We start from the raw sequence: 53,600 nt of genomic DNA on the forward strand, positions 1-53,600 counted from the left end.
GGCGAACACCGGGCGCCCCTCGTCGTCCTTCAGCTCATGATCAGCCGCGGGAGCCGAGCAGCTGGTGCAGCTCGTCGCCGCCGGTGACCGCGCCGGACGGCGTGGCGGTGCCGGTCAGGGCCGAGGCCGTGGCCCGCTGGGCCGCCGCCGGCTTCGGGTCGGGGAGCTTCTTGCAGACCGCGTCGGCGGTGCCGTGTCCGCGCGGGACCGTGCCGTCGGTCAGGTACTTGGCGAGGTACTTGTCGAGGCAGGCGTTGCCGCTCAGGGTGATGCCGTGGTTGCCGCCGCCCTGCTCCACGACCAGGCTGGAGTGCTTGAGCAGACGGTGGACGGTGACACCGCCCTGGTAGGGGGTGGCCGCGTCGTCGGTCGCCTGGAAGAGGAGCGCCGGCGGGATCTTGGAGTTGGCGACGTTCACCGGCTTCAGCGTCTTCGTGGGCCAGAACGCGCACGGCGCGTTGTACCAGGCGTTGCTCCAGGCCATGAAGGGAGCCTTCTTGTACACGGCCCAGTTGTCCTTCTGCCACTGCTTCCAGTCGCGCGGCCAGGAGGCGTCACGGCACTGCACGGCGGTGTAGATGCTGTAGCCGTTGTCACCGGAGGCGTCGATCGCGGCGAGGCTCTCGTACGTCTCGACCAGCGGGGTGGCGTTCTTGTCGTTCACGTACGCGGCGAACGCCGTGGCCAGGTCGGGCCAGTAGCCGTTGTAGTAGCCGCCCGGGATGAAGGTGTCCTCCAGCTCGGCCGCGCCGACCTTGCCGCCGGCCGGCTTCTTCGCCAACTCGGCCTGCATCGCGTACCACTTGGCCTCGATCTTGGCCGGGTCGGTGCCGAGCTTGTACGTGGAGTCGTACTTGGCGATCCATGCCATCAGCGCCTTCTGGCGGGCGTCGAAGGCGTAGTCCTGCGAGATGTTGGCGTCGTACCAGACCCCGTCGGGGTCGACGATCGAGTCGAGCACCAGCCGGCGCACATGGGTCGGGAAGAGCTTCGCGTAGACCTGGCCCAGGTAGGTGCCGTACGAGTAACCGAAGTAGTTGATCTTCTTCGCGCCGAGGGACGTGCGGATCGAGTCCATGTCCTTCACGGCGTTGATCGTGTTGATGTACGGCAGCACGCTCGCGTACTTGCGGCCGCAGGCGGCGGCGAAGGACTTGGCGCGCTCCAGGTTGGCCTTCTCGATGGCGGGCGTGCTCGGGACGCTCGCGGGGCGCACCGGGTTGAAGTAGCCCGGCTTGCAGTCGAGGGCGGGCGTGCTCTTGCCGACGCCGCGCGGGTCGAAGCCGATGACGTCGTACTGGGCCGCGACCGCCTTGGGCAGGCTCCCGGCGACGAAGCCGGCGAGGGTCAGACCGCTGCCGCCGGGGCCGCCCGGGTTGACCAGCAGCGGGCCCTGGTACTTCTTCGCGGTGTGCGGCACCCGGGACAGGGCCAGGGTGATCTGGCGCCCCTTCGGGTGGGCGTAGTCGAGCGGGACCTTCACCGAACCGCACTGGAGGGTCGGGTAGTTCTCGGTGCCGCACTTCTTCCAGCTGACCTTTGCCGCCGCCTGAGCGGTGGCCGCGGTGAGGGTGGTACCGGCCTCGGCCGGGACGGCCGTGAGGGCCCCCGCCAGGACGACGGTCGCACCGCACAGCACAACAGCGCTTCTTCTCATGAGAGCGCATCCTGTCGAAGAAACGCTCGACTATGAAACGTCTGAGCGAAATATTTGAAACTCCTTTGGTCCGGCGACACTTGGGTTCACTGCTGTGACGGTCGGCCGAACACCCTCCAGCGCCCCTCGGAGACCACCTCCACGACCCCGTCCACCACCGTGACGGCGGTCTGCTCGTCGATCGCGTACGCCGGGTGCCCGATCCCGGCCGCCCACCGCTCCGCCTCGGCCGCGCTGCTCTCGGGACAGGCCGGATGGTCCAGGTGCGGGAAGATCGAGAAGTCGACCAGACCCAGTCCGCGGTCACCGCCGGTGGGCGGCTTCCAGCCCACGAAGTGCTCCCCGATGCGAGGGGTCACCGCCATGCTCCCGGCGCTCAACCCGACATAGACCGTGCCGGTCAGCGAGGGCAGGAGCTCGGCCAGCCCGGACTCCCGCATCCAGTGGCACAGGTACAGCGCGTCACCGCCGTTGACCAGCAGGACGTCCGCCTCCTGGACCCAGGAGACCCAGTGCGCCTTCTCGATGCTGGGCAGCGCGGTGAGTTCCAGCACGCCCACCGACCTCCAGCCCAACCCGGTCATGGGGCACGGGGACTGTCCGCTGACGAATCGCCACGGTCCGGCCGGGTCGGCGTCGGGGGCGCCGTACCCCGCGGTGGGGATGCACAGGGCGTCGGCCTGGTCGATCGGCTTGCCCAGGAGGTCGACGAGCGCCCTCTCGATGCTCTCGTTCTTGACGCCGGAGTCGGTGAGGAGAAGCTTCATGGTGCCCTTCCGGAGCAATCGCAGGGGGTGAGGTTCCCGGGCCGGGGGCGCCCGATACCCGCCGGGCGCCCCCGATCCCGTTCCTCACGCAGCTGTGCAGCTCACGTTAGGCACACCCCCGCCCCCCGGCGCGCCCCCGAACCCGAAGCTCGTCGAACCGCCCACCGGGACCGAGCCGTTGTGGGCGGCGTTCGTCGCCGTCACGGTCGGGCCGGTCTGGGTGTACGACGCGTTCCACATGGAGCTGACCTTCTGCGTGCCCGGCCAGGTCCAGGTCACCTTCCACGAACCCAGGGCGACGGAACCGGAGTTGGTCACCTTCACCTCGGCGTTGAAGCCGCTCCCCCAGTCGCTGCTGACCGAATAGGACGCGGTGCAGGCCGCCGTGCCGCCGCCGGGGTCACCGGGGCCGCCCGGGCCACCTGGGCCGCCGCCCGACGGGAAGCCCGGCGCCTTCACGCTCGCCAGATACCCGTCCTTCACGGTGTCCACCGACTGCCAGTCGTCCTTCAGGATCCCGCCCGTGTCACCGGAGTTGGGGTTCCACGACCAGAAGGTCCAGTGGAAGGAGTCGGCGCCGTACGTCGAGGTCGGACGGAGGTACGACACCAGGGCCGCCAGCCATTTCTGGTCCACGGTCGAGGCCAGCGTCGTGCCGAACTCGCCCACCCACACCGGCGCGATGTTCTGCTTGAAGATGTAGCCCCAGTACTTGTCCCAGATCCCCGGCATGTTGGCCGGGAACGACGGATCGCTGAACCAGCTCTGCTGGGCCACGCTCGTCGCGTAGTCGTGGGCCGAGTACACGACCCGGTTGGCCACGCTCAGCTGCACCGGGTACTGCGCGACCCCCATCAGGTTGCCGCCCCACCAGCCCGAGACGCCGTTGAAGGTCTGCACGCCCTCGACGAAGATCAACAGGTTGGGATTGACCCCGAGCACCGCGTTCCCGGCCCGCTGGGCCGCGAGACGCCAGTCCGTGGCGGTGTCCCCGCAACCCCAACAGGCGGGGTCATGGGGCTCGTTGTGCAGATCGATGCCCACGACCGTGTCCTGGCCCTGGTAACGCGTCGCCAGCGCACGGAGGTTGGCGATCCACGTGGACTCCGGCACCGCGGCCGTGTACCAGAGCGCCGACTGGCCGGCGGAGTCCGGGCGATGCCGGTCGAGGATGACCTTGAGGCCGCCCTGACCGGCGTACGACACGATCCTGTCGAGCACTCCGAGGGAGGTGAGTCCCTGGAGGTCGGCGTTCCTGCCGCCGGAGAAGTCGATGCTGTTGGGGACGGTGCCCGGCTTGAGGATGTCGTCGCTGTACGGGACGCGGATCGTGTTGTAGCCCAGCGACTTCATCTGGTCGATCATGGACTTGTAGTCGCGGGACCAGAGGCCGTGCACCACGCGGTTGGAGGTCTCGAAGCCGAACCAGTTGATCCCCGCGATCCGGACCGGCTGCCCGGACGCGTCCAGGATCTGGCGGCCGCTGGTGTGCCAGTACCCGGCACCGGCGTCGGCCTTCGTCTCGGCGGCGTGTGCTGTCTGCGCTCCGACCAGGAGCGGTAACAGAAGGACCGCCGCGCACAGCGCTCTTCGCAAGCTGCGGAACATGTCGCTGCTTCCTCTCGAAGGGGACGCGGGCCCGGAACGGGTGGGAGCGCTCCCACCGCCCTGCACCTCCCATGGAAGTCAGGTCACATGAACACGTCAAGACATCCGGCATCCCCTCCTGCGCGGGACTTCACCTGCTCAGCTTCTGGAACCTCCGTACCGCCAGCGGGAGGAAGATCGCCGTCAGCACCACCGGCCACACCCCGGCCATCAGCAGCGCGTGCTGCTCGACCCAGGAGTCCCCGCCGCCGACCGGCGTCCCGAACAGGTCCCGGGTGGCCGCCGCCGTGGACGAGATCGGGTTCCACGCGGCCACCGCGCCCAGCCAGTCGGGCATCAGCTGCGGTGCGACGAAGATGCTGGAGATCATCGTGAGGGGGAACGCGACCGCGAACAGGCCGCCCGCCGCCTCCGGGTTGGGGACCATGAGCCCCAGCCACACCCCGATCCAGATCAGCGCGAACCGCAGCCACAGCAGCAGTCCGAAGGCGGCCAGGAAACCCAACCCGCCGTCGGGACGCCAGCCCATCGCCACGGCGGTCAGCATCATGATCGCCAACTCCGCGCAGGCGACGAGGAGATCGGTCACCCCGCGCCCCGCGACCACCGCGGAGGAGGCCATCGGCATCGAGCGGAACCGGTCGATCACGCCCTTCGTGGCGTCGTACACCACGAGGGTCGCGGTGTTGATGAAGCCGAAGGCCATGGTCATCACGAACATGCCCGGCATCAGGAAGTCCTTGTAGTCCCCGCCGCCGGGCACCTGCATGGCGCTGCCGAAGACATAGCCGTAGAGCAGGACGGAGAGGATCGGGAAGCCCAACTGCCAAGCGATGTTGATGGGTTGGCGCTGGTAGTGGGTCAGGCCGCGGCGGACGATGTTCCACACGTCCGCGAGCAGCCAGTAGGTCCGGCCGCCCTTCGGGGTCATGTCGACGGCGGTCATGCGGCCTGCTCCTCGGTCTCGGTGCGGTGTCCGGTCAGGCGCAGGAACACGTCGTCGAGGCTCGGCCTGCGCAGTCCGATGTCCTCGACCTTCACGCCCTCGTCCTGGAGGGTGCGGGCGACCTCGGTGAGCGCGGAGACCCGGTCGAGCACCGGGGCGTGCACCCGTGACTCCCCTTCCTCCGCCTCGGGTTCGCCGTCCGAGACCCGGGCGACGACCTTCACCACGCGCGGGATGTCGGTCCGCTCGGCGACCACGACCTCGATACGGTCGCCGCCGACCCGGTCCTTGAGGCCGTCCGGGGTGTCGTCGGCGATGGCCCGGCCCTGGTCGATGACGGTGATGCGGGAGGCGAGCTTGTCGGCCTCCTCCAGGTACTGCGTGGTCAGCAGCACGGTGGTGCCGCTCGCCACCAGCGCCCTGACGGAGTCCCAGACCTCGCCGCGGCTGCGGGGGTCGAGTCCCGTGGTCGGCTCGTCGAGGAAGAGGACGGCGGGGGCGAGGATCATCGAGGCGGCGAGGTCGAGGCGGCGCCGCATGCCGCCGCTGTACTTGCCGACGCCCTTGTCGGCGGCCTCGGTGAGGTCGAACTGGTCCAGGAGTTCGGTGGCGCGGTGCCTGGCCCGCTTGCCGCCGAGGTGGAACAGCCGGCCGAACATCTCCAGGTTCTGACGGCCGGTGAGGACCTCGTCCACGGCGGCGTACTGCCCGGTGAGGCCGATCCTCGACCGGACCTCGCGCGCCTGGCTCACGACGTCCAGTCCGGCGACGCTCGCCCGGCCGCCGTCCAGCCGGACCAGCGTCGACAGGATGCGGACCGCGGTGGTCTTTCCGGCGCCGTTGGGTCCGAGCAGGCCGTGGACGGTGCCTTCGCGTACGGCGAGGTCGAAGCCGTCGAGCGCGTGCTTGTCGCCGTAGCGCTTCTCCAGGCCCTCGGCGTGGACGGCGTGTCCGTCGTCGGTCATGGGGTCCCCCTTCTCTCCTTGAACCGGGCACGACTGAGTGCAACTGGGTACACCGTACCCGATTGCGCGTACGCTGTACTCAGTTTTTCGCCGGACCTAAGCTGCATCCATGACGAGCAGCGGGGACACCAGTGGCAGCGGCGACATCGTCCGCACGCTAGAGCTGCTGTGGGAGGGCGGCCCGCGGCCCAGCCGGGGGCCGAAGCCGGGGCTGACGCTGGACCGGATCGTGGAAGCGGCGGTCCGGATCGCGGACGAGGAGGGGCTCGACGCGGTCTCGATGCGCCGGATCGCCACCGAGCTCGGCACCGGTGCGATGTCTCTCTACCGGTACGTCCCCGGCAAGGCCGAGCTGCTCGACCTGATGCTCGACCGCGTCCAGCGGCCCTCCGAGAACCCGGCCGATCTCGGCGACGGCGGCTGGCGCGCGGCCCTGGAGGCGATGGCCCACGCCACGCTCGCGCTCTACACCCGCCACCCCTGGCTGCTCGGCGTCAACCAGGCCCGTCCGCTGCTCGGGCCCAGCGCGCTCGACGGCATGGAGAAGATGCTCGGCCGGATCCGCCCGATGGGCCTGACCGACCCGGAGCTGGTGTCGGCGGTCATCATGGTCGACGGATACGTCATCGGGGCCGCGCGCACCCAGGTGTACCAACGGGAGGCGGAACGCACGTCGGGCATGACGACGGCGGACTTCTTCGCGGCACAGGCCCCCTTCATCGAGAAGGTCATGACCACCGGCCGCTACCCCGTCCTCGCGTCCCTCGCGGAGGACACCTGGAGCCCGACCTTCGACCACTTCGCCTTCGGACTGGCACGAATCCTGGACGGCCTGGAGGTCTTCGTGAACGCCCGCCGGGAGGCCTCGGGAGCGGCGCCGGAATAGACGCCGGGCCGGGGGCTCAGGGGCGGCGGCGCAGCCTGCGGCGGAGAACAGGCGAGCCAGGATCGGTCGTCCGGCGGCCGGGCTCGCGGACCCCGTAACGGCGGCCTGGCTTGCGGGCCCCAGAACGGCGGTTGGACGGCTGGACTCAGGAGCACCGGAACGGCGGCCCGGCGGCCGGACTCACGAGCACCGCAACGGCGGCCCGGCGGCCGGACTCACGAGCACCAGAACGGCGGCCCGGCGGCCGGACTCACGCGCGCGTGCGGTGCATCGCCCGGAAACCCGGGCACGCGCGGAGCCACAGCAGCCCGCCCCGCCGAGGGCTCAGGAACTCCGGAACAGCCATCCGACGGCAGGACTCACCAGAACCACAACAGCCCGTCCTGCCAGGGACACCAGTCCCGGAACGGCGGCCCGGTGGCCGAGCTCGCGTGCCCCCGGGACGGCGGCCCGGTGGCCGGGCTTGCGCGCCCCCGGGACAACCTGCCCGGCCAAGGACACGCCAGCCCCGGGACAACCTGCCCGGTCCAGGACCCACTAGCCCCGGGACAGCCCGCCCGGCCGAGGACACGCCAACCGCGGAGCAACCGCCCGGACCAGAACCCACCAGCGCCGGGGACAGCCGGCCCGGCCCCAGGACCCACGAGCCCCGGAGCGGCCGCCCGGCCAAGGACACGCCAGCCCCGGAACACCCGCCCGACCAAGCACCACCAACCCCGGAACACCCGCCCGCCGCCCGGCTCACGGCCGTCGGAACAGTCTCCTGAGGCCGAACAGTGCTGCTACGGCCACCACCGCGAGGGCGCCGATCTTGATCGTGTTGGTGGAGGTGCCGGTGTCGTCGCTCCCGGAGGCTGTCGAACTTCCGCCGCCCGAAGGGGAGTCGGAACCGGAGTCGCCGGGGGCGTCCTGGGCCTCCACCTCGCTGTTGGCGCCCTCCATGCCGAGCAGCAGCTTGGTGCCGTCGGGTGAGTAGGAGATCGACTCCCCCTGGCCGAGCGGCACGCTGAGCCGGCCCCGCTTCTTGAGGTCGCCGTCGTTCCAGTCGTACCAGAGGCCGCCGAAGTACCCGCGGACGGCGAGCTGTCGGCCGTCCGGCGAGAACGCGGCGTCGGTGGCCCACAGGTCGATCGACCGGACCGGTTTGAAGAGGTTCGTCCCCGAAGGGGAGAGGGTGGCGGGCCCTTCGTACAGGTGGCCGCCGTCCTCCTGCTTGTCGATGATGTAGACGCGCCCGGTCCTGGGATGGACGACCATCGACTCGGCGTCGCGCGATCCGTCCGAGTACTTCACGACGTACTGCGTGGCCTTGACGGTCTGGTCCTTGAGGTCCTTCGGCTCGGGGAGCCGGTAGATCCAGACATACGGCCAGGTGACCCCGTCGTTGTCGCCGATGTCGCCGACCCAGATCTGGTTGTCGGGCCCGATCGCGATGGCCTCGACGTCCCTCGGGGTGCCCACGCCGGTCATGGTGATCCGGGCGACCGTCCTGCCGGTGGCGCTGTCGACGGCGTACAGATACGCGCCGGTGTCCTGGTCGTTGTGGGTCCAGTAGATCCCCGGGTGCTGCCGGGACGCGGCGAGGCCGCTGGACTCGGTGATCCGGGGGTCGGAGATGGTGAACCCCTTGTCACCCTTGCCGTCCGCGTCGGCGGCAAGGGCGTGCCCGGCGGCGGGCAGGGTGAGCAGGCTGAACCCACCCACGAGCAGGGCCCCGGCGAGCAGGGCGGACGGTCGGCGCATGCCACCAAGCCTGCCATCCCGCTGCGCGAAGCCGCGGCGCGTGGGAATCTTCACAGCCCCGAGATCCCCAAGATCTGCTACCCGCCGGTAAGAATCACCGATGATGAGCGCATGCTGCGATTCATGTCCGTCGGTGACTCCATGACCATCGGCAGCGCCGGCGAACACACGTGGCGCTACCGCCTGTGGCAGCACCTGCGCGACACCTACGGCGGCCCCTTCGCGCTCGTGGGCCCGCGCGAGACGCTGTACGACAAGGCGACGGACACCCCCACGTCGTACGAGTACGCCGATCCGGACTTCCCCCGCGCCCACCTCGCCGGCTGGGGCGAGGGCTGGCTGCACATGGCCCCCCTGATCGGCGAGGAGGTGCGCGCGCACCGGGCGGACGTCCTCCTCGTCTCCCTCGGCCTGATCGACCTCGGCTTCTACACCAACGCCGAGCAGACCGCCGAGAACGTGGCCCGGTTCGTGGCGGCGGCGCGGGAGGCCAACCCGCGGGTCGCCCTGGTGCTGCTGCCGGTGATCCCGAACGTCCGCGCCGCGTCCGACGCGCCCTTCGCCGCCCAGGTCGCCCTCTTCAACGACCTCCTCGCGAAGACCGCCTCCGACCTGGACGAACCCCGCTCGCCGCTGCTGCTGGCGTCGCCGCCGGCGTCGTACGACATCAACCACGACACCTACGACGGGACGCACCCGAACACGAGCGGCGAGCACAAGATCGCGGCGGCCTTCGCGGACGCGATGCACCAGGCGTGGGATCTGGGCGAGCCGTACGAGGCGGCCGGCTGAGGGAACACCCCTGCGCGGCAAGGCCGTTGGAGGCGCCGCCCGGTCCCGGCCGGGAAGCGCGGTGAGCTCGTGTCCTGGTCACCGTGCGTATCGTTGTACTGCGCGGCAGCGCTCTTTCGTGGGGCAGCCGGGGAGGAGCGCCACGATGACCGTCCTTGAAGACAGGATCGAGATGGCCGAGGAAGACGACGAGCTGACTCTGGACCGCCTGTTCGAGTCGCTTGAGCGGACCACCCCCGAGGGTTACAAGGTCGAGATCGTCGAGGGGGCCATCTTCATGTCGCCGCAGCGGGACGCTCACTGGGAGATCATCGCCGACATCTTCGAGCAACTGCGCACCAAGTACCCGCGCAGGCGCGTGAAGTCCGATGTCCGCATCGACTACCCCGGTCACCTCAACGGTTTCGCCACCGACGTGACCCTCGTGGCCGAGGACGCCGAGAAGGACGAGAAGGGCCTCTGGCACTGCCAGGACGTCGAGTTCGTCGCCGAGGTCATCTCGAAGAGCACGGCCCAGAACGACTACGGCCCCAAGAAGACCGCCTACGCCCTCGCCGAGGTCCCCGTCTACCTCGTCGCCGACCCCTACCAGGGCAAGTGCCACCTGTACACCCAGCCCAAGGACGGGGACTACCTCACCGAGACGACGGTCGTCTTCGGTACGGATGTCGACCTCACCGTGACGGACCTCGGCCTCACCCTCAAGACCGATGAGTTCCCCCGCGACTGACTGACAGAATCCGCCGTATGGCGATCATCCACCACACCACACTCAAGCCCACCAAGCTCGAACTGCTCACCACCTGGCTGCCCACCCGCCCGTGGTACGCCGGTTCCGGCGCACCGGAGTTGGCCAAGGCCGGCGGGTTCCGGCTCGACGACCCGGAGGGCGAGGTCGGGATCGAGTTCATGGTGGCGCTCGACACCTCCGGCCCCGAACCCGTCGCCTACCACGTCCCCCTCACCTACCGCGCCGCCCCGCTCCCCGGCGCGGACCACGCCCTCGTCGGCACCATGGAACACGGCGTCCTGGGCCCCCGCTGGGCCTACGACGGCGTCCACGACCCCGTTCTGCGCACCGAACTCCTCGCCCTGTTCGAGGGCCGCGCCCAGGCCATGGCCCAGAGCATCAGCGACACCCCCGACCACGAGGTCGCCCACTCCGCCACCGGCCCCGCCCTGCCCACCGGCCCCGCCGAGATCGCCGAGGACCGGGACGGCACCGACCTCACCCTCCCGGACGGCACGGTCCTCCACGTCCACCGCACCCTGTCGCCCACGGCCCCCGAGGGAGTGTCCGGCCAGGTCTCCGCACCCTGGAACGCCCCGGACGGCACCCGCGTGCGCTCGGTGTTCGCGAGCCTGCGCACTCCCTGAGAACCCTCCCGCCGTCACCGCCGGCTCCATGCCCTTGCCTAGAGCGCACTCCACGCCGTTGGCTAGGGGGTCATGAAGTACACGCAGCTCGGACGCACCGGACTCAAGGTCAGCCGACTCGTCCTCGGCACCATGAACTTCGGCCCGCAGACCGACGAGCCCGACTCCCACGGGATCATGGACTCGGCCCTCGACGCGGGCATCAACTACTTCGACACCGCCAACGTGTACGGCTGGGGCGAGAACAAGGGCCGTACCGAGGAGATCATCGGCAACTGGTTCGCGAAGAGCGCCGCCAACCGCGACCGGACCGTCCTCGCCACCAAGGTCTACGGCAACATGGCCGCGGACGGTGACGCCTGGCCGAACCACGACAAGCTCTCCGCCCTCAACATCCGGCGCGCGGTCGACGCCTCGCTCAAGCGCCTTCAGACCGACTACATCGACATCTACCAGTTCCACCACGTCGACCGCGCCACCCCCTTCGAGGAGATCTGGCAGGCGATCGACACCCTGGTCCAGCAGGGCAAGATCCTATACGTCGGCTCGTCCAACTTCCCCGGCTACAAGATCGCCCAGGCCAACGAGATCGCCGCCCGGCGGGGCGGCACCATCGGCCTGGTCAGCGAGCAGTGCCTCTACAACCTGGCCGAGCGGCGCGCCGAGATGGAGGTCATCCCGGCCTCCCAGGAGTACGGCCTCGGCGTGATCCCCTGGTCGCCGCTGCACGGCGGTCTGCTGGGCGGGGTCATCAAGAAGGAGGTCGAGGGCGGCCGCCGCGCCTCGGGCCGAGCCGCCGACACCCTCAAGGACCCGGCCAAGCGCGCCCAGATCCAGTCCTACGAGGACCTCCTGGAGAAGCACGGCCTGGAGCCCGGCGAGGCGGCCCTGGCCTGGCTGCTGACCCGCCCCGGCATCACGGGCCCGATCGTCGGCCCGCGCACCGCGCAGCAGCTGGAGTCGGCGATCAGGGCGGTGGACCTGGAGCTGTCCGAGGAGATCCTGGCAGGCCTGGACGAGATCTTCCCGGGTCCGGGCCCGTCGCCTGAGGCGTTCGCCTGGTAGCGCCCCGTCAGGGGCGCGGGGCGGAGTCGATTTGGGGCTCCGCCCCGCGGGCGCGACCAGCCACGACGGGCGCGCGGCCCGACGACTGGCCGCAGTTCCCCTACCTACCGAGCGCCGCAGCCAACGCCACAACGACGAACATCATCACGAGCACACCGGCCATGATCCGGTTACGGGTCTTCGGGTCCACGCATCGAGCCTAACCGCCCGCACCGAGCGCCCAGCGCCCGACCACCTCGTACCGGGGCTGCTCGCCCGCCACCCCCGACGTCGGCAGATTGCTCCGCACCAGCGCCAGCTCGTCGACGGTCCAGGTGCGGCTCGTGTACCCGTCCAGCACCGAGAGATACGGCCGCACATCCACCGCCTCCCGACTCCGCGCCACGGTCAGGTGAGCCCGGTAGCGCCGGTGGTCCCCCTCCACTCCCGCCTTGCGCCCCGCCGCCTCCGCCCGCTCGGCGAGCAACCGCAACTCCGCCAGACCGCCGGAGGCCCCCGCCCACAGCGCCCGCCCGTGCCCGAACTGCCCACCCCCGCGCACGGCCAGCGGAAAACGCGGGGTCCGGCGAGCCGCCCGCTCCAGCCGCACCGACAGGTCCGCCACGAGGAGGTCGTCGACCTCGCCGTAGAAGGCGAGCGTGAAGTGCCACCCCGGGACCCCGGTCCAGCGCAGCGAGGACGCTCCGGGCAGCTTCCTCAACTCGGCCACTTTCAGCGCGAGTTCGTCGGACACGTCCTGCGGCGGCAGCACCGCGGCGAAGAGTCTCATGAGGGCCAGCCTGCCACCATGGGCGCATGGAGATCACCATCAGAGACGGCGGCCCCGACGACATACCCGTGATCCTCGGCATGCTCGACAGCTGTGTGGAGTGGCTGGTCGGGCAGGGGCGTCCCGGCCAGTGGGGCACCAAGCCGCTGTCGCAGAGCCCGGGAACGGTGGAATCCGTCGCCCGGTACATCGACGAGGGCAGCGTCTTCATCGCCGAGGCCGACGGCGTACCGGCCGCGACCCTCACCCTCACCGACGCGCCCGGCGCCTACCTCGCGCATCTCCCGCCGCCCGGCGAGCCCGAGCGGTACATCCACTGGCTCGCCTCCGACCGCCGCTTCAAGGGGCACGGCATCGGCAGCGCCCTGCTCGCGCACGCCGCCGAGCAGACCCGGCGCGCGGGCGTAGCCCTGCTGCGGGTCGACTGCTACGCGGGCGACGACCGAGGGCTGGTCGCCTACTACGAGGCCAACGGCTTCGCCCCGACGCAGACGTACTCCGCCGGGGCGAACGGTGACTGGCCGGGTCAGGTCCTGGCCATGCGCGTGCTGCCGTAGAGCGGCGCGGACCGCCGGAGGCGTCAGGCCGCCGCGGCCAACTGCTCCTGCACCTCACGCGGGACGAACCGGACGTGCGGGTGGCCGCGGTTCCAGCCCACCGACAGGCGCAGGTTGCCGACCCTGGCCAGGACCAGGCCGACCGTCACCGCGGCCGCCGCGGCGATCGCGCCGCCCACCGCGAGGCCGGCGCGGACGCCGTACGCGTCGGTGACCCAGCCGGCGATCGGGGCGCCGACGGGCGAGCCGCCCATGAACACCATCATGTAGAGGGACATCACCCGGCCCCGCATGGCCGGGTCGGTGCCCATCTGGACGGAGGTGTTGCCGGTGACGTTGACCGTCATGCCGAACATCCCGATCGGGACCATCAGCAGGGCGAACAGCCACAGCGAGGGGGCGATCGCGGCCACCATCTCCAGCGTGCCGAAGGCGATCGCACCCACCACCAGCACCCGCATCTTGGCGGTGCCGCGCCGGGCCGCGAGCAGGGCGCCGACCAGCGAGCCGACCGCCATCAGCGTGTTGAAGAGGCTGTAGGAGCCGGCGCCCGCGTGGAAGACGTCGTCGGCGAAGGCCGAGAGGTAGACGGGGAAGTTGAAGCCGAAGGTGGAGACGAAGCCGACCAGGACGATGGTCCAGATCAGGTCGGGCCGCCCGGCCACGTAGTGCAGGCCCTCCCGCAGCTGCCCCTTGCCGCGCGGGGCGCGCTCGACGACGTGCAGCTCACGCGAGCGCATCAGCATCAGGCCGACGAGCGGGGCGATGAAGGACAGGCCGTTGAAGAGGAACGCCCAGCCGGTGCCGACGCCGGTGATCATGACGCCCGCGACCGCGGGGCCGACCAGCCGGGCCGACTGGAAGTTCGCGGAGTTCATGCTGACCGCGTTCTGGAGCTGGTCGGGGCCGACCATCTCGGAGACGAAGGTCTGCCGGGCCGGGTTGTCGACGACGGTCGCGAGACCCACGGCGAACGCGGCGAGGTAGACGTGCCAGACCTGGACCTGGCCGGTCAGGGTGAGGACGGCGAGCGCGATACCGGTGGCGCCCATCGCGGACTGCGTGAACAGCAGCGCGCGGCGCTTGGGCAGCCGGTCGACGAGGACACCGCCGTAGAGGCCGAAGAGCAGCATCGGCAGGAACTGAAGGGCGGTCGTGACGCCGACGGCGGTGGCGGAGCCGGTGAGGCTGAGCACCAGCCAGTCCTGGGCGATGCGCTGCATCCAGGTGCCGATGTTGGAGACGACCTGGCCGACGAAGAACAGGCGGTAGTTCCTGACCTTCAACGAGCTGAACATCGAGGACTTGCGGGTCCGGGGGGCGGGTGGGGTGTCGGGGGTGGTCGGTGCGGGTGCGGAGTCTGCTCCGGGTCCCGTACTCAAAGTGCGTTCGCCTCCTCTTTACGGCTTACAGGTGTGCGAGCTTCTCCAGCACGGGGGCGGCTTCGCGCAGTTTCGCCCACTCGTCCTCGTCGAGGCCGTCGACCAGGGTGGCCAGGAAGGCGTTCCGCTTGGCGCGGGACTCCGCGAGCATGGCCTCGGCCTGCTCGGTCTTGGTGACGACCTTCTGGCGCCGGTCCTCGGGGTGCGGCTCCAGCCGGACGAGTCCCTTGGCCTCCAGCAGTGCCACGATGCGGGTCATCGACGGCGGCTGGACGTGTTCCTTGCGGGCGAGCTCGCCCGGGGTGGCCTTGCCGCAGATCGAGAGGGTGCCCAGCACCGACATCTCGGTGGGGCTCAGCGACTCGTCGACCCGCTGGTGCTTGAGCCGACGGGACAGTCGCATCACGGCGGAGCGAAGAGCGTTCACGGCGGCAGCGTCGTCGCCATGGGTGAGGTCCGGCATCTCTTTAGCGTAACTCATTACTCTGGCTAAACAAGCTGGCGTGCGCGAGGATTCCCGTGACTCCGGCCACGGAAACCCGATCTTCACCCGTACGAGTGAGTCGACAGCGGAAAGTGAACGCCGCTCCCCGTCGGCGGCGACCCTCGTGCCATGGGGACCAGTGTGCTCAGCCTGCGGATAGACGGGGAGCTGCTCGACCGGCTCCGGGACCGTGCGGCCAAAAGGGGAATGAGCGTCCAGGACTATGTGATCCGGACGCTCATTCGAGACGACTTCGACGAGCGGTTCCAGACCGCCGTCGACGAGACCGAGAAGTTCTACGGGGTGACGTGAGAGCCGGTGATGCGAGAGCCGGTGACGTGAGGGCCGGTCACGTCAGGCCCAGCGCCGGCATCAGGTAGTAGAAGCCGAAGACCGCGGCCACGACATACATCGGAACCGGCACCTCCCGGCCCCGTCCGGCCGCCAGGCGCAGCACCACGAAGGTGATGAAGCCCATGCCGATGCCGTTGGTGATCGAGTAGGTGAACGGCATCATCACCATGGTGACGAAGGCCGGGATCGCGATGGTCCAGTCGGCCCAGTCGATGTCCGTGACCGAGTTCGCCAGGATCATGAAGCCCACCGCGAGCAGCGCGGGGGTCGCGGCCTGGGACGGGACCATGGTGGCGATCGGCGTCAGGAAGAGGGCCACGGCGAACAGACCGCCGGTGACCACGTTCGCGAGGCCCGTGCGGGCGCCCTCACCGACACCGGCCGTGGACTCGACGAAGGCCGTCGTCGCCGACGACGAGCTCGCACCGCCCGCCGCGACCGCGAGACCGTCCACGAACAGCACCTTGTTGATGCCGGGCATCTGACCCTGGGCGTCGGTGAGCTTGGCCTCGTCGGAGACGCCCATGATCGTGCCCATCGCGTCGAAGAAGCACGACAGCAGGACCGTGAAGACGAACAGGATGCCGGTCAGCACGCCCACGTGGGAGAAGCCGCCGAAGAGGCTGACCTTGCCGATCAGGCCGAAGTCGGGGGTGGCGACCGGGTTGCCGGGCCACTTCGGGGTCGTCAGGCCCCAGCTCGGCACCTTGGCGACGGCCTCGATGATCACCGCGAGGACCGTCATCGTGACGATCGAGATGAGGATCGCGCCGGAGACCTTGCGGACGATCAGCGCCAGGGTCAGCAGGACGCCCAGGATGAAGACCAGCACCGGCCAGCCGTTGAGGTGGCCGTCGGCGCCGAGCTGGAGCGGGACGGTGGTCTGGGCGGCGTCCGGGATGCGGGTGACGAAGCCGGAGTCCACGAGCCCGATCAGCATGATGAACAGGCCGATACCGATGGAGATCGCCTTGCGCAGGCCGAAGGGCACCGCGTTCATCACGCGCTCACGCAGACCGGTGGCGACCAGGAGCATCACGATGAAGCCCGCGAGGACCACCATGCCCATCGCGTCCGGCCAGGACATGCGGGGCGCGAGCTGGAGCGCGACGACGGAGTTCACGCCGAGGCCGGCGGCCAGCGCGATCGGGACGTTGCCGATCACGCCCATGAGGAGCGTGGTGAAGGCGGCAGTCACGGCGGTCGCGGTGACCAGCTGGCCGTTGTCCAGCTGGTGGCCGTACATGTCCTTGGCGCTGCCGAGGATGATCGGGTTCAGCACGATGATGTAGGCCATCGCGAAGAACGTGGCGAAGCCGCCCCGGATCTCCCGCGGCAGGGTGCTGCCCCGTTCGGAGATCCTGAAGTAGCGGTCGAGGGCGGTCGGCATTGGATGTTCCTACGAGCAGAAGTGGACAGACACAAACCGTTTCAGTATGAACGTATGAGGTCGGTGGGGCCATCTCCGCGCGTAGATGTGATCGCCTCGTAAGCTGTCCCCATGGCCAAATGGACACCCACGCACGAGGCACCGGAGCCCCTGGAAGGCCCCGTGGTCGCCACCATCACCGGCGGCACGATCCTGTGGTTCGTCCTCTTCCTGGTCCAGCTCCCCTTCTACGGCTGGTTCGACGACCACGGTCACACCTGGTGGCTGTGGACCTGCCTGGCCGGGGGCGGGCTCGGGCTCTACGGGATCTACTTCGTGCGCAGGAGGGACGCGGCGATCAAGCGGGCGGCGGCCGCCGACCCTGCTGCCGAGTGACGAGCGTCCCCTAGTACCAGGGGATCATCCGCACGGCCCGGTCTCCTCCCCAGGTCGGAACTTCCGGGCACTCGCCGGGTGAAGCCGCAAAACCGCACGTACCGTCGAATGCATGACGCACATCGACGCGGGCGCCGAACTCGACGCCACGACGGCCCGTTCCGTCCCGGTCACCGGTCTGACCGCGGCCGAGGTGGCCGAGCGGGTGGCGCGGGGGCAGGTCAACGACGTGCCGGTGCGCAGCAGCCGGTCCCTGGCGGAGATCGTCCGGGCGAACGTCTTCACCCGGTTCAACGCGATCATCGGTGTGCTCTGGCTGATCATGATGGCCGTGGCGCCCTTCCAGGACAGCCTGTTCGGGTACGTCATCCTCGCCAACACCGGGATCGGCATCATCCAGGAGTGGCGGGCCAAGAAGACCCTCGACTCGCTCGCGGTGATCGGGGAGGCGCGGCCGACGGTACGGCGGGACGGAACCGCGTCCGAGGTCAGCACCTCCGACATCGTCCTGGACGACCTCATCGAGATCGGGCCCGGCGACAAGGCCGTGGTCGACGGGAGGGTCGTCGAGGCCGACGGGCTGGAGATCGACGAGTCGCTGCTGACCGGTGAGGCCGACCCGGTGGTGAAGCGGCCCGGCGACCAGGTGATGTCCGGGAGCTTCGTGGTCGCCGGCGGCGGCGCCTTCCAGGCCACCCGGGTGGGCCGCGAGGCGTACGCCGCCCAGCTCGCCGAGGAGGCCTCCCGGTTCACCCTGGTCCACTCCGAGCTGCGCTCGGGCATCTCCACGATCCTCAAGTACGTGACGTGGATGATGGTCCCGACCGCGATCGGCCTGGTCATCAGCCAGTTGTTCGTGAAGGACAACGACCTCAAGGACTCCATCGCGCGTACGGTCGGCGGGATCGTGCCGATGGTCCCGGAGGGACTGGTGCTGCTGACCTCGGTCGCCTTCGCGATCGGCGTCATCCGGCTTGGCCGGAAACAGGTCCTCGTCCAGGAACTCCCGGCCATCGAGGGCCTCGCCCGCGTCGACACGGTCTGCCTCGACAAGACGGGCACCCTCACCGAGGGCGGCATGGACGTGAGCGAGGTCAGGCCGCTCCAGGGGGCCGACGCGTCGTACGTACGGAAAGTGCTGGGCGCCCTCGGGGAGTCCGACCCGCGGCCCAACGCCTCCCTCCAGGCGATCATCGACGTCTACCCGGACGTCGAGGAGTGGCGGTGCACCGAGTCGCTCCCCTTCTCCTCCGCCCGCAAGTACAGCGGGGCCTCCTTCAGCGAGGGCGACGGCGAGTCCAGTACGTGGCTGCTGGGGGCGCCTGACGTGCTGCTGGCCGCGGACGACCCGGCCCTCGCCGAGACCGAGCGGCTCAACGAACAGGGCCTGAGGGTGCTGTTGCTGGCGCGGGCCGTCCGGGACCTAGACGATCCCGAGGTCGCCCGGGGAGCGCGGCCGACCGCCCTGGTCGTCCTGGAGCAGCGGTTGCGGCCCGACGCGGCCGACACCCTGCGCTACTTCGCCGAGCAGGACGTCCGGGCCAAGGTCATCTCCGGGGACAACGCGGTGTCGGTCGGGGCGGTGGCGGCCAAGCTCGGCCTCGACGGCAGCACGGTGGACGCGCGCCGGCTGCCCGCCGAGCGGGACGGGATGGCGCGGGCGCTCGACGAGGGCACGGTGTTCGGGCGGGTCACCCCGCAGCAGAAGCGGGACATGGTGGGGGCGCTCCAGTCCCGCGGGCACACCGTCGCGATGACCGGTGACGGGGTCAACGACGTGCTCGCGCTCAAGGACGCCGACATCGGGGTGTCCATGGGCTCCGGGTCCGAGGCCACGCGGGCGGTCGCGCAGATCGTGCTGCTGGACAACAGCTTCGCGACGCTGCCCTCGGTGGTCGCCGAGGGGCGGCGGGTCATCGGCAACATCACCCGGGTCGCGACCCTGTTCCTGGTGAAGACCGTGTACTCGGTGCTGCTGGCGATCTTCGTGGTGTGCTGGCAGGTCGAGTACCCCTTCCTGCCCCGGCACCTGACCCTGCTGTCCACGCTGACGATCGGCGTCCCGGCCTTCTTCCTCGCCCTCGCGCCCAACAAGGAACGCGCGAAACCGCACTTCGTGCGGCGGGTGATGCGGTACTCGGTCCCGGGCGGGGTGGTGGCGGCGATCGCGACCTTCGTGACGTACCTGATCGCCCGCCACCACTACACGGGCGAGGGCGCGTTGGACGCGGAGACCAGCGCGGCCACCCTGACGCTGTTCCTGATCTCGATGTGGGTCCTCGCGATCATCGCGCGGCCGTACACGTGGTGGCGCGTCGCGCTGGTCGCGGCGATGGGCCTCGGCTTCGTGCTGGTCCTCGCCGTGCCGTGGCTCCAGCACTTCTTCGCGCTGAAGCTGGTGGGGGTGACGATGCCGTGGATCGCGGTGGGCATCTCGGTGGTGGCGGCGGCCGTCCTGGAGCTCCTGTGGAGGGTGGTCGACCGCCGCGGGGCCGCTTAGCGCTGGGCTTCGGCCGGGACGGGTCCGCTGTGTGTCGTCCGCGGCGCCGTCGTGGCTTGTCGCGCAGTTCCCCGCGCCCCTGAGGGGCGCGGTTTTACCGGACGTCGATGTAATCGGCCGCCGAGTTCACTGCCGACGTGGTCGTCGTACCTGCGAAGGTGTAGCGGAAGTAACCGTCCACCGTGGCCTTCACCGTGGTCTTCAGGGCGCCCGTGGTGGACGTCTTGATGGTCTTCACGGTGCTCCAGGTGGTCGCGCCCTTCTTCTTGAACTGGAGCTTCACGGGCTGGGTGGAGTAGCCCGCGTACTTGTTGGTGTCCCAGTTGGCGCGGGAGAGCTTGCCGGTGACCGTGATGGTCCTGCCCTTCTTCACCGGCTCCGGGGAGGCGTCGGTGGTGAGGGTGGCCTTGCGCTGGAGGTGGGTGGAGCCGAGGCCGCCCTGCCAGGTGATTCCGCTGTCGGCGTTGACCGCGAGGGCGCCCAGCTTCCAGGTGCCCGCCTCGCTGCTGAACAGGTCGAGGTCCTGGTCCGAGGACTTCGGGCGGAACTGGATCTTCGCCGAGCACTTGAGGACGGTCGAGGAGGACACCGTGCAGGTGCCGGGGCCGTCACCGGCGAGCAGGTCGTCGGAGTTCTCGCCGAGCGTGGCGCCGCGGTAGAGGACCGGCCCGGTCTGGATGGAGTTCGGGTCCAGGTCCGCGGGCTTGGTCACGGTGTACGTCGCGGAGACGGTGACCTGGGCCGTGGAGCCGACCACGATGTTCTTGCCGTTGTTGACCTTCAGCTGGGAGAAGGTGACGGCGGGCCCGGCCGGGTCGGCGGCCTGGGCGGCCGGGACGGCGAGGGCGGAGAGGGCCACGGCGCCGGAGGCGGCGAGGACGAGGGCGCGTATGCGCATGTGCGTTCCCCATGAGAAAAGAAGGATCTCGGAGTCTGGTGACTCACACAGGAGACCGACGACTCATGAGGCGGGTTGTACGCGTGGGGCGTGATTTTGTCCGCACATGCGCAACGCTTTACTTCGAACAGACTTACCTGGCGTCTTCGGCTTACTTGACGTCGATGAAGTCACCCGCGGCGTTGACCGCGGGAGTGGTGGAGGTGCCCGCGTAGCTCCAGCGGTAGAACCCGTCGACCGTGGCCTTGACCGTGGTCTTCAGGTCCCCCTTGGTGTTGGTCTTGACGGTCTTCACGGTGGTGTAGGTGTTCGAGTTCTTCTTACGGAACTGAAGCTTCACCGGCTGGGTCGAGTACCCGGCGTACTTCCTGGTCTCCCAGTTGGCGCGCGTGAGCTTGCCGGTGACGGTGATGGTCTTCCCCTTCTTCACCGGCTCGGGGGCGGCGTTGGCGGTGAGCTTGGAGAGGCGCTGGACCCGGTGCGTGCCGTAGTAGTCGTTCCAGTACATGGAGCCGACCTCGTCGTTGGCGATGACGGCCGCCGTGACGTGCCAGGTGCTGGCCAGCGTGTTCATGTACAGGTCCCTGCCCGGGGCGGCCTCGATGGTGAGCTTGCAGGTCGAGGTCGTGGTGTTGACCGCGGTGCAGGTGGCGTTCTGCTCGTTCGGCGGGAGGTAGCCGTCGATGTTGTCGATGTCCTTGCCGTGCCACAGGTCGATGTAGGCGTCCTGGATGCCGGCGGGGTGGCTGGCCGTCAGGGAGACGGTGAAGGTCTTGGCGGCGGTGGTGCCGAGGACGAGGTCCTTGCCACCGTTGACCGTCACCTTGGAGACGACCGGCAGCTCGTCCGCCGCGACGGCGGTGCTCATCGCCGACCGGGAGACGCCGAAGCGCTCGGCGGCGGTGGTCTTGTGGATACCTCCGTCGGCGGCCTGCACGGCCGGCACGGCGAGGGCGGAAAGGGCCAGGGCGCCGGTGACGGCGGCCACGGTGGCTCGTATACGCATGTGTTCCCCACGTGAGGTCAGTGAGTCTGAGTGGCTCACGTGGTGAGATAAAGAAGTGGGGTGAAAGGTTGCACGACTGGTAAGAGTTGTGTGTGAAGCTTTTCGTAGAAGTCTGCCGGTACCCGAAGGTCGGCGAGTTCCTCGACTCGGCCGTCGATGTCACCGCGGCCGGTGTGGACGCTCTCGCGGACCTCGTGGGGATTCCGGCGGCCGAGTGGGTCGGCGTGGTGCCGCTGACGCAGGACCACGCCGAGCGTGTCCGGGAGTTGACCGGGATCACGCTCGACCTGGCGAACTACGACTACTTCCTGGAGCCCAGCGCCGGCTGAGCCGTTCAGTCGAACCAGCGGTCCCTAGCCAGTTCCTCCGTGCGGGTCGGGTCCTCCAGGAGGGCTGCCACCTCGAAGCGGCGGGGCCACTGGCGGGACGCCCAGGCCAGGCCCGCTGCCACGCCCTCCAGGGTGGACGCGTGCAGGACGCCGTCGTTGGTGAGGCGCCAGTCGATCTCGACGCCGTCGACGACGAGTTCCTCGTGCTCGACGTAGGTGGCCGGGGTGCTCGCGCCCAGCAGCACCCGTACCGACTCCGGGACCTCGTGTTCCGTGCCCTCGGAGTCGACCGATCCCGTCACTGACTCGCTCAGGCGGCGGACCTGGAAGAGTTCGGCCAACTCCGCCGCCCGGGACGGGCGTACCGGCAGCAGGGGCACCCCCTCCGTGAAGGGGAGCAGGTCCGGGGAGTCGACGACCACCGCGTCCGCCGCGTCCACGACCTCGACCCGGCCGTCGGTCACCGCCCGCAACTCGTCGGGGAGGGTGACCTGTTCGGGGTCGAGGTCCGCCAACGCGCTGTAGAGCGCGTGCAGTTGGGCTCCGGTGACCGGGCGGGACGGGTCGGCCAGGCGGTCGAGGAGTTCCGCCGCCCCGCCGGGCTCCTCCAGCAGCGCGGCCACCGACGTCCGGACCCCGAGCGCCCGCAGAACTTGCTCGTCGTCGAACCCGGTCGCGTCGGCCTCGTCGTACAGTCCGCGCAGGAGCGGGTCACCGCCCGACGCCAGCAGACCGGCCGGGCGGCGGCCGTCGAGCACCGGGTTCCCGCGCAGCCACCAGGCGGTGTACGGCCGTACGACCTCGTGCGTGCCGTCCGGAAGGAGGATGCGGACCTGCTGGGTGAGCGCGTCCCGGAGCGGGGGCTGGGCCAGCAGGGCCAGGGCCTCGGGCCACTTGTCCTCGTCGACCAGGTCCAGATCCCGTACGGCGATCAGCTCGGTGGCGACCGGCGGCACCGGGGAGTCCGGGAACCGGTCGAGGATGTCCTCGCACCACACGTCCACGGCGTCGAGCAGCCCGGCGTCGTCCGGCTCGGCGAAGTCGCCCTCGCGGGGCTCCAGTTCGTCCGGGTCGAGGACCACGTCGGCGGCGCGGACCAGCGCGAAGTCGGCGAGCACCCCGCAGGCGGCCAGGGGCTGTTCGCCCCACTTCTCAGCCAACTCGGCGTCCACGAAGGCGAGTTCGCCCTCGCGCATGACCCGGGCGAACGGGCTGCCGGGGAGCACGAGTTCACCGGCCGGGGCCGGCTCCCCCTCCTCGTCGGGCAGGGCCAGCGCGCCCAGCCACGGCTCGTCGCCGGGCTCCAGACCCGCGTCCCGGACCAGCGCGAGCACGGTGTCGGCCAGTTCCTCGGCGTCCGGGGTGTCCTCCTCCCAGCTCACACCCCCGTCATCGTCCAGGGAGGCGGCCACCGCGGCCCGCACCTGGGGCGTGGTGAGCACCGCGCGCGGAGTCGCGGGCAGCGCGCCCAGCTTCTCCAGGAGCGGGTGCGCGGCGCTCGGGTGGGCGACCTTGAGGCCGAGCCGGGCGAGGATCTCCGGGTCGATCAGGGGCCCGTCCGACGTGGGCAGCAGCACCTGCCGGGGCCCGATGGTCGTACGGCCGTCGGCGAGCGGCACGGGAAGGCCGGAGAGCCGGTCGGGGTCGACGCCCGCGAGGCTGTCGTAGAGCCGCTGCCACCACTCCGGCTCCTTCTCCAGACCCGCCAGCCGGTCCACGGCGTCGGTGAGCGGAATCCGCGCCACGCCCAACGTCCGCAGTTCCACGCGTCGTTCGAGGCCGGCGGGCAGCAGGGTGGGCAGCACCTCGGCGAGCACCCGCACGGTGTCGGCGCCGGCGCCCTCGGCGACCTCGGCCTCCCGCGGGCGCAGCGTCTCCGGGAGGTCGTCGGTGGGTTCGAGCGCGGGCGGCAGGAAGGAGGTCCTCGGCAGCCGCTCCAGGATCGCCTGGCGCAGGGCGCCGTCCAGTTCGCCCTTGCCGAGCGGTCCGGGCACGAGGCCGATGATGCCCTCGCCCACCGGCCGCCAGCCGGCGAGGAGTTCGGTGTAGGTGTCGGCCGCGCGCTGCACGAGGAAGTCGGTGAGCGCTCCGGGTGCGGTGTGCCGGCGGGTGGGGTCCAGCGGGAACGACCCGATGAGCAGCGCGGGCACGCCGAGCGGCTCGTCGCTGGGGGTCGGGGCGTGCACGACGGGGCTGGTGCGGGGGTGCGCGGGGGCGCCCTCGGCGTCGGCGGGCACGGCCCAGGTGAGCGCCCAGTGCGGCCGCAGCCGCTCCTCGACGGGACGGTCGGCGAGCAGTTCGGGGGTGAGCGGCCCGTGCGCGGACGCGGTGCGCCACCGGGTCGTACCGTCGCGGGAGTCCTCTACGACGGTGAAGACGCCGTCGGTGCGGCGGCTGAGGGTGCGGGTGGTGTCCGTCTCGATCACCACCTCCTCCAGACCGGGGAGGGCGAGCAGGAGGGCGTCGTCGACGGCGTCGAGGAGGCGCTCGGCGAGGTCCGCGGCGGCGGCGTCGCGCAGCGGCAGGATGACGACGGTGTCGTAGGGGTCGGGCGCGGTGCCCTCGGCGGCGAACGGCAGCCGCAGCAGCGGGACATGGCCGTCGCGGCGGCGGATCTCGTCGCCGAGGCCGGGGCTGTGGCGGGCGGTGTCGGCGGCGTGGTCGCGGGCCTCGGCCAGCGACCAGCGGACCCCGCCGTGCCGGCCGACGACGGCGGGCTCGTCGGTGACGGCGAGCACGGCGGCGAAGCCGACGCCGAAGCGGCCGACGGAGCCGATCGCCCCGTCCGTCGCGTCCGATCCGCTCCGCGGCTCGCGCTTGGCGGAGGCGCGCAGGGTGGAGAGGGACTCGACGCCGGCCGCGTCCAGCGGGGCACCGGTGTTGGCGGCGAAGAGCACGCCCTCGCGGAGGGTGAGCCGGAGCCTGCCGGGGACGCCCGCCCGGGCCGCCGCGTCGGCCGCGTTCTGCGCGAGCTCGACGACCAGTCGGTCCCGGTACCCGCCGAGGACGAGGTCCTCCTCGGCGTTGGCGTCCTCCCTGAACCGGGCGGGACTGGTGGCCCAGGCGTCCAGCACACCTCGCCTGAGCCGGGCGGTCCCGAACGGGTCGGCACCCTCGGCAGCGGGCCGCACGAACTTGCTCACGTTGACTCTCCTCATCGGCGTGACGTCGAAGGTACCGCGAGGAGGGGAGGGCGTAACTCGGGGAGGCTTCGCGACGGCGAAGCGGCGCGGAGAGGCGGGACGCGGGAGGCGCGGGCAGTCCTGTCCGCCGGAGACCGGGGCACCAAGCTCCGGCAGCTGGGAACCGGATCCGCGCGAGCGGCGAAGTACCGGTGAAAGCCCGAGCTTCAGCCGCAGCGCGACGAAAGGAGCCCCGATGACCGTGGAACCGGGCGTCGAAGTGGGGCAGGACAGCGACGCCTCGGTGATCGAACGGTCGTGGGACGAGCCCGAGGCGTTCTCCGTGCTCTTCGACCGCCACGCCGACTCCGTGCACCGGTACGCGGCCCGCCGACTCGGTACGGAAGCCGCCGAGGACGTGATGGCGGAGACCTTCACCACCGCGTTCCAGCAGCGCTTCCGGTACCGCACGGAGTCGGCGGACGCCCGCCCCTGGCTGTTCGGCATAGCGACCAACCTCATCGGCCGGCACCGGCGTGCCGAGGCCCGGCGTCTGAAGGCGCTGGGCAGGCTGCCCGTCGTCGCGGCCGGCGGAACGGCCGACGAGACGGTCGCGGACCAGGTGGCCGCACGGGTCAGCGCCCAGGCGGTCCGCGGTGAACTCGCCGGTGCCCTCGCCCGGTTGCCCGCCCGGCACCGGGACGTGCTGCTGCTCGTCGCCTGGGCCGAGCTCGGCTACGAGGAGGTCGCGGCCGCCCTCGGCGTGCCGGTGGGGACGGTCCGGTCACGGCTGCACAGGGCCCGCAGAAAAGTTCGTGAGGCATTGGGCGGATCCGATCCGACCGCTCTTCGAGAGGAATCCGACGATGAATGAGCTCGAACTCCTGCGGGAGTGGGACGCGGACGCACCCCCGCTCACGGACGCCGCCCGCGCCCGCGCCCGCCTCCGTCTCCACCAGGCCATGCGGGCACCCGCCGCCACCGCCGTACCGGGCGTCGGCCGCCGTCCGCTGCTGCGGGTCGCCGTGGCCGGCGTCGCCGCGGCGGCGGTCACCACGACGTTGCTGGTCGCCCAGGACTCGGGGACCGAACCCCGCACCCGCACGGTCAGCGCGACCACCGTGCTGCGGGGGGCGGCCGCCGAGGCCCTGCGCACCGAGAAGCCGCTCGCACCGCGCGACGACCAGTTCATCTACACGAAGGAGGTCATCGAGCGCAGGCCGGTCTCCGGCGGCCCCGTGAAGAAGTGGGTCGACGAGAGCTGGAGCTCGGTCGACGGGTCGAAGAAGGGCTACGTCAGCGAGCTGGGCCACAAGCAGTGGGTGCCGAAGTTCAAGCCGGGGCAGAGCACCTGGCCGCCGTCCAAGTGGTCCGAGCTGAAGGAACTGCCCACCGACCCGCGGAAACTGACGGCCACCCTGCGCGACATGGGCGGCAAGCCGGACTACGGCCGGCCGACCACGGCCGACGAGTGGCCGATGGTCCAGATCTTCCTCTCCGGACTGCTCCGCCACTCCGTCCTGCCCAAGGGGCTGCGCTCCGCGGCGTTCGAGGCGCTCGCCACCGCCCCCGGCGTCAAGGTGCTGCCGGGCCGGACCGAGTTCAACGGCCACACGGCCATCGGCGTCCAGTACGTCGTCGGCCCGCCCGGCACCTCCTGGAAGGACGGCGGGCGAACGCTGCTCTTCGACGCGAAGACGTACCAGTACCTGGGGCTGCGTGAGCGGGCCACGACGAAGCAGGGGACCAAGGTCTACGACCAGTCGCAGTACGTGGTCGCCGCCGGCGTCGTGGACCGCGTGTTCCAGCGCCCCTGAGCCGAGAACCCTACGAGTGGCCCAGTTCCGCCGACGCCTCGTCCGCGGTCTCCGGTACCGAGCCGGAGTCGCGGGACGGGCGCAGGGGGAAGGGGTCCACCCGGGTCTCGTCGATCACCGGCGGCGCCGGCTGGGGCGGCTTCGGCATGACCGCGGCCTCCGAGTGGCCACCGCAGCCGTAGGACAGGGAGACCACGCGGCCGTCCGCCGGGGCGAACTCGTTGGCGCACAGACCGAAGGCCTGGCCCAGGGAGCCGCCCAGCGGGACCAGGAAGCCGCAGCTGACACAGGGCGCCGGGGCCGCCTGGGCCATCGGGGTCTTCGCGCCGAAGGACTCCTCCCAGCGGTCGGCGGCGACATGGAGGCCGTAGCGCGACAGGACCCGGGCCCGGCGCATGCCGAGTTCCTCGGCGACCGCGGCGATCGAGCCGCGGGACGGCGCCACCGGGAGGTTGGAGGGCGTGCCCGCGGTGAGCTCCGCGTCCTCCGCCTCGACCAGTTCGGCCATCTCCTCGGAGACGGGCGCGCTCGGCAGCGGCTCGTCCTCGCCGGTGTAGCCGGGTTCGAGGCGCAGGTCCTCGGCGTCGGTGGGCAGCAGGTCGCCGGGGCCCATGTCGCCGGGACGCAGACGTTCGCTCCAGGGCACCCACTCGGGGGCGAGGAGCGCGTCCGGGCCGGGCAGCAGGACGACCTCGTCCAGGGTGACGATCTTCGCGCGGGAGGCGCGCGCCACCGTCACGGCCCAGCGCCAGCCGCGGTAGCCGAGCTCCTTGCACTCGAAGAAGTGCGTGACGACACGATCGCCCTCGGAGACCAGGCCCGCGTGCTCACCCACCACCCCGGGCGCGGCGGCCTCCTCGGCGGCGGCGCGGGCGAGGTCGACGGCCTCGGCGCACTGGCGGTCGGGGGTGCGGCTTCGCGTTGTCGCTGCGCTCACAGGTATCGCTTCTCTCCTACGCCGTCACTCGGGTGCGCCGGCCTGAAGGCGGTGGGTGCGGACGGAGCGGACCGAAGGGCCGCGTCGACGTCCGCGCCCGATCGCGCTCGGGCGCACCTGCTCCCATCCATTCTGCGGGATGTCAGAGAGGCGCGCGGCCGAGAACGTTCGCCACGGCGCGCTACGCACGCTACCTGTTCGTCGCCGCTCGGCCTACACCGACGTGATGGTTCGTTGCTCCCGGAGAGGCTCGGGAGGGGCTCAGAAGCGGATCAGGAGGGTCTCGGGAGGCGCTTCATATGCGTTCATACGCGCGGTAACCGCACTACTCACAGCTTTCTCGGGGCACTATGACGGGGTGGCAGGCACGAGGACACCCCAGGGAGCCACCGGCATCGGTGGCGGGTCGGGCCGGATGACCGGATCCGTCCGTGCCGTCGGCCGTGCCCTGCACCTCCCGTTCACCGGTACGGCCCGCGGGATCCGCAAGGCGACCCACGCGCACGGCGCGGGCGAGTCCGGCCTCGGCAAGCTGATCGAGCTGCACGCCGTCAACGGCGCGGGGGACGTGATGATCACCGTCGCGCTCGCCTCGACGGTGTTCTTCTCCGTGCCGACCGACGAGGCCCGCGGGCGCGTCGCGCTCTACCTCGCCATCACCATGGCGCCCTTCACGGTCCTCGCCCCGGTGATCGGCCCGCTCCTGGACCGCCTGCCGCACGGCCGCCGCGCGGCCATGGCGGGCGCGATGCTGGCCCGTGCCCTGCTCGCGCTGATCATCTCCGGGGCGGTCGCCACCGGCAGCCTGGAGCTGTATCCGGCAGCCCTCGGCGTACTGGTGGCCTCGAAGGCGTACGGCGTCGTCAGAAGCGCGGTCGTGCCCCGTCTGCTCCCGCCCCACTTCTCCCTCGTCAAGGCCAACTCCCGCGTCACCCTCGGCGGTCTCCTCGCGACCGGCATCGCGGCGCCCGTCGGCGCGGGGCTCCAGGCCATCGGACCGCGCTGGCCGCTCTACGGCGCCTTCGTGATCTTCATCGCCGGCATGTTCCTGTCGTTCTCGCTGCCCCCGAAGGTCGACTCGGCCAAGGGCGAGGACGTGGCGCTGCTCGCAGCCGACGAGGCCCATCTGCACGGCCCGCACCTCAAGCCGGTCAAGCGGCCCGGGCTGCGCACGGTCGGCACCGCCGTCACCCACGCCCTCGGTGCGAACGCCGCCCTGCGCTGGCTCTCCGGCTTCCTCACCTTCTTCCTCGCCTTCCTGCTGCGCGAGCATCCGCTGACCGGCGAGAGCGCGGCGGTGTCCCTGGGCCTGGTGGCGGTGTCGGCGGGGGCGGGCAACGCGCTCGGTACGGCGGTCGGGGCGTGGCTGAAGTCGAGGGCGCCGGAGATCATCATCGTGACGGTGGTGGCCATCGTGCTGGGCGCGGCGATCACCGCGGCGATCTTCTTCGGGGCGTTCCTGGTGGCCTGTCTGGCGGCCGTCGCCGGCTTCGCGCAGGCCCTGTCCAAGCTGTCCCTGGACGCGCTGATCCAGCGGGACGTGCCGGAACTGGTCCGCACCTCCGCCTTCGCCCGCTCCGAGACCCTGCTCCAGGTGTCGTGGGTGTTCGGCGGCGCGGTCGGCATCGTGATGCCACTGAACGGCTATCTCGGGCTCTCGGTGGCCGCCGCGGTGGTCGCCGCGGGCTGGCTGGCCACCGCGAAGGGGCTGATCGCCTCGGCGCGGCACGGCGGCGCGCCCCGGGCGCGGGTGGCGTAACGAACAGGGCTCGCCGCACCCCGCATAGAGGGACCGCTGTACCCGCCCGATAGCCTTCCGCCATGACCACGCTGCAATCCGTAGTGCGACGCCGCCGCGCCGTCGCCGCCGCCGGCCTCGTTTCCGCCGGACTGCTCGTCCTGTCGGCCTGCGACAAGCCGACGCCGCGCGTCACCGTCACGGTCGGTTCGACCTCGGTGAGCTCCGAGGCCACCTGCTACGACGACGGCAAGGACCTCGGCCAGGCGAAGGCCACCAAGTGCGCCCTGGAGAAGTCCGACGCCAAGACGATCAAGGTCAACCAGAGCGAGACGCTGCGCGTCGGCGTGGACCCCGAGATCGCGGACACCGGCTGGGCGCTGTGGATCAACGGCCAGCAGATGACGTACGCCTACAAGAAGACGTACTACGCCTTCGACGGCGTGGACCTCTTCGCTCAGCAGCAGGGCCAGGCCCCGCAGAAGACGCTGTACATCAGCATCGTCGAGCAGGACAAGACGACCTCGGGCCAGAGCAAGGAACACAAGGGCGTCTGGAACTTCAAGCTGGAGAACGCCGACTACTGATCCGTCGGAGCCGTAGCTGATGCGCATCCTCGTGGCCACCGCGGTCCCGGTCGAACGGGACGCGGTGGCCCCTGCGTTCCAGGGCACCGCGGCCGACGTCCTCGCGGTGGGCGTCGGGCCCGCGCTCGCCGCCGCCGCGACCGCCACCGCGCTCACCCGGGCCGCCCTGGCGGGTTCTCCCTACGGCCTTGTCGTGTCCGCCGGGATCGCCGGGGGGTTCCTGCCCGAGGCGCCGGTCGGGTCGCTGGTCGTCGCCGACGAGATCACCGCGGCCGACCTCGGGGCCGAGACCGCCGCGGGGTTCGTGCCGGTGACCGCCCTGGGGTTCGGGGCCGTCACCCACCGGCCGCCCGCGGCTCTCGTACGGGACGCCGTGGCCGCCACCGGGGCGCGGGCCGGGGCCGTGCTCACCGTCTCCACGGTGACCGGCACGGCCGAGGGCGCGGCGGCCCTGCGCGCCCGCCACCCCAGCGCCCTCGCCGAGGCCATGGAGGGCTTCGGGGTCGCCGAGGCGGCCGGGGTGCACGGGGTGCCGGTGCTGGAGATCCGCGCCGTCTCCAACCCGGTCGGACCCCGCGACCGGACCGCCTGGCGCATCGGCGACGCGCTCACCGCCCTGACGGAGGGGTTCGGGAAGCTGGCGCCCGTACTGGAGAGTTGGAAGCAGCATGACTGAACCGTCGCAGCCCTTGCAGATCGCGTACTCGCCCTGCCCCAACGACACCTTCGTCTTCGACGCCCTCGCGCACGGCCGCGTCCCGGGGGCGCCCGCGCTGGACGTGACCTTCGCGGACATCGACATCACCAACGGCATGGCCGAGCGCGGTGAGTTCGACGTGCTGAAGGTGTCGTACGCCGTGCTGCCGTACGTCCTCGACGAGTACGCGCTGCTGCCGTGCGGGGGTGCGCTGGGCCGGGGCTGCGGGCCGCTGGTGCTCACCCGGGAGGCCGGGGTGGAGCTGACCGGCGGCAGGGTCGCGGTGCCGTCCGAGCGGTCGACGGCGTATCTGCTGTTCCGGCTGTGGGCGGCGGACGTCCTGGCGGGCAAGGTCGGGGAGATCGTGGTGATGCCGTTCCACGAGATCATGCCGGCCGTCCGGGACGGACTGGTCGACGCCGGGCTCGTGATCCATGAGGCCCGGTTCACCTATCAGAACTACGGGCTGCACAAGCTCGCGGACATGGGCGAGCACTGGGAGTCGACGACGGGGCTGCCGATTCCGCTCGGCGCGATCATCGCCAAGCGGTCGCTGGGTACGGAACGGCTGTCGTCGCTCGCCGAGGCCATCCGCGCGTCCGTACGGGCCGCTTGGGACGACCCCGAGGTCTCCCGGCCCTATGTCATGGCGCACGCGCAGGAGATGGATCCCGCCGTCGCCGACCAGCACATCGGCCTGTACGTCAACGAGTTCACCGCGGACCTGGGCGAGGACGGGTACGCCGCCATCCGGGGGCTGTTGACGCGGGCGGCGGCGGAGGGGCTCGTGCCCGCGCTGGGGCCGGACGCGTTGTCGTTCGGCTGACGCGCCGCCGTCGGGGCTATCGGGGGCTCGGCCACCGGGCCAGCGCCATCATGCTCAGGACCTTGCGGATCAGGAAGGCGGCCAGGGGGAGTTCCACGAACACCGCCAGGGCCACCGACCACCACACGTCCGGGGTGCCCAGAGCCAGCGACACGTCGAACCACGCGTCGCAGACCAGCAGGGCACCCGTGGACACGGCCGCCACGACGACCGCCCGGTTGCGGCGCCAGCCGAGAACGGCCGTGGCGGCCATCGCCACCAGGAGCAGGATGTCGAAGCCGACCCAGGTGACCCGCCACTGCCGGACGGTGTAGCCGCTCGGCAGTGTGAAGGCCAGCAGGACCGTCCAGGGGACGAGGCCGACGGCGCAGACGGTCAGCAGCTCCAGGGCGTGGCGCCGCTGTCGTCGGATGCGCTCCCTCATCTCCTCCGAGGGCTCGGCCAGTACCTCGCTCACTACACGTCGAGTTGGTCGGCGACCGCCCGCAGCAGGCCGGCGATCTTCTTGCCCGCCGCCTTGTCGGGGTAGCGGCCGCGCTCCAGCATCGGGGTGATGTTCTCCAGGAGGGTCGTCAGGTCCTGGACGATGGAGGCCAGTTCGTCGGGCTTCTTGCGGGTGGCGGCCGCGACCGAGGGCGTGGGGTCGAGGATGGCGACCGAAAGGGCCTGGTCGCCGCGCTGCCCGGCGACCACTCCGAACTCCACCCGCTGTCCGGGCTTCAGCGTCTCGACTCCGGCGGGGAGGACCGAGGAATGGACGAAGACGTCACCGCCGTCGTCGCGGGAGAGAAAGCCGAAGCCCTTCTCGCTGTTGAACCACTTGACCTTGCCGGTAGGCACGTCTGTCCTCGTCCTCGTACTCGTCGGAAAACTGCTTCTGAAACGGCTCTTGATAGCACTGGGGCGGGTCGTCGGGACCCGCCGGTACCAAGGCTAATGGTCTTCAGGCCGGTGACAAGACGTCGCCCGGTTGTTCCTTCGCGCAGGGAACTACCCTGGTCCGGTGCGTGACAAAACCCAAACGAATTCCGCCGCTCCAGGTGACCGACTGATCCGTACCGGAGCTGTCGTCTTCTTCATCGGTGCCGTGGCCACTCTCGTCACCGTGGCCCCGTTCCTGCTGGGAACGACGCCTTTTCCGACGTACATGTTCGGATTGAGCATGCTCATGGCCGTCGGTTTCGTGGTGGCCGGAGCGGGAGTACTGCAATCGGTCGCGGCCGGAAGGCGTCAGGCGCGGGCCGGAAGGCAGTCCGCACGGTAGTCCGAAAACCAACCCGGGAACTCCGTGAGATCACCGAGGACGACTTCCGCGCCCGCCTCGGTCAGTTCCTCGGCGCTGCACGGCCCGGTCGCCACCGCGACCGACAGCGCCTGCGCGATCCGCGCCCCGCGCACATCGCCGGTGTGGTCGCCGACGTACACGCTCGCGCCGTGCTCGCGCAGCGCCGCGCCCTTCTGCTCGGCCCACAGGTTGCCGATCACCGCGTCCGGCGCGAGGCCGAGATGCTCCATGTGCAGCTCGGCGTTGGGCTGCCACTTGGCGGTCACGACGATCGCCCGTCCGCCGGCCGCCTGTACGGCGTCGATGGCCTCGCGGGCGCCGGGCATCGCCAGGGTGCCGGTGATCGCGTACGACGGGTACAGCTCGCGGTAGAGGTCCGCCATCTCCGCGACCCGGTCGGCCGGGAACCAGTACGCCATCTCCTCGGCCAGCGGCGGCCCGAGCCGCGTGACCACCAGGTCGGCGTCGACGTACGTCCCCGTCCGCTCGGACAGCTCCACCCAGCAGGCGTGGATGCCGGGACGGGAGTCGATGAGCGTCATGTCGAGGTCGAAGCCGACGGTGGGACCGACGGTGGGACCGACGGTGGGACCGGGGGCGGAACCGGCCGTGGGACCGGGGGCGGTCCTGGCGGCGGGGATGCTTGTAGAGGCCATATGGGCCATTGTGCCCGGGGGCTGCCGCGGCCAGACAGCGATTTCTCGGGCGGTACGGCCTCCGGCAGCCGCTCCCGGGCGGTACGGCCTCCGGCAGCCGCTTCCCACGCGCTACAGCCCTCCGACAGCCGCTTCCCACGCGCTACAGCCCTCCGGCAGCCGCTTCCCACGCGCTACAGCCCTCCGACAGCCGCTTCCCACGCGCTACAGCCCTCCGACAGCCGCTTCCCACGCGCTACAGCCCCCCGACAGCCGCTTCCCACGCGCTACAGCCCCCCGGCAGCCGCTTCCCACTCTGCGCCGACCGCCGGCAGCCGTCTCCCGTGTCCTACCGCCTCCGCTGCGAGCGCCACACCAGGAACAGTGCCGATGCCACGGCCGCGCCCCGCACCACCCATGGCCAGGTCTCGGCGACCGCGTCGTTCATGTGGCCCTGCGCGATGGGGTCGCCCCAGCGGCCCTCGTTGCGGCCCCACAGCCAGACCAGGCCCGCGGTGAGGGAGAGGCCGGGCAGGATCACCACGGCCCACCTCGTCTCCGCGTCGGTGAGGCGGCGCGAGGCCCAGGCGATGAGCCAGCCCACGATCAGGACGATCAGGTTGCCGAGCACCGCACCGGCGACGAGGAGGGCGGCGGCGAGCAGCAGGAGGGGGTTGCTCCAGCTTCCCGCTCCCCCGGCACGGGCGAACCGCCGGCGCTTGACCGGGGCCGCCTCGACCACCGGCGCCGCGGCCTTCGCCCTGGGCCGCCACCAGGCCGTACGGGGCTTCGGTGCGGGCACTTCCGCCGCCTGCTCGACGGCGGGCTCGGGCTTCGGCTCCTCCTTCGGCGGCGGGGGCTTCAGCAGCTCCGGGATCTCCACCCCGCCGACGAAGCCCGGCACGCTGTCGCCGACGCCGAAGGGGCTGTCGTCCACCCGCCACCAGTCGGGCTGTGCCGCGGGGTCGCCCAGTTCGTCCAGGCCCGCCAGGTGGGGCCCGTGGGAGACGACCGGGTCGGGGGGCGGCTGGTCGGCGGGGCGCGGCGGGGGCACGATCTTGCGCAGCCCGGTCCGCCGCCGCCCGCCGTCCTCCTGCGACTCCCGGTCCCGCTGCACGGGCATGGAGACGACCGGCGCCTGCGGGGCGGCGGCCGCGGATCCGCCCGCGGCGGTCACCACCTCGTCGGGACTGCCCAGTCGGGCGATGATCCGGCGGACGGCGGCGGGCGAGTCCACCGGGGCCTTGGCGCGCCGGCGGTCGATCTCGTTGCGCAGCTCGGAGACCAGCCGCATACGGGTCGACGACGGCAACTGCCGCTGCTGGGCCACGTCGCCGACGCGGCTCAGATACTCGTAGACGACCTGGTCGCTCTCGATACCCACGAAGTCCCCTCCGGGGCGGGTGCGTTGGATACCCCGTGGGACGAAACTAGCGCAGGTCGGGTCCGGCAGGCCCGTGCGGGGACCGCAGGTCAGCGATATCCGGTCCGCCCCGGTGGGCGCCACTGCCCGGACCGGGCACCCGCTACCGTTGGTCGGATGAGCAACCCGGCCGTACCGCCGCGCTCCCTCGCGGAAGCGCTCCGGGCCAGGGACGACGACTCCCTGGCCGCGCTGCTGCGCGCCCGCCCCGACCTCATCACGCCGGTGCCCACCGACCTGACCCAGCTCGCGACCCGGGCCGGGACGCGCGCGTCGGTGGTGCGGGCGCTGGAGCGGCTCGACCTGTTCGCGCTGCGCACGGCGGAGGCGCTGGCGGTGGCCGCGGACCCGGCGCCGTACGGCGAACTGGAGCGGCTGCTGACCGGTGACGCGGGCGACCCGGCCGTCTCGGCGGCGCTGCCCCGCTCGCTCGGCACCCTGCGCGAACAGGCCCTGGTCTGGGGCGACGACGACCGGCTCCGGCTGGTCCGCACGGCCCGTGAGCTGCTCGCGCCCTCGCCGCAGCATCCGTCGCCGACCGGGCTCGGGCCGACCGTGCAGGAGGCCACGGCCGGGATGTCCCCGGGCCGCATCCAGGACATCGTGACGGCGGCGGGGCTCGGCTCGACGCACGACGCGGTGTCGGCGGTGGCGTCGCTGACGGCCCTGTTCACGGACCGCGAGCGGATGTCGGCGCTGCTGGCCGGACTGCCGGAGGAGTCGCGGGCGGTGCTGTCCCGGCTGGTCTGGGGGCCGCCGTACGGGCAGGTCACCTCGGACCCCGCGGCCCATCTGCGCCGCCTGCTGGACCTGGGGCTGCTGGTGCCGACGGCGCCCGGGACGGTCGTACTCCCGCGGGAGGTGGCCCTGCACCTGCGGGGCGGCCGGGCGCACCGCGAGGTGGAGCCGCTGCCGCCGGCCGTGGAGCCCGCCGCCTCCCACCGTCCACAGGTGGTGGACGCGACGGCGGCCGGCCAGGCGTACACCGCGCTGGCGACCGTGGAGGAGCTGCTGAAGGACTGGGACGAGGGCGGGCCCGCGGTGCTGCGGGCGGGCGGCCTGAGCGTGCGCGACCTCAAGCGCACGGCGGTCGCGCTGGACGTCTCGGAGCCGGTCGCGGCCTTCTGGGTCGAGCTGGCGTACGCGGCGGGCCTCGTGGCCTCCGACGGCGAGGCCGACGAGCGGTACGCCGCGACCCCGGCCCACGACGAGTGGCTGGAGCAGCCGCCGGCCCAGCGCTGGGCCCGGCTGGCACAGGCCTGGCTGACGGCCACCCGGACCTCGGGGCTGGTGGGCGGACGGGACGCGAAGGACCGCACCCTGTCGGCGCTGGGCCCGGGTCTGGACCGCGGCGCGGCGCCGGAGGTACGGCACCGGGTGCTGACGCTGCTGGCGGGGCTGCCGGAGGGGGCGTCGCCGTCGGCCGAGTCGGTGCTCGCCCGGCTGCGCTGGGAGCGGCCGCAGCGCCGGGAGGAGGACCTGCGCTCGCGGCTCGCCGAGTGGACGCTGAAGGAGGCGGAGCTGCTGGGGGTGACGGGGCGGGGGGCGCTGTCAGGACACGGGCGGGCGCTGCTGGGCGCGGCCGCGCGGAGGACGCCGGACGCCGAGCCGCAGCGCGCGCCGAGGACGTCGGACGCGGAGCCGCAGCGCGCACCGAGGACGTCGGGCGCCGAGCCGCAGGGCCCTGGGGACAAGCTCCCGGTGCATCATCGGCCCGTCGCCGTCGCCGAGCCCCTCACCTCCGCCGAACAGGCCGCCGCCTCCGCCGCGGCCGCCCGGCTGCTCGCGCCGCTGCTGCCCGAGCCCCTCGACCACGTCCTGCTCCAGGCCGACCTGACGGCGGTGGCCCCCGGCCCGCTGCGGCGGCCGCTGGCCGATGTGCTGGACGTCCTGGCGGACGTGGAGTCGAAGGGCGGGGCGACGGTCTACCGCTTCACGCCGGGGTCGGTGCGCCGCGCCCTGGACGCCGGGCAGTCCGCCTCCGACCTGCACGCGTTCCTCGCCGCGCACTCGCGCACGCCGGTCCCGCAGCCGCTGACGTACCTGATCGACGACGTGGCCCGACGCCACGGCCACCTTCGCGTGGGCGCCGCCTCGGCGTACGTCCGCTGCGACGACGACGCCCTGCTGAACGAGATCCTCGCCGACAAGCGCGCCGCCGGCCTGCGGCTGCGCCGCCTCGCCCCGACGGTCCTGGCCGCCCGGACCGACCCGGCCTCGCTCCTCGACGGGCTGCGCGCGATGGGCTTCGCCCCGGCCGCCGAGTCCGCCGAGGGCGACGTCCTGATCACCCGCGCCCACGCCCACCGCACTCCGCCCCGCAGCGCCCCCGAACCGGTCCCGGACGGCCCCCCGGTCCCCGACGCGACGCTCCTCGCGGCCGCGATCCGGGCCGTCCGAGCGGGCGACCTCGCCTCCACGGCCCCTCGCAAACCGACCGACCGGCCCCCGCTCGCCGCCGGCGAACTCCCCCGCACCAGCTCCGCCGAGACCCTCGCCACCATGCAGGCCGCCGTCCTCACCGGCGAGTCCCTCTGGATCGGCTACGTCAACGCGGAGGGCACCGCCAGCCAACGCGTCATCGCCCCCGTCCGCGTCGAGGGCGGCTTCGTGACGGCCTACGACCACACGGCGGACGAGGTCCGCACGTATCCGCTGCACCGGATCACGGGGGTGGCGGAGCTGGCGGAGGACTAGAGGGGCGTCAGCACGGGGTGACCGGGGTGTCGGCCGGCAGGCTGAAGTGGGTGCGGGCGGCGGCCTCCAGTGCTGTGGACGACACCGAGTCGTCGAGCGAGGCGGCCGTGACGTGACCGAAGGTGGACGTGATCCACTGCGCGTTGCCCTCGCCGTCGGGTGCCGTCTCCTGGGACACCACCTCGTAGTCCCCGTCCGCCTCCCGCCGCAGCCGCATCACCTGCGGCACCTCGGCCCCGGAGCACTCCACCAGCCGCCCCGCCCGCACCCCGTACTCCACGCACAACGTGCTGACACCGGCCCGCACGAGACCGTCCCGCTCGGCGAGATCGACCGCCTCCGCCCGGCAGAACCACCGCGCCCCGGGTTCCCCGACCCCGGTCCCCCGCGCCTGCTCCAGCAGCCGGGCCTCGACGGCGGGCCGCACCCGGCTCCACAGGTCCGCGTCGACGTCCGTGCCCCCGGGCCACCGCGCCCACGCCCCCGTAGCCACCAGCACCAGGACCGCTCCCCCGCCGGCCGCCCATCTGCCCGCAGACATCCCCATACGTCCTCCCCGCGCCGCTCCCGCCCAGCAAGACAGCCGAAGAGGGGTCGAGGTTGCACCGGATCGCCCCTGCTTGATCGTCCCTGGTTGAGGCACACTGGACGTTTGGCCCGTGCGGAAGGATGCCTGTACGTGAACGGTCCTCTCATCGTCCAGTCCGACAAGACCCTGCTGCTCGAGGTGGACCACGAGCAGGCCGACGCCTGCCGTCGGGCCATCGCCCCGTTCGCGGAGCTGGAGCGGGCGCCCGAGCACATCCACACCTACCGGGTGACCCCGCTGGGGCTGTGGAACGCGCGCGCCGCCGGGCACGACGCCGAGCAGGTGGTGGACGCGCTGGTGCAGTACAGCCGGTATCCGGTGCCGCACGCCCTGCTCGTGGACGTCGCCGAGACGATGGACCGGTACGGGCGGCTCACCCTGAGCAAGCACCCCGCGCACGGGCTCGTGCTCACCACCACCGACCGGCCGGTCCTGGAGGAGATCCTGCGCTCGAAGCGGATCACCCCGCTGGTCGGGGCGCGGCTCGACCCGGACACCGTGGTCGTGCACCCCTCCGAGCGCGGGCAGATCAAGCAGACGCTGCTGAAGCTGGGCTGGCCCGCGGAGGACCTCGCCGGGTACGTGGACGGCGAGGCGCACCCCATCGAGCTGGCCGAGGACGGGTGGGCGCTGCGGCCCTACCAGAAGCAGGCCGTGGAGAACTTCTGGCACGGCGGCAGCGGGGTGGTCGTGCTGCCCTGCGGTGCGGGCAAGACCCTCGTCGGCGCCGGGTCGATGGCGCAGGCCAAGTCGACCACGCTCATCCTCGTCACCAACACCGTCTCGGCCCGGCAGTGGAAGCACGAGCTGGTGAAGCGGACCTCACTGACCGAGGAGGAGATCGGCGAGTACAGCGGGACGAAGAAGGAGATCCGGCCGGTCACCATCGCCACCTACCAGGTGCTGACGACCAGGCGGAAGGGCGTCTACCCGCACCTGGAGCTGTTCGACTCCCGGGACTGGGGGCTGATCGTCTACGACGAGGTGCACCTGCTGCCCGCGCCCGTCTTCAAGTTCACCGCCGATCTCCAGGCCCGGCGGCGGCTGGGGCTGACCGCGACCCTGGTGCGCGAGGACGGCCGGGAGTCGGACGTCTTCTCGCTCATCGGGCCCAAGCGGTTCGACGCGCCGTGGAAGGAGATCGAGGCGCAGGGCTACATCGCGCCCGCCGACTGTGTCGAGGTCCGGGTGAATCTCACGGACTCCGAGCGGCTCGCCTACGCGACCGCCGAGCAGGAGGAGAAGTACCGCTTCTGTGCCACCACCGCGACCAAGCGGAAGGTCACGGAGGCGCTCGTCAAGCGCTTCGCGGGCCAGCAGATCCTGGTGATCGGCCAGTACATCGACCAGCTCGACGAGCTCGGTGAGCATCTGAACGCCCCCGTGATCAAGGGCGAGACCTCCAACGCCCAGCGCGAGAAGCTCTTCGACGCCTTCCGGGAGGGCGAGATCAGCGTGCTGGTGGTGTCGAAGGTGGCGAACTTCTCCATCGACCTGCCGGAGGCAACAGTCGCCATCCAGGTCTCGGGCACCTTCGGGTCGCGGCAGGAGGAGGCGCAGCGGCTGGGGCGGGTGCTGCGTCCCAAGGCCGACGGGCATCAGGCGCACTTCTACTCGGTGGTGGCGCGGGACACCATCGACCAGGACTTCGCCGCGCACCGCCAGCGGTTCCTGGCCGAGCAGGGGTACGCCTACCGGATCGTGGACGCGGACGAGCTGCTCGCGGAGAGCTGACCGGCGGCTGTCCGGGGCCGACTGCGGTGACCTGCGGTTACTTGCGGCGGACGCCGGCTTCCTGGCCGTACTCGCCGAGTATGACGACGTCGAAGGCGGCGCCGGCGAAGACGCGGACGGCGCGGAGGGCGTCGCCGATTCGGTGGGTGGTGTGGCCACCCGACACGGGGGTCGCTCCGGACGGGCGACCGGGGGCTGGGGTGATGGTCGCTGCACTCATGTCTCCATGGTGGCCGACCAGGCATAAAGGGGGCATCGGCCTCAGGTAGCCACTTCTTGTGCTACCTGAGGACGGCCCGGGGATGCGGCCTCCCCCAGGCTGGGGAGGGGCCATCCCCTAGGGGGCCGCGAGGGAGCCGCCGGGGCCTGAGAAATTCATTGGCCCCCTCTCACCCCGCCCCTCTAGAATCTCCGCTCTTGCCCGCCTCCCTCACGGAGTGCCGCCGTCCGGACGGAAACCGGTCGGCATCCCCCGCGCCCGTCCCGTAGGTCCCTCCGGAGGCACCCCCTTGTCCACGCCCCTGCCCACCGACGACCCCCTCGCCCGCGAACGCTCCCACCTCGCCGAGTCCCGCGCCGCCCTTCGTGCCATGCGCGAGGACGTCGAGTCGCTCGACATCAAGGACGTCACCGCGAACTGGGTCAACGCCGAGGTCCTGGCCCGCCAGATGGAGGAGCGCATCAAGGCGCTGGCCGACCTCAGCGACACCCCGCTGTTCTTCGGCCGCCTCGACTACCTGCACGCGCCCGGCGCCGAGCAGGCCGAGGGGGCGGAGGGTGAATGCTTCTACATTGGGCGCCGGCACGTCCACGACCACGACGGCGATCCGATGGTCATCGACTGGCGGGCGCCGGTCTCGCAGCCGTTCTACCGGGCGTCCAAGAAGGACCCGATGGACGTCGGGCTGCGCCGCCGCTTCGGCTACACCCGCGGCGACATCACCGCGTACGAGGACGAGCACCTCTCCGACCCCGCCGAGGCGGCCCGGACCAGCAAGCTGCTCCAGCAGGAGATCGAGCGCCCGCGCGTCGGCCCGATGCGCGACATCGTGGCGACCATCCAGCCCGAGCAGGACGAGATCGTACGGTCCGGTCTCGGCGGCACGGTCTGCGTGCAGGGCGGCCCCGGCACCGGGAAGACCGCCGTCGGCCTGCACCGCGTCGCCTATCTCCTCTACGCCCACCGCGAGCGCCTCGCCCGCACCGGCACCCTAGTCATCGGACCGAACCGGTCCTTCCTGCACTACATCGAGCAAGTGCTGCCCGCGCTGGGCGAGTTGAGCGTCCAGCAGGCGACCGTGGACGACCTCGTCGCGAAGAGCGCCGAGGTGCGCGGCACCGACGAGGCGCCCGCCGCGGTCCTCAAGGGCGACGCGCGGATGGCCCAGGTACTCAGGCGGGCCGTCTACTCCCACGTCACGATGCCCACCGAGCCGGTGATGGTGGTGCGCGGGTCGCGCCGGTGGCGGGTGCCGGCGTACGAGATCGAGGAGATCGTGCGGGAGTTGCTGGACCGGGGCATCCGCTACGGCGCCGCCCGCGAGGCCCTTCCGCAGCGCATCGCGCACGCCGTGCTGGTGCAGATGGAGCGGTCCGGGGAGGCGCCGGACGACCGGGTGCAGGACGCGGTGGCCCGCAACTCCGCGGTGAAGGCGGCGGTGAAGGCGATCTGGCCGCCGATCGATCCGGCGAAGCTGGTGCTGCGGCTGCTCACGGACGCGGAGTTCCTGGCCGCGCACGCGGAGGGGATCCTCGACGAGGACGAGCAGAAGACGATCCTGTGGTCGAAGCCGGTCAGAAGCGTGAAGTCGGCCAAGTGGTCCGCCGCGGACGCGGTGTTGATCGACGAGACGACGGACATCGTAGAGCGCACGCACTCGCTCGGGCACGTGGTCCTGGACGAGGCGCAGGACCTCTCCCCCATGCAGTACCGCGCGGTCGGCCGCCGCTGCTCGACCGGTTCGGCGACCGTCCTGGGCGACCTCGCGCAGGGCACCACGCCCTGGGCGACCCGGAGTTGGGACGAGGCGCTGGCCCACCTCGGCAAGTCGGACGGCGTGATCGAGGAGCTCACGGCGGGTTTCCGCGTGCCGACCGACGTCATCACGTACGCCTCCCGGCTCCTCCCGCACATCGCACCGGGCCTGACTCCGGTCGCCTCGGTCCGTGAGAACCCGGGCTTCTTCGACCTCCGCGAGACCTCCGGTACGGGCGAAGTGGTCGCCGCCTGCGAGGAGTTGCTGCGCCACGAGGGCTCGACGGGTCTGATCGCCGCCGACGCCCGCGTCCCGGAGCTGGCGGAGGCGCTGACGGCGGCCGGCATCCCGTACCTCGCCCCGGGCGAGGAGACCACCGCCGAGACCCGGCTGACCCTGGTCCCGGCCTCGCTCGCCAAGGGCCTCGAGTACGACTACGTCGTCCTGGACGAGCCCCAGGCGGTGGTGGACGGCGAACCGGACGAACGGACCGGGCTGCGGCGGCTGTACGTGGCGCTGACCCGAGCGGTGTCCGGCCTGATCGTGACGCACTCGGCACCGCTGCCCGCGGCGCTGGCCGGATAGGGTCCTTGACCCGTTCCGCCATGTCCCGCTGAAGGGGCTCCTGTTGGGCGCCCCACCGGCCGTGCGTTCCCACGTACCCGCCGACACCGGAGCCGGGGCCGGGGCCGGGGCCGGGGCCGGGGCCGGCGCCGTATCAACACCGCGCCCCTGAAGGGCTAACGTCCGTCCACCACCCGCCGCCACTCCCGTACCGCCTCCGCCGACACCGGCGCCTCCCACCCGCGCGGCCGCGCCGCCCCGCCGATGTGGAAGGCGTCGATCCCCGCGGCCCGCAGCCCCGGCACATGCTCCAGCCGCAGTCCGCCACCCACCAGCAACTGCTGCTCGTACCCCGGCTCCCCCGCCCTCGCCGCCTCCGCGAGCAGCACGGGGAGCCCTTCGTCCACGCCCGCCGCCGAGCCCGCGGTGAGGTAGGTGTCCAGCCCCGGGAGGTCAGCCAGCTGCTTGCGCAGCGCGTCCCGGTCGGCGGCGTGGTCGATAGCCCGGTGAAAGGTCCAGCGGCACCCGTCCAGGGCCCCGACGACCCGCTCCACGGCCCCCAGATCCACCTCGCCGGCCGCGTCCAGGAACCCCAGCACGAACTCCTCGGCCCCGGCGTCCCGCAGTTCCCGTGCCGCCCGGACCACCCGCGAGACCTCCCCGGCGTCGAACCCGTCCGACAGCCGCAGCATCACCCGCACCGAGATGTCCACCGCCCCCCGGATCCCGGCGACCGTCGCGACCGTCGGCGTCAGACCGTCCGCCGCCATGTCGGTCACCAGTTCCAGCCGGTCCGCGCCTCCGGCCTGGGCGGCGAGCGCGTCCTCGACGTCGAGGGCGATCACCTCCAGGACTGCACGCTTGCTCATGGGACCCCATTCGTCGACGGTCTTGGGCGGCTACAGGTCTAGTCCAATTCAAGAATACGCCGCGACGGGGTCCCCCTCACCAGTGCGCCTCAGGCGATCCCGGCGAAGATGTTCAACTCCTTCGCCTCCGCCCCCGCGAGCTCGTAGTCCCGCCCCTCCACCGGACGCCCCGAGTACAGCCGTACGAGCGTCGCCGCGTCCCCGATGTACCGCGCCGGAGTCCGGTCACCGGTCACGTCGCCGAGCCGGAGCGGTTCGTCCAGGTCGTCGAGGTCGGCGTGGAGGGGGAGGTGGCCGCGTTCCCGGGTCGCGCGGGCGAGCAGGGCCAGCGCGTCGGGCAGCCCGGCACCCCCGTACGCGCCCGGCTCCCCGAGCACCTCGCGCACGTCCCCCGCGTGCACCCACTCCCCCAGCGCGATGACGTCCAGCACCCCATCCGCCCGGGCGATGACCGGCCCGGCCTCGGTCATCCCGCGCTCCAGCTCGTCGAGGACCTGCTGGTTCGTCCAGTCGGCCCGCTCGGCGATGTCCCGGTCGTTCGACTCGGGCGAGAACACGCCCTTCTCGAACCGGCGCTCCACCACCCGGATCAGCACGGACGAACAGTGCGCGAGCACGTCCCGCACGCTCCACCCCGGACACCCCCGGGTCGGCAGCGCGAAGTCGGCGTCCGGGCGGGAGCGCAGGAGCGGGATCAGGGCGTCGCGTTCGCCGGCCAGGAGACGGCCGGGCCGGGCGGGGTCTCGTACGTCGTCAGCAGTCATGGGGCCAACCTGCCAGGGGGTGACCGGGGGGACAATGAGGCCATGGCCGATCTCGACGACCTCCGCGCCCGTTTCGCCGCCGCCCTGGACGGAGCGAGGGGCACCGGCGGCCCCGACCCGCTGCCGTACGCCGACAACCTCCTCGCCCGCTGGCAGGAACCGCAGCGCCGGTACCACACGCTCGCGCACCTCACGGCGGTCCTGGACCACATCGACGTACTGGAGACGCACGCGGACGACCCGCATCTGGTCCGTCTGGCCGCCTGGTTCCATGACGCCGTCTACCTCCCGGACCGCTCGGAGAACGAGGACCGCTCCGCCCGCCTCGCCGAACGCGCCCTCCCCGAAGCCGGCGTCCCGGACGCCGCCACCGCGGAGGTGGCCCGCCTCGTCCGCCTCACCACCACCCACGCCCCGGCCGAGGACGACCGCAACGGCCAGGTCCTGTGCGACGCCGACCTCGCGATCCTCGCCGCCCCGCCCTCCGGGTACGCCGCCTACACCGCCGCCGTACGCGAGGAGTACGGCTTCGTGCCGACCGACGCCTTCCGGGAGGGCCGGTCCGCGATCCTGCGTCAGCTGCTCGCCCTGCCCCGGCTGTTCCGGACGCCGTACGGCGTCCGGGAATGGGAGGCGACGGCCCGCTACAACCTCACGTCAGAGCTGGAAATGCTGTCGCTCTGAGGCGTCCGGGGTCATAGCCTGCCCGCATGGCAGACATGGGTGGGGACGTGGGCGGTCAACGGGTGACGGAGGCCGTCGCCGGCGCGGTGGCGGTGTTGGGGACGGTGGCGGACCGGGACTGGACGGCCGTGAAGCCGGCCGGGATGGAGTGGACCGTCCATGAGACGGCCTTCCACATCTGCGAGTGCCTGATCGGGTACGCGGCCAATCTGGCCGGAGGCGCGCAGGACGCCTACGTCCCGTTCGAGATCACGCTCGACGAGGGCACCGACAACACGGGCCTGCTGCACGTCCTGGACACGGGCGGCGCCCTGCTCGCCGCGGCGGTCCGCACCGCGCCCCGCGAGGCCCGCGCCTTCCACCCGTACCCCTTCCGCAGCGCGAACCGCGAGGGCTTCGCCGCGATGGGCATCGCCGAGGTCCTGCTGCACACGTACGACCTCGCGCGGGGCCTGGACATCGCCTACGAGCCGCCCGCCCACCTCCCCGAGTACGTCCTCACCCGGATCTTCCCCGAGGTGCAGCCGGGCCCCGACCCCTGGCGCACCCTCCTGTGGGCCACCGGCCGCGGCGACCTGCCGGGCCGCGCCCCGCGCACCGAGTGGCGCTGGAGCAACAACCTCGTCCTGCCCGCCGAGCGCCTCACCCTCCAGGGCGTCACCCCGGCCGCCGCAGCCGAGCTGGCCGCGGGCGGCGACGGCGGCTTCGCGTGGGTCGAGGACGGCCCCTTCGAGGGCACCCGGGAGGCCGCCGGCATGACCGTCAAGGCGTACGAAGCGGGCGTCCACCGCCCGGAGTTCGGCCTCTTCGTCCTCGTACGGCGCGAGGACGGCCGCGCCATCGGCGGCATGGGCTTCCACGGCGCCCCCGACGAGGACGGCCGCGCCGAGGTCGGCTACGACCTGGCCCCCTCCGCCCGCGGCCTCGGCTACGCCACGGAGGCGCTGCGCGCCCTGAGCGAGTGGGCCCTGGCCCGCGCCGACGTCCACAGCCTCTGCGCCACCATCGAACCCGACAACGCGCCCTCGCAGCGGGTGATCGCCCGCGCGGGCTTCGTCCGGGCGAGCGTGGAGGAGGAGCGGGCGTACGGCGAGAGGGAGACGGGCCTTCGCCTGTACGTGCTGACGGGCCCGACCGCCTGAGATCCGCTGCACGTCCTGCCCGGCCCGACCGCTAACGCCCCTTGGGCCGCCGCAACCCCGCCCCGTTGAGCAGCCGGACCACTTCCCGGCTGCTGACCTCCACCGCACCGGCCGCCACCACGTCGGCGTAGCGGTGTGCGGGGATGTCGTAGTGGTCGCGTTCGAAGGCCCGTCTCGGGACGCCCAACTCCTCGGCGAACGAGTGGAGTTCCTCGAAGGAGGTGTCGCTGACCAGGTGGGACCACATGCGGCCGTGGCCCGGCCAGGTCGGCGGGTCGATGTAGACGGTCACGAGGAGGGGGTCCCCATGGCGGTGCCGAGCGAGCCGATCGCCGCGACCTTCACGCCCGCCTTGTGGCACACCCAGTGCGGGTCGGCGCCGAGTTCCGGTTCGACCTCCAGGGCGTGCGGTTCGCCGGAGCCGCACACCGGGCACAGGGGCCAGCGGCCGTAGCGCTCCAGGAGGGCGTCCTGGACGTCCTGTGCGACCAGGCCCGCCACGAAATCCGCTCCCTCGGGCCACTGCTCCACCCACCAGCGCCGCTGTACGACGGAGTCCTCGACCATCGACACCACGTCCGCCGCGGCGACCTGGGCCGCCGCGAGGTCGGCGAGCACGAGGGCACGGGCGGTGTGCAGGGTCTGTTCCAGTGGACCTATGGACTCCATCCGTCCATTGTGCGCGCTCTTGACCACGGGCCGGAGCCGAAAATATCTTTCAGGTGTGCCCCAGGAAGTGAAGGAAATTTTCGGCAGCGCGCTCGCCGCGAAGGTGCGCACGCTGGGTCCGTCCATGACCCGTTCCATGCAGCGGGTCGCCGAGGCCGTGGCGAACGACCCCGCGGGCTGCGCGGCGCTCACCGTCACCGGCCTCGCGGAACTGACCGGGACGAGCGAGGCGACCGTCGTCCGCACGGCCCGGCTCCTCGGCTACCCCGGCTACCGCGACCTGCGGCTCGCCCTCGCCGGGCTGGCCGCCCAGCAGCAGTCCGGGCGGGCGCCCGCGATCACCACGGACATCGCGGTGGACGACCCGATCGCGGACGTGGTCGCCAAGCTCGCCTACGACGAGCAGCAGACCCTCGCGGACACCGCGGCCGGCCTGGACACCGTGCAGCTGGCGGCGGCGGTCGCCGCGACGGCCTCGGCCCGGCGGATCGACGTGTACGGGGTGGGGGCCTCGGGTCTCGTCGCGCAGGACCTCACGCAGAAGCTGCTGCGGATAGGGCTGATAGCGCAGGCGCACAGCGATCCGCACCTCGCGGTGACCAATGCGGTACAGCTGCGCGCGGGGGACGTCGCGATCGCCATCACGCACTCCGGGGCGACCGGGGACGTCATCGAGCCCTTGCGGGTCGCCTTCGAGCACGGGGCCACGACCGTCGCCATCACCGGGCGGCCGAGCGGGACGGTGGCGCAGTACGCCGACCATGTGCTGACCACGTCCACGGCCCGGGAGAGCGAGCTGCGGCCGGCGGCGATGTCGTCCCGGACGAGTCAGCTGCTGGTGGTGGACTGTCTGTTCGTGGGGGTGGCGCAGCGGACGTATGACACGGCGGCGCCCGCGCTGGCCGCGTCCTACGAGGCGCTGGCGCATCGGCACCGACGATAGACCGTGGGGATCTGCGGGTCCGTTGTGGCTGGTCGCGCAGTTCCTCGCGCCCCTGGGTAGATCACCGTCCCGCAGATCCGAAAGAGCTCCCCTCATGACCTCCACCTCCAACCCCCGTGACCTGCAAGCCCAGTTGGAGTCGCTGACCACCGAGGCCTTCCGGCCCGAGCTCGCCGACGTCGACCGGTTGCCGACGCTCGACATCGCCCGGCTGATGAACGGCGAGGACGCCTCCGTGCCCGCCGCGGTGTCCCGGCAGCTGCCGCGGATCGCCGCCGCCATCGACGCCGTCGCCGAGCGGATGGCCCGGGGCGGCCGACTGATCTACGCCGGCGCGGGCACCGCGGGCCGCCTCGGCGTGCTGGACGCCTCCGAGTGTCCGCCGACCTTCAACACGGACCCGGCGCAGGTCGTGGGCCTGATCGCGGGCGGCCCCGAGGCCATGGTCACCTCCGTGGAGGGCGCCGAGGACTCGGCGGAGCTGGCCCGGGCCGACCTGGACGGGCTCGCGCTGACGTCCCTGGACAGTGTGGTCGGGGTGTCGGCGTCCGGTCGTACCCCTTACGCCGTGGGCGCGGTGGAACACGCCCGCGCGCAGGGGGCGTTGACGGTCGGCCTGTCCTGCAACGCGGACAGCGCGCTCGCGGCGGCCGCCGAGCACGGCATCGAGGTGGTCGTCGGCCCCGAACTGCTCACCGGCTCGACCCGTCTGAAGGCCGGCACCGCGCAGAAGCTGGTCCTCAACATGCTGTCGACGATCACGATGATCCGCCTGGGCAAGACCTACGGGAACCTGATGGTCGACGTCCGCGCCTCCAACGACAAGCTGCGCGCCCGCTCCCGCCGGATCGTCGCCCTGGCCACCGGCGCCGACGACGAGGAGGTCGAGCGCGCGCTGGCCGCCACGGACGGCGAGGTGAAGCACGCGATCCTGACGATCCTGGCCGATGTCGACGGCCCCACGGCGGCCCGGCTGCTGGCGGAGTCGGGCGGCCATCTGCGGGCGGCGCTGTCGGCGACCCCCTGACTCACCGGCGCACCAGCACGGCGTGCGTGACCTTCGTCGAGCCGACCAGCTCGGTGACCCGGTAGCCGTCGATGCCGTCGCCCAGGTTGTCGAGCAGCCGCTCGCCGCGGCCGATGAGCATCGGCGCGATCACCAGGTGGAGCTCGTCGATCAGCCCGGCGCGCAGATACTGCCGGATGGTCGCCGCGCCGCCGCCGATCCGGACGTCCTTGCCGTCCGCGGCCTCGAAGGCGCGCCCGAGGACCGTCTCCGGTGCTTCGTCGGTGAAGTGGAAGGTGGTCCCGCCGGCCATCTCCAGCGCCGGACGCGGGTGGTGGGTGTGGACGAAGACGTCGTGGTGGTACGGCGGATTGTCGCCCCACCAGCCCTGCCAGGACTCGTCCTCCCACGCCCCGCGCTGCGGCCCGAACATGTTCCGCCCCATGATCGTGGCGCCGATGTTCTCGTCACCGCGGACGAAGTACTCGACATCGGTGCCGCCCTTCCCGGCGGCGAGGTCCTCCGTAGCACCGACGAACCAACTGTGCAGCTCGTCGCCCCAGCCGACACCGTCGCCGAAGGGGGCGTCCAGCCGCTGGTTCGGACCGGCCATGAAGCCGTCCAGGGAAACCGTCACGTTGTGCACACGAACCTTGGCCATGATCGCCGCCTCTCTCGGTGAAGTCCTCTCACCTGTGCGTCGATCACAGCCTCACGGGATCGACACCCGGACGCACTTTTTTCCAGACGAGGGTGTAGCGCCAGAAGAGCCGACGCCCCGGACCAGCTCTGTACGGGGCCTCCGACTGCCGGGTCACGGCGGTCATCTCTTTGGTCCTGCGCCCCCGGTCCCTGACCCACCCGACGACCGGGTTGAGAAGGACGGAGACGAGCCCGAGCAACTGCTGGCGAGTTGCCGCCGGAAGTAGCCGAGCGTCTCGGTCAGAGGGAGGGCCGCCTCGGTCGTACGACAGCCCGTCCGCGACCGCGTAGACGACGGGGAGGTCGGGGTCGGTCGACCTCCTCGCCGCGTCGATGATCCGGCTGTCGCTGTCGATGCCGTGGACGTGTGCCGCGCGGGTGGCCAGCAGGCGGACGAGGTCCCCGGCACCGCAGCCGACGTCGAGGGCGCGCTCGAAGCGGCGGGGCAACCGGCGCAGGAGCCACGGGTGGTAGTGGGCGTTGTGGGACCAGGGCCAGGCGGCGTTCAGCCGGGCGAGGGCGTCCAGGAGAGGCATGGGCCCATTTCAACAGGGTCCCGGCGCCTACCCTGGAGACATGAACCACGCCCAGCTCACCGCCCTGGGCCGTGCCCTGCGCCTTCTCGGCGAGCACGGCGACGCGCTCAGCGGTGACACCCCGGACGCCAAGCTGCACGAGATGAAGGCCGACCTCAAGCGGGCCCTGGACCTGCTGGAGGACAGCGTCACCGCCGCCGCCCCCACCACCCGCTGCGCCGAGCATCCGGGCGGCCCGGTCGACGAGAACGCCCCCGACCTGTGCCTGCTGTGCGAGACCCGGCGCCGGGCGGCCCGGCGCGCCGAGATCAACGGCCCCGGCGCCCGCCCGAGGACCGCGGGGCCCGCCCCCTCCCGCTACGGCGTCCGCGAGGACCGGCCCCAGCCCCAGCAGCGCTGGCTGCCGGAGCAGTGGACCGGCCAGGAGTGGCAGCTGTGCGGGACACCGAGGCGTGACCGGCACGAGGCCGAGCTCTACCTCGCCGCGCAGCGTCGGGGACCGCGCGCGGCGATGGCGTACCGGCTCGTCCACGAGTTCACCGACTACGAGGTGCTGCGGGTGTGGGGCACCCCGGTGAAGGTGGACATCGAGCCCCTCGGCAATCTCTGACGCCCTACTTGAGCAGCGGGAGCGCCGCGAAGTCGTACGCCTCCCACAGTCGCCGCGACACCTCCTCCGGGTACGGCCGCACCTCCGGCTCCACGTCCAGGACCTGCGTCAGCCGCCCGCCCGGCACCTCGTACGCCGGCCACCCCGGGTCCCCGCTGCGCGCGAACCCCGTCCACGCCGACTGGAAGCGGGCGGTCAGTGCCCTCGCCTCGGGCGGTACCCCGGCTCCCATGAACAGGAAGGCGCCGAGGTCCGCCTCGTACGTACCGAACAGCAGCGGGATGTCCAGCCCGTGGCACGCGCCCAGCGCGCCGCCCAACGCCGGTGCGGGCCAGGTCAGTTCGTACAGGTGGGCCTGGCCGCCGCCCGCGATCTGCGCCTCCGCCAGCCGCTGGGTCGGCATGTTGAACAGCCAGTCCGTCTGGACGCGTTCGTAGAGTTCGCTCGGTGAGGCGTCCGGGAAGGCCGCCCGGTAGGCGCGCTCCCCGTCCGGGCCCGGTGCGAACATCCGCAGCGCGGCGGCCGCCTGCTCCTCGGTGATCCTGCCGAGCCGGTCGGCCATGGCGAGGAAGAGCCGGTACTCGTCCCGGTTGTGCCCGACGAGCAGCTCCACGTCCCGCCCCGCGCCCGCCGCCAGCGCCTCCCACGGCGTGCACGGCAGCACCTCGCCGTCGACGACCGGGGAGAAGGGCGTGACGGTGGGAGCGACCCGCCCCCACCGGTCGTCGTACTCGCGCATCCGCAGGCTCAACCGCTCGCCCACCGCGGGGAGTTCACGCGGGTCCACGGATGCCAGCGCATCGGCCGCGGGAGCGAGCCCCGCCTCCTTGCCGAGCTCCACCGCGATGTCCCGGGCCAGCTCCGCCGAGAAGTACGTACCGGGCACGCTCTGCGCGATCGCCCGCCCGAACAGCCCCCGCGCGCTCGGCATCGCCAGCAGGGACGCCACCGACCCCGCTCCCGCGGACTCCCCGAACACCGTGACCTGCCCCGGATCGCCGCCGAAGGCCGCGATGTTGTCCCGCACCCACTCCAGTGCCGCGACCTGATCCAGCAGCCCCCGGTTCGCGGGCGCCCCCTCCAGCAGGGCGAACCCCTCCATGCCCACGCGGTAGTTGAGGGTGACGACGACCACGTCACCGGCGCGCGCGAGGTGTTGGGCGTCGTAGCCGGGGCTGCCCGCGTGACCCAGCTTGTAGGCGCCGCCGTAGATCCACACCATCACCGGGCGGCGGGCCGCCGGGTCAGGGGCCGGCGTCCAGACGTTGACGGTCAGCCAGTCGTCGCCGGTGGGGGCGTCCAGTACGGCTCTACGGCCCTGGAAGGCGGACTCCTGCGGGGGCGGCGGGCCGAAGGCGTACGCCTCCCGGACCCCCTCCCAGCTCCGCACCGGCCGCGGCGCCCGGAACCGGGCCTCGCCCACCGGCGGTTCGGCGAAGGGGATGCCCCGGAAGACCCCGAGACCGCCCTCCTCACGTCCGCGCACCGCACCGGCCGTGGTGCGCACTTCGAGAGACCCAGCTGACGTCATCGTCGAACTCCTCGGGAGTGGGGGCTGCTCGTCCCACTCCAGCCGACGTCCCTTGCCTGAGTCAACCAAGTCGGTCAGGGTCCGTGCTCCTCCACCACCGCCCGGGTGCGCTCCTCGTCCAGCTGGTACACCGTCTCGTGAGCCCGCGGGTCCCGGGCGTGGAAGGTGTGGAACATCGGACTCGCCGGCCCGCCCAGCTCCACCAGCGAGGCGGAGGCGCCCCGCACCGCGCGCTCGGTGCCGTACGGCGTCGTCAGGTCGATCCGGTTGACCACCCCCGGCGTCACCCACACCGGCACCGACTCCAGCAGCCCGAAGAGCTGGAGGTGGTAGTGCCCGGTCAGCACGACCCGTACGTCACTCCCGCGGATCGCCGCCGCCAACTCCTCGGGGTTGAGCAGTCCGAAGACCGGCTGGGTGACGGACAGACCGAGACTGATCGGCGGATGGTGGAGGGCGAGGACCGTGCCGTGCTCGGCCGGGGTGCCCAACACCCCCCGCAACCAGTCCAGTTGGGCCGCGCCGATACGGCCGTACACCTTGCCCGGCACGAGCGAGTCGAGGGTGACGAACCGGTAGCCGCCGACCGTGCTCACCGCGGCCCGCTCCGCCGCGTCCGTCTCCAGCACCGCCTCGGGCTCGGCATGCCCGCTGCCCAGCACCTTGCCGAAGGCCTCGCGCTCGTCGTGGTTGCCGGTGGTGTAGAAGACGGGGGCGCCCAGGGGCCGGGCGAACTCCCCGACGAGCTCCCGCACCACCGCGTACGCCTCGGCATCCCCCGCGTTGGCGATGTCCCCGGTCACGACGACCGCGTCGACGTCCCGCAGATGCCGCAGCTCGGCGAGCATCAGCCGCAGTGAGTCGGTGGCGTTGACGCCGTTGCGGTTCGGGGCGTCGGTGCGCTCGACGTGGGTGTCCGAGAGCTGGAGTGTCCGCATGTCACGCCACGCTAGCGGGAGTTGGGGCCCGGCGTCAGCGCGCCGGCCGCCACATGGTGGTGACGACCTGGCCACCGGCGAGCCGGATCTCGTCCCGCACCCCGAAGCCGACGCTCTCGTAGCGCTTGAGGTTGGCGGGGTTGGTCGACTCCAGGTAGGCGGGTGCGCCGAGTTCGTCGACCCGTCGGAGCCCCTCGGCGAGCAGCCCCATGCCGAGGCCCTTGCCGCGATGGTCGGCGTGGGTGCCGAGAATGGTGAGGTAGCAGAACGGCTCGGCGGGATGAACCGCCTCGAACCGCTCCCCGACCTCCATGATCGCCCGAGCGGTTCCGGGATCGGTGGCCGCCGCCAACTCCCCCTCCAGCCCGGCCGCCTCCTCCACCGTGAGCTCGACCCCGCCCGGCGGAATCCAGACAGCGGCGGCTTCCCCGCCGTCCGTCACGAGGCTCCACGGATACCGGACGGCGGAGGCGGCATAGACCCGCCACATGACAGCGGCCTGCTGGGCGCGCCGGGCCTGGTCCGGGAAGGCGGCCCCCCAGACGGGGTCGTGGAAGAAGGCGCTGGTGAAGACGGAGACGATCGAGTCGACGTCGGCGGGGGTGGCGACGCGGGCGCGGACAGGGGCGGGTACGTGGCTCATGGGTCCCATTCTCAGCCGGTCCAGCGACATCCAGCCCGTCCGGCGTTTGAGGACGAGGCCCTTCGGGCCGATGGGGGTCTGGGGGC

General features: G+C 71.9%; 54 protein-coding genes. 25 read left to right on the forward strand and 29 right to left on the reverse strand.

The features are described 5' to 3' along the window. Window positions 1–40: 40 nt before the first annotated feature. The 5 genes from ACFULQ_RS30195 to ACFULQ_RS30215 form a co-directional block, all read right to left on the reverse strand. A complete protein-coding gene (locus ACFULQ_RS30195) occupies window positions 41–1,657 on the reverse strand; it encodes an alpha/beta hydrolase (protein ID WP_383549915.1) in 1,617 nt (538 codons plus the stop codon). An 86-nt stretch (window positions 1,658–1,743) separates the two neighbouring features. Then, window positions 1,744–2,424: a Type 1 glutamine amidotransferase-like domain-containing protein gene (locus ACFULQ_RS30200; RefSeq protein ID WP_383549918.1), complete on the reverse strand. Its 681-nt coding sequence runs from the start codon at window positions 2,422–2,424 to the stop codon at window positions 1,744–1,746. An 84-nt stretch (window positions 2,425–2,508) separates the two neighbouring features. Beyond that, the gene (locus ACFULQ_RS30205; protein ID WP_383549920.1) at window positions 2,509–4,032 is read right to left on the reverse strand and encodes a cellulase family glycosylhydrolase; all 1,524 of its coding nucleotides are present in this window, start codon (window positions 4,030–4,032) and stop codon (window positions 2,509–2,511) included. Window positions 4,033–4,162: 130 nt separating this feature from the next. Further along, the gene (locus ACFULQ_RS30210; protein ID WP_383549922.1) at window positions 4,163–4,978 is read right to left on the reverse strand and encodes an ABC transporter permease; all 816 of its coding nucleotides are present in this window, start codon (window positions 4,976–4,978) and stop codon (window positions 4,163–4,165) included. Further along, complete coding sequence (locus tag ACFULQ_RS30215; RefSeq protein ID WP_383549925.1) at window positions 4,975–5,943, reverse strand: ATP-binding cassette domain-containing protein; 969 nt, start codon at window positions 5,941–5,943, stop codon at window positions 4,975–4,977. Before ACFULQ_RS30215 ends, ACFULQ_RS30210 begins: the two co-directional genes overlap by 4 nt. A 109-nt stretch (window positions 5,944–6,052) precedes the next feature. On the opposite strand from ACFULQ_RS30215, the gene ACFULQ_RS30220 reads away from it, so the two are divergent. Continuing rightward, complete coding sequence (locus tag ACFULQ_RS30220) at window positions 6,053–6,829, forward strand: TetR/AcrR family transcriptional regulator (protein ID WP_383549928.1); 777 nt, start codon at window positions 6,053–6,055, stop codon at window positions 6,827–6,829. Between the two features lie 741 nt (window positions 6,830–7,570). Here ACFULQ_RS30220 and ACFULQ_RS30225 read toward each other — a convergent pair. Continuing rightward, entirely contained in the window at window positions 7,571–8,572 is a 1,002-nt protein-coding gene (locus ACFULQ_RS30225; protein ID WP_383549931.1) for a WD40 repeat domain-containing protein, read from the reverse strand. Window positions 8,573–8,683: 111 nt separating this feature from the next. Between ACFULQ_RS30225 and ACFULQ_RS30230 the strand changes: the two genes are divergently transcribed. The 4 genes from ACFULQ_RS30230 (at window position 8,684) to ACFULQ_RS30245 (ending at window position 11,806) form a co-directional block, all read left to right on the forward strand. Beyond that, entirely contained in the window at window positions 8,684–9,364 is a 681-nt protein-coding gene (locus ACFULQ_RS30230) for a GDSL-type esterase/lipase family protein (RefSeq protein ID WP_383549934.1), read from the forward strand. Between the two features lie 145 nt (window positions 9,365–9,509). After that, on the forward strand, window positions 9,510–10,094 hold the full coding sequence (locus ACFULQ_RS30235) for a Uma2 family endonuclease (protein ID WP_383549936.1): 585 nt from the start codon (window positions 9,510–9,512) through the stop codon (window positions 10,092–10,094). 17 nt (window positions 10,095–10,111) lie between these two features. Beyond that, window positions 10,112–10,741 (forward strand): 1,4-alpha-glucan branching protein, encoded by a 630-nt coding sequence (locus ACFULQ_RS30240; protein WP_383549939.1) that lies wholly within the window; start codon window positions 10,112–10,114, stop codon window positions 10,739–10,741. A 72-nt stretch (window positions 10,742–10,813) separates the two neighbouring features. Continuing rightward, window positions 10,814–11,806, forward strand: a complete 993-nt coding sequence (locus ACFULQ_RS30245; RefSeq protein ID WP_383549942.1) for an aldo/keto reductase — start codon at window positions 10,814–10,816, stop codon at window positions 11,804–11,806. Window positions 11,807–12,005: 199 nt separating this feature from the next. Here ACFULQ_RS30245 and thpR read toward each other — a convergent pair whose 3' ends face one another. Then, complete coding sequence (gene thpR, locus ACFULQ_RS30250; RefSeq protein WP_383549945.1) at window positions 12,006–12,575, reverse strand: RNA 2',3'-cyclic phosphodiesterase; 570 nt, start codon at window positions 12,573–12,575, stop codon at window positions 12,006–12,008. Between the two features lie 26 nt (window positions 12,576–12,601). On the opposite strand from thpR, the gene ACFULQ_RS30255 reads away from it, so the two are divergent. Beyond that, window positions 12,602–13,132 (forward strand): GNAT family N-acetyltransferase, encoded by a 531-nt coding sequence (locus ACFULQ_RS30255; RefSeq protein ID WP_383549948.1) that lies wholly within the window; start codon window positions 12,602–12,604, stop codon window positions 13,130–13,132. A gap of 23 nt (window positions 13,133–13,155) precedes the next feature. On the opposite strand, the gene ACFULQ_RS30260 is transcribed toward ACFULQ_RS30255, so the two are convergent. Further along, a complete protein-coding gene (locus ACFULQ_RS30260; protein WP_383549951.1) occupies window positions 13,156–14,514 on the reverse strand; it encodes an MFS transporter in 1,359 nt (452 codons plus the stop codon). A gap of 25 nt (window positions 14,515–14,539) precedes the next feature. Continuing rightward, window positions 14,540–14,977 carry a MarR family transcriptional regulator gene (locus ACFULQ_RS30265; protein WP_330266122.1) on the reverse strand — a complete coding sequence of 146 codons (438 nt, stop codon included), beginning with the start codon at window positions 14,975–14,977 and terminating at the stop codon, window positions 14,540–14,542. Between the two features lie 150 nt (window positions 14,978–15,127). On the opposite strand from ACFULQ_RS30265, the gene ACFULQ_RS30270 reads away from it, so the two are divergent. Continuing rightward, window positions 15,128–15,310, forward strand: a complete 183-nt coding sequence (locus tag ACFULQ_RS30270) for a ribbon-helix-helix protein, CopG family (protein ID WP_383549954.1) — start codon at window positions 15,128–15,130, stop codon at window positions 15,308–15,310. Between the two features lie 37 nt (window positions 15,311–15,347). On the opposite strand, the gene ACFULQ_RS30275 is transcribed toward ACFULQ_RS30270, so the two are convergent. Next, on the reverse strand, window positions 15,348–16,742 hold the full coding sequence (locus ACFULQ_RS30275; RefSeq protein WP_383549956.1) for an NCS2 family permease: 1,395 nt from the start codon (window positions 16,740–16,742) through the stop codon (window positions 15,348–15,350). A gap of 111 nt (window positions 16,743–16,853) precedes the next feature. Here ACFULQ_RS30275 and ACFULQ_RS30280 point away from each other — a divergent pair, with 111 nt between their 5' ends. Both ACFULQ_RS30280 and ACFULQ_RS30285 read left to right on the forward strand, forming a co-directional pair. After that, the gene (locus tag ACFULQ_RS30280) at window positions 16,854–17,117 is read left to right on the forward strand and encodes a DUF2530 domain-containing protein (protein WP_381299659.1); all 264 of its coding nucleotides are present in this window, start codon (window positions 16,854–16,856) and stop codon (window positions 17,115–17,117) included. Between the two features lie 112 nt (window positions 17,118–17,229). Continuing rightward, window positions 17,230–19,617 carry a cation-translocating P-type ATPase gene (locus ACFULQ_RS30285; RefSeq protein ID WP_383549961.1) on the forward strand — a complete coding sequence of 796 codons (2,388 nt, stop codon included), beginning with the start codon at window positions 17,230–17,232 and terminating at the stop codon, window positions 19,615–19,617. A 94-nt stretch (window positions 19,618–19,711) separates the two neighbouring features. On the opposite strand, the gene ACFULQ_RS30290 is transcribed toward ACFULQ_RS30285, so the two are convergent. Together ACFULQ_RS30290 and ACFULQ_RS30295 are read right to left on the reverse strand one after the other, a co-directional pair. Beyond that, window positions 19,712–20,515: a hypothetical protein gene (locus ACFULQ_RS30290; protein ID WP_383549963.1), complete on the reverse strand. Its 804-nt coding sequence runs from the start codon at window positions 20,513–20,515 to the stop codon at window positions 19,712–19,714. 151 nt (window positions 20,516–20,666) lie between these two features. Then, entirely contained in the window at window positions 20,667–21,521 is an 855-nt protein-coding gene (locus ACFULQ_RS30295) for a calcium-binding protein (protein ID WP_383549965.1), read from the reverse strand. Window positions 21,522–21,613: 92 nt separating this feature from the next. Between ACFULQ_RS30295 and ACFULQ_RS30300 the strand changes: the two genes are divergently transcribed. Continuing rightward, complete coding sequence (locus tag ACFULQ_RS30300; protein ID WP_383549968.1) at window positions 21,614–21,850, forward strand: hypothetical protein; 237 nt, start codon at window positions 21,614–21,616, stop codon at window positions 21,848–21,850. A 5-nt stretch (window positions 21,851–21,855) separates the two neighbouring features. On the opposite strand, the gene ACFULQ_RS30305 is transcribed toward ACFULQ_RS30300, so the two are convergent. After that, window positions 21,856–24,993: a sacsin N-terminal ATP-binding-like domain-containing protein gene (locus ACFULQ_RS30305; RefSeq protein ID WP_383549971.1), complete on the reverse strand. Its 3,138-nt coding sequence runs from the start codon at window positions 24,991–24,993 to the stop codon at window positions 21,856–21,858. A gap of 235 nt (window positions 24,994–25,228) precedes the next feature. On the opposite strand from ACFULQ_RS30305, the gene ACFULQ_RS30310 reads away from it, so the two are divergent. Continuing rightward, window positions 25,229–25,846 (forward strand): RNA polymerase sigma factor, encoded by a 618-nt coding sequence (locus ACFULQ_RS30310; protein ID WP_383549973.1) that lies wholly within the window; start codon window positions 25,229–25,231, stop codon window positions 25,844–25,846. Continuing rightward, the gene (locus ACFULQ_RS30315; protein ID WP_383549975.1) at window positions 25,839–26,789 is read left to right on the forward strand and encodes a CU044_5270 family protein; all 951 of its coding nucleotides are present in this window, start codon (window positions 25,839–25,841) and stop codon (window positions 26,787–26,789) included. The genes ACFULQ_RS30310 and ACFULQ_RS30315 overlap by 8 nt, the downstream gene beginning before the upstream one ends. Window positions 26,790–26,799: 10 nt before the next feature. Here the strand turns inward: ACFULQ_RS30315 and ACFULQ_RS30320 are convergent, their stop codons facing one another. Next, window positions 26,800–27,726: a DUF3027 domain-containing protein gene (locus ACFULQ_RS30320; RefSeq protein WP_383549978.1), complete on the reverse strand. Its 927-nt coding sequence runs from the start codon at window positions 27,724–27,726 to the stop codon at window positions 26,800–26,802. A 415-nt stretch (window positions 27,727–28,141) separates the two neighbouring features. Between ACFULQ_RS30320 and ACFULQ_RS30325 the strand changes: the two genes are divergently transcribed. The 4 genes from ACFULQ_RS30325 (at window position 28,142) to ACFULQ_RS30340 (ending at window position 31,574) form a co-directional block, all read left to right on the forward strand. Further along, window positions 28,142–29,485, forward strand: a complete 1,344-nt coding sequence (locus ACFULQ_RS30325; RefSeq protein ID WP_383550044.1) for an MFS transporter — start codon at window positions 28,142–28,144, stop codon at window positions 29,483–29,485. Between the two features lie 62 nt (window positions 29,486–29,547). Beyond that, on the forward strand, window positions 29,548–30,051 hold the full coding sequence (locus ACFULQ_RS30330; protein WP_383549981.1) for a hypothetical protein: 504 nt from the start codon (window positions 29,548–29,550) through the stop codon (window positions 30,049–30,051). Window positions 30,052–30,070: 19 nt separating this feature from the next. Further along, the gene (locus ACFULQ_RS30335; RefSeq protein ID WP_383549984.1) at window positions 30,071–30,727 is read left to right on the forward strand and encodes a futalosine hydrolase; all 657 of its coding nucleotides are present in this window, start codon (window positions 30,071–30,073) and stop codon (window positions 30,725–30,727) included. Further along, window positions 30,720–31,574, forward strand: coding sequence for a 1,4-dihydroxy-6-naphthoate synthase (locus ACFULQ_RS30340; RefSeq protein WP_383549987.1), 855 nt, complete (start codon window positions 30,720–30,722; stop codon window positions 31,572–31,574). The genes ACFULQ_RS30335 and ACFULQ_RS30340 overlap by 8 nt, the downstream gene beginning before the upstream one ends. A gap of 16 nt (window positions 31,575–31,590) precedes the next feature. Here the strand turns inward: ACFULQ_RS30340 and ACFULQ_RS30345 are convergent, their stop codons facing one another. Then, a complete protein-coding gene (locus ACFULQ_RS30345; RefSeq protein ID WP_383550047.1) occupies window positions 31,591–31,998 on the reverse strand; it encodes a hypothetical protein in 408 nt (135 codons plus the stop codon). A 32-nt stretch (window positions 31,999–32,030) separates the two neighbouring features. Next, window positions 32,031–32,414, reverse strand: a complete 384-nt coding sequence (locus tag ACFULQ_RS30350; RefSeq protein WP_020140317.1) for a cold-shock protein — start codon at window positions 32,412–32,414, stop codon at window positions 32,031–32,033. A gap of 163 nt (window positions 32,415–32,577) precedes the next feature. Here ACFULQ_RS30350 and ACFULQ_RS30355 point away from each other — a divergent pair, with 163 nt between their 5' ends. Further along, complete coding sequence (locus ACFULQ_RS30355; RefSeq protein ID WP_123761537.1) at window positions 32,578–32,838, forward strand: hypothetical protein; 261 nt, start codon at window positions 32,578–32,580, stop codon at window positions 32,836–32,838. Here the strand turns inward: ACFULQ_RS30355 and ACFULQ_RS30360 are convergent. Further along, entirely contained in the window at window positions 32,805–33,515 is a 711-nt protein-coding gene (locus ACFULQ_RS30360) for an HAD family hydrolase (RefSeq protein ID WP_383549992.1), read from the reverse strand. The genes ACFULQ_RS30355 and ACFULQ_RS30360 overlap by 34 nt on opposite strands. 328 nt (window positions 33,516–33,843) lie before the next feature. After that, a complete protein-coding gene (locus tag ACFULQ_RS30365) occupies window positions 33,844–34,878 on the reverse strand; it encodes a hypothetical protein (RefSeq protein WP_383549995.1) in 1,035 nt (344 codons plus the stop codon). A gap of 156 nt (window positions 34,879–35,034) precedes the next feature. Here ACFULQ_RS30365 and ACFULQ_RS30370 point away from each other — a divergent pair, with 156 nt between their 5' ends. Beyond that, entirely contained in the window at window positions 35,035–37,614 is a 2,580-nt protein-coding gene (locus ACFULQ_RS30370) for a helicase-associated domain-containing protein (RefSeq protein WP_383549998.1), read from the forward strand. 7 nt (window positions 37,615–37,621) lie between these two features. Here the strand turns inward: ACFULQ_RS30370 and ACFULQ_RS30375 are convergent, their stop codons facing one another. Continuing rightward, the gene (locus ACFULQ_RS30375; protein WP_383550000.1) at window positions 37,622–38,155 is read right to left on the reverse strand and encodes a hypothetical protein; all 534 of its coding nucleotides are present in this window, start codon (window positions 38,153–38,155) and stop codon (window positions 37,622–37,624) included. Between the two features lie 138 nt (window positions 38,156–38,293). Between ACFULQ_RS30375 and ACFULQ_RS30380 the strand changes: the two genes are divergently transcribed. After that, complete coding sequence (locus tag ACFULQ_RS30380) at window positions 38,294–39,937, forward strand: DNA repair helicase XPB (protein WP_383550003.1); 1,644 nt, start codon at window positions 38,294–38,296, stop codon at window positions 39,935–39,937. 37 nt (window positions 39,938–39,974) lie between these two features. Here the strand turns inward: ACFULQ_RS30380 and ACFULQ_RS30385 are convergent, their stop codons facing one another. Then, on the reverse strand, window positions 39,975–40,157 hold the full coding sequence (locus ACFULQ_RS30385; RefSeq protein WP_383550005.1) for a hypothetical protein: 183 nt from the start codon (window positions 40,155–40,157) through the stop codon (window positions 39,975–39,977). A 289-nt stretch (window positions 40,158–40,446) separates the two neighbouring features. Here ACFULQ_RS30385 and ACFULQ_RS30390 point away from each other — a divergent pair, with 289 nt between their 5' ends. Continuing rightward, window positions 40,447–42,498, forward strand: coding sequence for a HelD family protein (locus tag ACFULQ_RS30390; protein ID WP_383550008.1), 2,052 nt, complete (start codon window positions 40,447–40,449; stop codon window positions 42,496–42,498). A gap of 155 nt (window positions 42,499–42,653) precedes the next feature. Here the strand turns inward: ACFULQ_RS30390 and ACFULQ_RS30395 are convergent, their stop codons facing one another. Continuing rightward, a complete protein-coding gene (locus ACFULQ_RS30395; protein ID WP_383550010.1) occupies window positions 42,654–43,346 on the reverse strand; it encodes a copper homeostasis protein CutC in 693 nt (230 codons plus the stop codon). Between the two features lie 89 nt (window positions 43,347–43,435). Next, window positions 43,436–44,110 carry a maleylpyruvate isomerase family mycothiol-dependent enzyme gene (locus ACFULQ_RS30400; protein WP_383550013.1) on the reverse strand — a complete coding sequence of 225 codons (675 nt, stop codon included), beginning with the start codon at window positions 44,108–44,110 and terminating at the stop codon, window positions 43,436–43,438. 42 nt (window positions 44,111–44,152) lie between these two features. Between ACFULQ_RS30400 and ACFULQ_RS30405 the strand changes: the two genes are divergently transcribed. Then, window positions 44,153–44,794 carry a hypothetical protein gene (locus ACFULQ_RS30405; RefSeq protein ID WP_383550015.1) on the forward strand — a complete coding sequence of 214 codons (642 nt, stop codon included), beginning with the start codon at window positions 44,153–44,155 and terminating at the stop codon, window positions 44,792–44,794. Between the two features lie 35 nt (window positions 44,795–44,829). Next, entirely contained in the window at window positions 44,830–45,936 is a 1,107-nt protein-coding gene (locus ACFULQ_RS30410) for a GNAT family N-acetyltransferase (protein ID WP_383550050.1), read from the forward strand. Between the two features lie 31 nt (window positions 45,937–45,967). Here ACFULQ_RS30410 and ACFULQ_RS30415 read toward each other — a convergent pair whose 3' ends face one another. Beyond that, on the reverse strand, window positions 45,968–46,228 hold the full coding sequence (locus ACFULQ_RS30415) for a DUF4031 domain-containing protein (RefSeq protein WP_383550018.1): 261 nt from the start codon (window positions 46,226–46,228) through the stop codon (window positions 45,968–45,970). Next, a complete protein-coding gene (locus ACFULQ_RS30420) occupies window positions 46,225–46,605 on the reverse strand; it encodes a hypothetical protein (protein ID WP_383550020.1) in 381 nt (126 codons plus the stop codon). Before ACFULQ_RS30420 ends, ACFULQ_RS30415 begins: the two co-directional genes overlap by 4 nt. 55 nt (window positions 46,606–46,660) lie before the next feature. On the opposite strand from ACFULQ_RS30420, the gene ACFULQ_RS30425 reads away from it, so the two are divergent. Together ACFULQ_RS30425 and murQ are read left to right on the forward strand one after the other, a co-directional pair. Next, on the forward strand, window positions 46,661–47,548 hold the full coding sequence (locus ACFULQ_RS30425; protein WP_383550023.1) for a MurR/RpiR family transcriptional regulator: 888 nt from the start codon (window positions 46,661–46,663) through the stop codon (window positions 47,546–47,548). A gap of 94 nt (window positions 47,549–47,642) precedes the next feature. Further along, complete coding sequence (gene murQ / locus ACFULQ_RS30430) at window positions 47,643–48,575, forward strand: N-acetylmuramic acid 6-phosphate etherase (RefSeq protein ID WP_383550026.1); 933 nt, start codon at window positions 47,643–47,645, stop codon at window positions 48,573–48,575. A gap of 1 nt (window position 48,576) precedes the next feature. On the opposite strand, the gene ACFULQ_RS30435 is transcribed toward murQ, so the two are convergent. Beyond that, window positions 48,577–49,215 carry a dihydrofolate reductase family protein gene (locus ACFULQ_RS30435; protein WP_383550028.1) on the reverse strand — a complete coding sequence of 213 codons (639 nt, stop codon included), beginning with the start codon at window positions 49,213–49,215 and terminating at the stop codon, window positions 48,577–48,579. Window positions 49,216–49,258: 43 nt separating this feature from the next. Next, window positions 49,259–49,792, reverse strand: a complete 534-nt coding sequence (locus ACFULQ_RS30440) for a class I SAM-dependent methyltransferase (RefSeq protein WP_383550031.1) — start codon at window positions 49,790–49,792, stop codon at window positions 49,259–49,261. 40 nt (window positions 49,793–49,832) lie between these two features. Between ACFULQ_RS30440 and ACFULQ_RS30445 the strand changes: the two genes are divergently transcribed. Next, a complete protein-coding gene (locus ACFULQ_RS30445) occupies window positions 49,833–50,402 on the forward strand; it encodes a hypothetical protein (RefSeq protein WP_383550034.1) in 570 nt (189 codons plus the stop codon). Between the two features lie 4 nt (window positions 50,403–50,406). Here the strand turns inward: ACFULQ_RS30445 and ACFULQ_RS30450 are convergent, their stop codons facing one another. From ACFULQ_RS30450 to ACFULQ_RS30460, 3 genes are all read right to left on the reverse strand, one after another. Next, window positions 50,407–51,933 (reverse strand): carboxylesterase/lipase family protein, encoded by a 1,527-nt coding sequence (locus ACFULQ_RS30450; protein ID WP_383550036.1) that lies wholly within the window; start codon window positions 51,931–51,933, stop codon window positions 50,407–50,409. Between the two features lie 74 nt (window positions 51,934–52,007). Further along, window positions 52,008–52,871 carry a metallophosphoesterase family protein gene (locus ACFULQ_RS30455; RefSeq protein WP_383550039.1) on the reverse strand — a complete coding sequence of 288 codons (864 nt, stop codon included), beginning with the start codon at window positions 52,869–52,871 and terminating at the stop codon, window positions 52,008–52,010. Between the two features lie 34 nt (window positions 52,872–52,905). Beyond that, window positions 52,906–53,514, reverse strand: coding sequence for a GNAT family N-acetyltransferase (locus tag ACFULQ_RS30460; protein WP_383550041.1), 609 nt, complete (start codon window positions 53,512–53,514; stop codon window positions 52,906–52,908). Window positions 53,515–53,600: the final 86 nt, after the last annotated feature.

Origin of the sequence: Streptomyces sp. NPDC057253 (assembly GCF_042669125.1) — a bacterium.
Lineage (GTDB): Bacteria > Actinomycetota > Actinomycetes > Streptomycetales > Streptomycetaceae > Streptomyces.

Excerpts from the sequence above, each read along its gene's own strand:
- murQ (WP_383550026.1), top strand. The coding sequence starts at position 47,643 with ATGACCTCCACCTCCAACCCCCGTGACCTGCAAGCCCAGTTGGAGTCG.
- ACFULQ_RS30205 (WP_383549920.1), bottom strand. The coding sequence starts at position 4,032 with ATGTTCCGCAGCTTGCGAAGAGCGCTGTGCGCGGCGGTCCTTCTGTTA.
- ACFULQ_RS30440 (WP_383550031.1), bottom strand. The coding sequence starts at position 49,792 with ATGCCTCTCCTGGACGCCCTCGCCCGGCTGAACGCCGCCTGGCCCTGG.
- ACFULQ_RS30245 (WP_383549942.1), top strand. The coding sequence starts at position 10,814 with ATGAAGTACACGCAGCTCGGACGCACCGGACTCAAGGTCAGCCGACTC.
- ACFULQ_RS30270 (WP_383549954.1), top strand. The coding sequence starts at position 15,128 with ATGGGGACCAGTGTGCTCAGCCTGCGGATAGACGGGGAGCTGCTCGAC.
- ACFULQ_RS30445 (WP_383550034.1), top strand. The coding sequence starts at position 49,833 with ATGAACCACGCCCAGCTCACCGCCCTGGGCCGTGCCCTGCGCCTTCTC.
- ACFULQ_RS30450 (WP_383550036.1), bottom strand. The coding sequence starts at position 51,933 with ATGACGTCAGCTGGGTCTCTCGAAGTGCGCACCACGGCCGGTGCGGTG.
- ACFULQ_RS30280 (WP_381299659.1), top strand. The coding sequence starts at position 16,854 with ATGGCCAAATGGACACCCACGCACGAGGCACCGGAGCCCCTGGAAGGC.
- ACFULQ_RS30330 (WP_383549981.1), top strand. The coding sequence starts at position 29,548 with ATGACCACGCTGCAATCCGTAGTGCGACGCCGCCGCGCCGTCGCCGCC.
- ACFULQ_RS30290 (WP_383549963.1), bottom strand. The coding sequence starts at position 20,515 with ATGCGCATACGCGCCCTCGTCCTCGCCGCCTCCGGCGCCGTGGCCCTC.
- ACFULQ_RS30395 (WP_383550010.1), bottom strand. The coding sequence starts at position 43,346 with ATGAGCAAGCGTGCAGTCCTGGAGGTGATCGCCCTCGACGTCGAGGAC.
- thpR (WP_383549945.1), bottom strand. The coding sequence starts at position 12,575 with ATGAGACTCTTCGCCGCGGTGCTGCCGCCGCAGGACGTGTCCGACGAA.
- ACFULQ_RS30200 (WP_383549918.1), bottom strand. The coding sequence starts at position 2,424 with ATGAAGCTTCTCCTCACCGACTCCGGCGTCAAGAACGAGAGCATCGAG.
- ACFULQ_RS30385 (WP_383550005.1), bottom strand. The coding sequence starts at position 40,157 with ATGAGTGCAGCGACCATCACCCCAGCCCCCGGTCGCCCGTCCGGAGCG.
- ACFULQ_RS30340 (WP_383549987.1), top strand. The coding sequence starts at position 30,720 with ATGACTGAACCGTCGCAGCCCTTGCAGATCGCGTACTCGCCCTGCCCC.
- ACFULQ_RS30225 (WP_383549931.1), bottom strand. The coding sequence starts at position 8,572 with ATGCGCCGACCGTCCGCCCTGCTCGCCGGGGCCCTGCTCGTGGGTGGG.
- ACFULQ_RS30435 (WP_383550028.1), bottom strand. The coding sequence starts at position 49,215 with ATGGCCAAGGTTCGTGTGCACAACGTGACGGTTTCCCTGGACGGCTTC.
- ACFULQ_RS30295 (WP_383549965.1), bottom strand. The coding sequence starts at position 21,521 with ATGCGTATACGAGCCACCGTGGCCGCCGTCACCGGCGCCCTGGCCCTT.
- ACFULQ_RS30195 (WP_383549915.1), bottom strand. The coding sequence starts at position 1,657 with ATGAGAAGAAGCGCTGTTGTGCTGTGCGGTGCGACCGTCGTCCTGGCG.
- ACFULQ_RS30335 (WP_383549984.1), top strand. The coding sequence starts at position 30,071 with ATGCGCATCCTCGTGGCCACCGCGGTCCCGGTCGAACGGGACGCGGTG.
- ACFULQ_RS30370 (WP_383549998.1), top strand. The coding sequence starts at position 35,035 with ATGAGCAACCCGGCCGTACCGCCGCGCTCCCTCGCGGAAGCGCTCCGG.
- ACFULQ_RS30400 (WP_383550013.1), bottom strand. The coding sequence starts at position 44,110 with ATGACTGCTGACGACGTACGAGACCCCGCCCGGCCCGGCCGTCTCCTG.
- ACFULQ_RS30215 (WP_383549925.1), bottom strand. The coding sequence starts at position 5,943 with ATGACCGACGACGGACACGCCGTCCACGCCGAGGGCCTGGAGAAGCGC.
- ACFULQ_RS30345 (WP_383550047.1), bottom strand. The coding sequence starts at position 31,998 with ATGAGGGAGCGCATCCGACGACAGCGGCGCCACGCCCTGGAGCTGCTG.
- ACFULQ_RS30230 (WP_383549934.1), top strand. The coding sequence starts at position 8,684 with ATGCTGCGATTCATGTCCGTCGGTGACTCCATGACCATCGGCAGCGCC.
- ACFULQ_RS30235 (WP_383549936.1), top strand. The coding sequence starts at position 9,510 with ATGACCGTCCTTGAAGACAGGATCGAGATGGCCGAGGAAGACGACGAG.
- ACFULQ_RS30240 (WP_383549939.1), top strand. The coding sequence starts at position 10,112 with ATGGCGATCATCCACCACACCACACTCAAGCCCACCAAGCTCGAACTG.
- ACFULQ_RS30460 (WP_383550041.1), bottom strand. The coding sequence starts at position 53,514 with ATGAGCCACGTACCCGCCCCTGTCCGCGCCCGCGTCGCCACCCCCGCC.
- ACFULQ_RS30405 (WP_383550015.1), top strand. The coding sequence starts at position 44,153 with ATGGCCGATCTCGACGACCTCCGCGCCCGTTTCGCCGCCGCCCTGGAC.
- ACFULQ_RS30455 (WP_383550039.1), bottom strand. The coding sequence starts at position 52,871 with ATGCGGACACTCCAGCTCTCGGACACCCACGTCGAGCGCACCGACGCC.
- ACFULQ_RS30265 (WP_330266122.1), bottom strand. The coding sequence starts at position 14,977 with ATGCCGGACCTCACCCATGGCGACGACGCTGCCGCCGTGAACGCTCTT.
- ACFULQ_RS30220 (WP_383549928.1), top strand. The coding sequence starts at position 6,053 with ATGACGAGCAGCGGGGACACCAGTGGCAGCGGCGACATCGTCCGCACG.
- ACFULQ_RS30255 (WP_383549948.1), top strand. The coding sequence starts at position 12,602 with ATGGAGATCACCATCAGAGACGGCGGCCCCGACGACATACCCGTGATC.
- ACFULQ_RS30210 (WP_383549922.1), bottom strand. The coding sequence starts at position 4,978 with ATGACCGCCGTCGACATGACCCCGAAGGGCGGCCGGACCTACTGGCTG.
- ACFULQ_RS30310 (WP_383549973.1), top strand. The coding sequence starts at position 25,229 with ATGACCGTGGAACCGGGCGTCGAAGTGGGGCAGGACAGCGACGCCTCG.
- ACFULQ_RS30325 (WP_383550044.1), top strand. The coding sequence starts at position 28,142 with ATGACCGGATCCGTCCGTGCCGTCGGCCGTGCCCTGCACCTCCCGTTC.
- ACFULQ_RS30285 (WP_383549961.1), top strand. The coding sequence starts at position 17,230 with ATGACGCACATCGACGCGGGCGCCGAACTCGACGCCACGACGGCCCGT.
- ACFULQ_RS30420 (WP_383550020.1), bottom strand. The coding sequence starts at position 46,605 with ATGGAGTCCATAGGTCCACTGGAACAGACCCTGCACACCGCCCGTGCC.
- ACFULQ_RS30375 (WP_383550000.1), bottom strand. The coding sequence starts at position 38,155 with ATGTCTGCGGGCAGATGGGCGGCCGGCGGGGGAGCGGTCCTGGTGCTG.
- ACFULQ_RS30315 (WP_383549975.1), top strand. The coding sequence starts at position 25,839 with ATGAATGAGCTCGAACTCCTGCGGGAGTGGGACGCGGACGCACCCCCG.
- ACFULQ_RS30275 (WP_383549956.1), bottom strand. The coding sequence starts at position 16,742 with ATGCCGACCGCCCTCGACCGCTACTTCAGGATCTCCGAACGGGGCAGC.
- ACFULQ_RS30360 (WP_383549992.1), bottom strand. The coding sequence starts at position 33,515 with ATGGCCTCTACAAGCATCCCCGCCGCCAGGACCGCCCCCGGTCCCACG.
- ACFULQ_RS30410 (WP_383550050.1), top strand. The coding sequence starts at position 44,830 with ATGGGTGGGGACGTGGGCGGTCAACGGGTGACGGAGGCCGTCGCCGGC.